At 69.2% G+C, this 57,352-nt stretch carries 51 protein-coding genes and 1 pseudogene; 36 read left to right on the forward strand and 16 right to left on the reverse strand.

Annotation, left to right across the window (positions count from 1 at the left end; genetic code table 11):
• The 11 genes and pseudogenes from ABD378_RS28395 to ABD378_RS28445 all read left to right on the forward strand — a co-directional run.
• Positions 1–422: pseudogene (locus tag ABD378_RS28395) on the forward strand (acyl-CoA dehydrogenase family protein); the annotation flags it as partial.
• Entirely contained in the window at positions 416–2,191 is a 1,776-nt protein-coding gene (locus tag ABD378_RS28400; RefSeq protein ID WP_344525207.1) for an acyl-CoA dehydrogenase family protein, read from the forward strand. The pseudogene ABD378_RS28395 and the gene ABD378_RS28400, both read left to right, overlap by 7 nt.
• A gap of 89 nt (positions 2,192–2,280) precedes the next feature.
• A complete protein-coding gene (locus ABD378_RS28405) occupies positions 2,281–2,565 on the forward strand; it encodes an acyl carrier protein (RefSeq protein ID WP_344525209.1) in 285 nt (94 codons plus the stop codon).
• Positions 2,565–5,618 carry a type I polyketide synthase gene (locus ABD378_RS28410; protein WP_344525211.1) on the forward strand — a complete coding sequence of 1,018 codons (3,054 nt, stop codon included), beginning with the start codon at positions 2,565–2,567 and terminating at the stop codon, positions 5,616–5,618. The genes ABD378_RS28405 and ABD378_RS28410 overlap by 1 nt, the downstream gene beginning before the upstream one ends.
• Positions 5,615–6,658, forward strand: coding sequence for a 3-oxoacyl-ACP synthase III family protein (locus ABD378_RS28415; RefSeq protein WP_344525213.1), 1,044 nt, complete (start codon positions 5,615–5,617; stop codon positions 6,656–6,658). The genes ABD378_RS28410 and ABD378_RS28415 overlap by 4 nt, the downstream gene beginning before the upstream one ends.
• Positions 6,655–6,900, forward strand: coding sequence for a phosphopantetheine-binding protein (locus ABD378_RS28420; RefSeq protein WP_344525215.1), 246 nt, complete (start codon positions 6,655–6,657; stop codon positions 6,898–6,900). The genes ABD378_RS28415 and ABD378_RS28420 overlap by 4 nt, the downstream gene beginning before the upstream one ends.
• A complete protein-coding gene (locus ABD378_RS28425) occupies positions 6,897–7,763 on the forward strand; it encodes a 2-oxo acid dehydrogenase subunit E2 (protein WP_344525217.1) in 867 nt (288 codons plus the stop codon). The genes ABD378_RS28420 and ABD378_RS28425 overlap by 4 nt, the downstream gene beginning before the upstream one ends.
• The gene (locus ABD378_RS28430; RefSeq protein ID WP_344525219.1) at positions 7,669–8,550 is read left to right on the forward strand and encodes a 4'-phosphopantetheinyl transferase superfamily protein; all 882 of its coding nucleotides are present in this window, start codon (positions 7,669–7,671) and stop codon (positions 8,548–8,550) included. Before ABD378_RS28425 ends, ABD378_RS28430 begins: the two co-directional genes overlap by 95 nt.
• A 117-nt stretch (positions 8,551–8,667) precedes the next feature.
• Positions 8,668–9,747, forward strand: a complete 1,080-nt coding sequence (locus ABD378_RS28435; RefSeq protein WP_344525221.1) for an alpha/beta fold hydrolase — start codon at positions 8,668–8,670, stop codon at positions 9,745–9,747.
• Positions 9,744–9,923 (forward strand): hypothetical protein, encoded by a 180-nt coding sequence (locus ABD378_RS28440; RefSeq protein ID WP_344525223.1) that lies wholly within the window; start codon positions 9,744–9,746, stop codon positions 9,921–9,923. Before ABD378_RS28435 ends, ABD378_RS28440 begins: the two co-directional genes overlap by 4 nt.
• A 5-nt stretch (positions 9,924–9,928) precedes the next feature.
• Positions 9,929–10,966: an alpha/beta fold hydrolase gene (locus ABD378_RS28445; RefSeq protein ID WP_344525225.1), complete on the forward strand. Its 1,038-nt coding sequence runs from the start codon at positions 9,929–9,931 to the stop codon at positions 10,964–10,966.
• A gap of 44 nt (positions 10,967–11,010) precedes the next feature.
• Here the strand turns inward: ABD378_RS28445 and ABD378_RS28450 are convergent, their stop codons facing one another.
• The 5 genes from ABD378_RS28450 to ABD378_RS28470 all read right to left on the reverse strand — a co-directional run bounded on the left by ABD378_RS28450 (position 11,011) and on the right by ABD378_RS28470 (position 18,103).
• Complete coding sequence (locus ABD378_RS28450; protein WP_344525227.1) at positions 11,011–13,749, reverse strand: AfsR/SARP family transcriptional regulator; 2,739 nt, start codon at positions 13,747–13,749, stop codon at positions 11,011–11,013.
• 7 nt (positions 13,750–13,756) lie between these two features.
• Positions 13,757–14,746 (reverse strand): AfsA-related hotdog domain-containing protein, encoded by a 990-nt coding sequence (locus ABD378_RS28455; protein ID WP_344525229.1) that lies wholly within the window; start codon positions 14,744–14,746, stop codon positions 13,757–13,759.
• 147 nt (positions 14,747–14,893) lie between these two features.
• The gene (gene fdxA / locus ABD378_RS28460; protein ID WP_344525231.1) at positions 14,894–15,217 is read right to left on the reverse strand and encodes a ferredoxin; all 324 of its coding nucleotides are present in this window, start codon (positions 15,215–15,217) and stop codon (positions 14,894–14,896) included.
• Positions 15,214–16,272, reverse strand: a complete 1,059-nt coding sequence (locus ABD378_RS28465) for a 2-oxoacid:ferredoxin oxidoreductase subunit beta (RefSeq protein WP_344525233.1) — start codon at positions 16,270–16,272, stop codon at positions 15,214–15,216. Before ABD378_RS28465 ends, fdxA begins: the two co-directional genes overlap by 4 nt.
• Positions 16,262–18,103, reverse strand: a complete 1,842-nt coding sequence (locus tag ABD378_RS28470; protein WP_344525308.1) for a 2-oxoacid:acceptor oxidoreductase subunit alpha — start codon at positions 18,101–18,103, stop codon at positions 16,262–16,264. The genes ABD378_RS28465 and ABD378_RS28470 overlap by 11 nt, the downstream gene beginning before the upstream one ends.
• Positions 18,104–18,417: 314 nt before the next feature.
• Here ABD378_RS28470 and ABD378_RS28475 point away from each other — a divergent pair, with 314 nt between their 5' ends.
• A complete protein-coding gene (locus ABD378_RS28475; protein ID WP_344525235.1) occupies positions 18,418–19,041 on the forward strand; it encodes an NADH oxidase in 624 nt (207 codons plus the stop codon).
• 25 nt (positions 19,042–19,066) lie between these two features.
• Here the strand turns inward: ABD378_RS28475 and ABD378_RS28480 are convergent, their stop codons facing one another.
• The 4 genes from ABD378_RS28480 to ABD378_RS28495 form a co-directional block, all read right to left on the reverse strand.
• Entirely contained in the window at positions 19,067–19,675 is a 609-nt protein-coding gene (locus tag ABD378_RS28480) for a response regulator transcription factor (RefSeq protein ID WP_344525237.1), read from the reverse strand.
• An 81-nt stretch (positions 19,676–19,756) separates the two neighbouring features.
• Complete coding sequence (locus ABD378_RS28485) at positions 19,757–20,935, reverse strand: sensor histidine kinase (protein WP_344525239.1); 1,179 nt, start codon at positions 20,933–20,935, stop codon at positions 19,757–19,759.
• A gap of 210 nt (positions 20,936–21,145) precedes the next feature.
• Positions 21,146–23,482 (reverse strand): TOMM precursor leader peptide-binding protein, encoded by a 2,337-nt coding sequence (locus ABD378_RS28490; protein WP_344525241.1) that lies wholly within the window; start codon positions 23,480–23,482, stop codon positions 21,146–21,148.
• Positions 23,479–23,685 carry a hypothetical protein gene (locus ABD378_RS28495; protein ID WP_344525243.1) on the reverse strand — a complete coding sequence of 69 codons (207 nt, stop codon included), beginning with the start codon at positions 23,683–23,685 and terminating at the stop codon, positions 23,479–23,481. Before ABD378_RS28495 ends, ABD378_RS28490 begins: the two co-directional genes overlap by 4 nt.
• Before the next feature lie 427 nt (positions 23,686–24,112).
• On the opposite strand from ABD378_RS28495, the gene ABD378_RS28500 reads away from it, so the two are divergent.
• From ABD378_RS28500 to ABD378_RS28520, 5 genes are all read left to right on the forward strand, one after another.
• Positions 24,113–25,582: a diaminobutyrate--2-oxoglutarate transaminase family protein gene (locus tag ABD378_RS28500; protein WP_344525245.1), complete on the forward strand. Its 1,470-nt coding sequence runs from the start codon at positions 24,113–24,115 to the stop codon at positions 25,580–25,582.
• Positions 25,583–25,707: 125 nt separating this feature from the next.
• On the forward strand, positions 25,708–27,663 hold the full coding sequence (locus tag ABD378_RS28505; RefSeq protein WP_386543654.1) for an IucA/IucC family protein: 1,956 nt from the start codon (positions 25,708–25,710) through the stop codon (positions 27,661–27,663).
• A 36-nt stretch (positions 27,664–27,699) separates the two neighbouring features.
• Positions 27,700–28,458, forward strand: coding sequence for a GNAT family N-acetyltransferase (locus ABD378_RS28510; RefSeq protein WP_344525247.1), 759 nt, complete (start codon positions 27,700–27,702; stop codon positions 28,456–28,458).
• A 58-nt stretch (positions 28,459–28,516) separates the two neighbouring features.
• Entirely contained in the window at positions 28,517–30,394 is a 1,878-nt protein-coding gene (locus ABD378_RS28515; protein ID WP_344525249.1) for an IucA/IucC family protein, read from the forward strand.
• Between the two features lie 40 nt (positions 30,395–30,434).
• The gene (locus ABD378_RS28520) at positions 30,435–32,474 is read left to right on the forward strand and encodes an ATP-dependent DNA helicase (RefSeq protein ID WP_344525251.1); all 2,040 of its coding nucleotides are present in this window, start codon (positions 30,435–30,437) and stop codon (positions 32,472–32,474) included.
• 77 nt (positions 32,475–32,551) lie between these two features.
• Here ABD378_RS28520 and lexA read toward each other — a convergent pair whose 3' ends face one another.
• Complete coding sequence (gene lexA, locus ABD378_RS28525; protein ID WP_249587324.1) at positions 32,552–33,334, reverse strand: transcriptional repressor LexA; 783 nt, start codon at positions 33,332–33,334, stop codon at positions 32,552–32,554.
• A gap of 494 nt (positions 33,335–33,828) precedes the next feature.
• Between lexA and nrdR the strand changes: the two genes are divergently transcribed.
• Both nrdR and ABD378_RS28535 read left to right on the forward strand, forming a co-directional pair.
• Positions 33,829–34,383, forward strand: coding sequence for a transcriptional regulator NrdR (nrdR, locus tag ABD378_RS28530; protein ID WP_344525254.1), 555 nt, complete (start codon positions 33,829–33,831; stop codon positions 34,381–34,383).
• A gap of 134 nt (positions 34,384–34,517) precedes the next feature.
• On the forward strand, positions 34,518–37,418 hold the full coding sequence (locus tag ABD378_RS28535; RefSeq protein ID WP_344525256.1) for a vitamin B12-dependent ribonucleotide reductase: 2,901 nt from the start codon (positions 34,518–34,520) through the stop codon (positions 37,416–37,418).
• A 130-nt stretch (positions 37,419–37,548) separates the two neighbouring features.
• Here the strand turns inward: ABD378_RS28535 and ABD378_RS28540 are convergent, their stop codons facing one another.
• Positions 37,549–38,076: a TerD family protein gene (locus ABD378_RS28540; protein WP_344525258.1), complete on the reverse strand. Its 528-nt coding sequence runs from the start codon at positions 38,074–38,076 to the stop codon at positions 37,549–37,551.
• 184 nt (positions 38,077–38,260) lie between these two features.
• Between ABD378_RS28540 and ABD378_RS28545 the strand changes: the two genes are divergently transcribed.
• From ABD378_RS28545 to ABD378_RS28565, 5 genes are all read left to right on the forward strand, one after another.
• The gene (locus ABD378_RS28545; RefSeq protein ID WP_344525260.1) at positions 38,261–39,094 is read left to right on the forward strand and encodes an arylamine N-acetyltransferase family protein; all 834 of its coding nucleotides are present in this window, start codon (positions 38,261–38,263) and stop codon (positions 39,092–39,094) included.
• Between the two features lie 33 nt (positions 39,095–39,127).
• Positions 39,128–39,733, forward strand: coding sequence for a YdbC family protein (locus ABD378_RS28550; RefSeq protein ID WP_344525262.1), 606 nt, complete (start codon positions 39,128–39,130; stop codon positions 39,731–39,733).
• 136 nt (positions 39,734–39,869) lie between these two features.
• Positions 39,870–40,529 carry a histidine phosphatase family protein gene (locus ABD378_RS28555; RefSeq protein WP_344525264.1) on the forward strand — a complete coding sequence of 220 codons (660 nt, stop codon included), beginning with the start codon at positions 39,870–39,872 and terminating at the stop codon, positions 40,527–40,529.
• A gap of 12 nt (positions 40,530–40,541) precedes the next feature.
• The gene (locus ABD378_RS28560) at positions 40,542–41,450 is read left to right on the forward strand and encodes an ADP-ribosylglycohydrolase family protein (protein WP_344525266.1); all 909 of its coding nucleotides are present in this window, start codon (positions 40,542–40,544) and stop codon (positions 41,448–41,450) included.
• A 124-nt stretch (positions 41,451–41,574) separates the two neighbouring features.
• Positions 41,575–43,377: a DUF4153 domain-containing protein gene (locus tag ABD378_RS28565; RefSeq protein WP_386546660.1), complete on the forward strand. Its 1,803-nt coding sequence runs from the start codon at positions 41,575–41,577 to the stop codon at positions 43,375–43,377.
• Between the two features lie 182 nt (positions 43,378–43,559).
• On the opposite strand, the gene ABD378_RS28570 is transcribed toward ABD378_RS28565, so the two are convergent.
• Genes ABD378_RS28570 through ABD378_RS28580 form a run of 3 tightly spaced genes read right to left on the reverse strand, consistent with a single transcriptional unit; the run spans position 43,560 to position 46,166 of the window.
• A complete protein-coding gene (locus ABD378_RS28570) occupies positions 43,560–45,164 on the reverse strand; it encodes an MFS transporter (RefSeq protein WP_344525270.1) in 1,605 nt (534 codons plus the stop codon).
• Positions 45,127–45,324, reverse strand: coding sequence for a DUF397 domain-containing protein (locus tag ABD378_RS28575; RefSeq protein ID WP_344525272.1), 198 nt, complete (start codon positions 45,322–45,324; stop codon positions 45,127–45,129). The genes ABD378_RS28570 and ABD378_RS28575 overlap by 38 nt, the downstream gene beginning before the upstream one ends.
• The gene (locus ABD378_RS28580; protein ID WP_344525274.1) at positions 45,321–46,166 is read right to left on the reverse strand and encodes a helix-turn-helix domain-containing protein; all 846 of its coding nucleotides are present in this window, start codon (positions 46,164–46,166) and stop codon (positions 45,321–45,323) included. Before ABD378_RS28580 ends, ABD378_RS28575 begins: the two co-directional genes overlap by 4 nt.
• A 119-nt stretch (positions 46,167–46,285) precedes the next feature.
• Between ABD378_RS28580 and ABD378_RS28585 the strand changes: the two genes are divergently transcribed.
• The 7 genes from ABD378_RS28585 (at position 46,286) to ABD378_RS28615 (ending at position 51,353) form a co-directional block, all read left to right on the forward strand.
• A complete protein-coding gene (locus ABD378_RS28585) occupies positions 46,286–46,510 on the forward strand; it encodes a hypothetical protein (RefSeq protein ID WP_344525276.1) in 225 nt (74 codons plus the stop codon).
• Positions 46,507–46,887, forward strand: a complete 381-nt coding sequence (locus tag ABD378_RS28590; protein WP_344525278.1) for a hypothetical protein — start codon at positions 46,507–46,509, stop codon at positions 46,885–46,887. The genes ABD378_RS28585 and ABD378_RS28590 overlap by 4 nt, the downstream gene beginning before the upstream one ends.
• A gap of 497 nt (positions 46,888–47,384) precedes the next feature.
• Entirely contained in the window at positions 47,385–48,338 is a 954-nt protein-coding gene (locus ABD378_RS28595; RefSeq protein WP_344525280.1) for a radical SAM/SPASM domain-containing protein, read from the forward strand.
• Between the two features lie 14 nt (positions 48,339–48,352).
• Entirely contained in the window at positions 48,353–49,492 is a 1,140-nt protein-coding gene (locus tag ABD378_RS28600) for a methyltransferase domain-containing protein (protein WP_344525282.1), read from the forward strand.
• Positions 49,493–49,830: 338 nt separating this feature from the next.
• Positions 49,831–50,106, forward strand: a complete 276-nt coding sequence (locus tag ABD378_RS28605) for an SH3 domain-containing protein (RefSeq protein WP_344525284.1) — start codon at positions 49,831–49,833, stop codon at positions 50,104–50,106.
• 393 nt (positions 50,107–50,499) lie between these two features.
• Positions 50,500–50,772, forward strand: coding sequence for a hypothetical protein (locus ABD378_RS28610; RefSeq protein ID WP_344525286.1), 273 nt, complete (start codon positions 50,500–50,502; stop codon positions 50,770–50,772).
• 257 nt (positions 50,773–51,029) lie between these two features.
• Complete coding sequence (locus ABD378_RS28615) at positions 51,030–51,353, forward strand: chaplin family protein (RefSeq protein ID WP_344525288.1); 324 nt, start codon at positions 51,030–51,032, stop codon at positions 51,351–51,353.
• Between the two features lie 103 nt (positions 51,354–51,456).
• Here ABD378_RS28615 and ABD378_RS28620 read toward each other — a convergent pair whose 3' ends face one another.
• Together ABD378_RS28620 and ABD378_RS28625 are read right to left on the reverse strand one after the other, a co-directional pair.
• Complete coding sequence (locus ABD378_RS28620) at positions 51,457–51,729, reverse strand: transposase (RefSeq protein WP_425583873.1); 273 nt, start codon at positions 51,727–51,729, stop codon at positions 51,457–51,459.
• A gap of 429 nt (positions 51,730–52,158) precedes the next feature.
• Complete coding sequence (locus ABD378_RS28625; protein ID WP_344525290.1) at positions 52,159–52,962, reverse strand: GntR family transcriptional regulator; 804 nt, start codon at positions 52,960–52,962, stop codon at positions 52,159–52,161.
• Positions 52,963–53,168: 206 nt separating this feature from the next.
• On the opposite strand from ABD378_RS28625, the gene ABD378_RS28630 reads away from it, so the two are divergent.
• From ABD378_RS28630 to ABD378_RS28650, 5 genes are all read left to right on the forward strand, one after another.
• Entirely contained in the window at positions 53,169–53,546 is a 378-nt protein-coding gene (locus ABD378_RS28630) for a hypothetical protein (RefSeq protein ID WP_344525292.1), read from the forward strand.
• Positions 53,546–53,944: a hypothetical protein gene (locus tag ABD378_RS28635; RefSeq protein ID WP_344525294.1), complete on the forward strand. Its 399-nt coding sequence runs from the start codon at positions 53,546–53,548 to the stop codon at positions 53,942–53,944. Before ABD378_RS28630 ends, ABD378_RS28635 begins: the two co-directional genes overlap by 1 nt.
• Before the next feature lie 43 nt (positions 53,945–53,987).
• On the forward strand, positions 53,988–55,319 hold the full coding sequence (locus tag ABD378_RS28640; RefSeq protein WP_344525296.1) for an FtsK/SpoIIIE domain-containing protein: 1,332 nt from the start codon (positions 53,988–53,990) through the stop codon (positions 55,317–55,319).
• Positions 55,316–55,507 carry a hypothetical protein gene (locus ABD378_RS28645; RefSeq protein WP_344525298.1) on the forward strand — a complete coding sequence of 64 codons (192 nt, stop codon included), beginning with the start codon at positions 55,316–55,318 and terminating at the stop codon, positions 55,505–55,507. The genes ABD378_RS28640 and ABD378_RS28645 overlap by 4 nt, the downstream gene beginning before the upstream one ends.
• 183 nt (positions 55,508–55,690) lie before the next feature.
• A complete protein-coding gene (locus ABD378_RS28650) occupies positions 55,691–57,145 on the forward strand; it encodes a replication initiator (protein ID WP_344525300.1) in 1,455 nt (484 codons plus the stop codon).
• The last annotated feature ends 207 nt before the right edge of the window (positions 57,146–57,352 follow it).

Genomic DNA, 57,352 nt, shown 5'->3' on the forward strand with positions numbered 1-57,352 from the left:
CCGCGGCCGAGCGGCTGCTCGCCGTCACCGCCGAGGTGCACGCCGAGATGGAGACCCACCAGGGCGTCCTGTCGGACGTACCGCCCGCGGCCTTCGAAACGGCACGCCGCTACACCCTCTGCTATGCGGGCGCGGCCTGCATCGGCCTATGGGTCCACAGCGCCGAACGGGCCGCCCACGGGGCCACCGGGCCCCTGTGGCGCGACGGGCTGTGGCTGCGTGCCGCCCTCGACCGCGTCCTGGTCCGCCTGGGCAAGCCAGGCGACGGCGACCCGCAGCTGTATGAGGAGCTGCTCGCGCACCTGCGGACAGCCCGCACGGACGGGCGGCTGTTCTCGCTGCTCCCACAGGGGGAGCCCGAGCCGCCCGCCCCCGAAACCGCCGGCGCTCTGGCCGGAGAGAACGAGAGGACGTCATGCTGATCGGTGCCGCGCCCCAAGGGGCGCACGCAGGGGACGTCGACCACCCGGACATCGGGCAGGAGGCGCGGGTCACCGCGCGCGTCGCCGAACTCGAGGCGCGCCTCGGGGACCCCACGGCCGACGGCAACGACCTCTCGTACGCCCGCCTCCTGGAGGCCGACGAGGCCGGCGAGATCTCCGAGGCCGGTGAACGTGTCCTGGACGACGTGGTCCTCAACGCCGACTTCGTGCCGCGCGAGCACGGCGGCAGGCTCGAACGGATCGACACCCTGGTGCGGGTGATGCGCCAGGTCTTCCGCCGTGACGTCACCCTCGGCCTCGGCTATGGCGTGACCTCCTTCATGGCGGGCGTCAACGTATGGACCGCGGGCTCCGCCGACCAGCGCGACCGTCTTGCCCGGCTGCTGCTCGGCGGCGGCAAGGTCTCCGTCGCGTACCACGAACTGGCACACGGCAACGACTTCGTGCGCAACGAGTTCGAGGCCAAGTCGGCGCCGGACGGCGGGTATCTGCTCAACGGCGCCAAGCAGGTCATCAACAATGCCGACCGGGCCGATGCCTGGGTGCTGTTCAGCCGCACAAGCCCGGCGCCCGGCAGCCGCAGCCACTCGGTGATCCTCGCCGAGAGGGCCGGCCTCGACGCGGACAGCTACCGCGTCCTTCCCCGGTACGACGCGGTCGGTGTCCGTGGCTGCCATCTGTCGGGACTCCACTTCGAGGACACCCCGGTGCCCGCCGACGCACTGGTCGGTGAGACCGGCAAGGGCGTGGAACTCGCCCTGCGCGCCTTCCAGATCACCCGCAGCGCGGTGCCCGGCATGGCGCTCGGCGCGGCCGACACCTCGCTGCGCACCGTGGTCGGCTTCGCGCTCGGCAGGGAGCTGTACCGCAAGTCCGTGATGGACATCCCGCACGCCAAGGCGACCCTGTCCGGGGCCTTCCTCGACCTGTTGATCTGCGACAGCCTCTCGCTCGCCGCCACCCGGGCCGTGCACGTCCTGCCCGACGAGACGAGCGTGTACGCCGCCGCCACGAAGTACCTCGTACCGAAGATGCTCACCGAGACGATGCACGACCTGTCGATCATCCTCGGCGCCCGTTTCTACGTCCGCGAGGGCGAGTTCGGGATCTTCCAGAAGCACATCCGCGACCTGCCGGTGCTCAGCCTCGGCCACGCGGGCTCCGTGGCCTGCCAGGCCACCATCATTCCGCAGCTGGCCCGGCTCGCCCGCCGCGCCTGGTTCAGCGACGACCCGGCGCCTGCCACGCTCTTCAGGCTCCACGAGGACCTGGGGCCGATCCCGTTCGACCGGCTCACCCTCGCCAGCGGCAAGGACGGGCTGAGCGCCTCGCTGGTCGCCGCCGTCGACGAACTGCCCAGCGGCACCCCCGAGGAGCGCGCCGTGCACGGCGTCGCGCTGAAGATGATGGACGAACTGCGCCAGCTCCAGGAGGCGAGCCTCTCGCTCGCCCCCCAGGACCGCACCGCCCTGGCAAGCCCCGCCACCTTCGCCCTCGCCGACCGCTACGCCGTGCTGCTCGCCGCGGCCTCCGCGATCGGCGTCTGGCAGCAGGCCCGCGGCGGGGCCGACCCGTTCCTCGCCGACCCTGCCTGGCTCGCCGCCGTACTGCATCGGCTCGCCCGGCGGCTCGGTCAACAGCCGCCCGATCTCCCGGAGTCCGTGGACGCCCGGGTGCACGAGGAGGTCCTGCGCAGGTACCGCGAGCGCAGGAGCTACGACCTGTACAACACGCCGCTGGCCGGCTGACCACCCGGAACAGCCGTGGCGAGCAAGCCGCAGAAGAGCAGCATCACCGCCGGCCCCAGCGCCGACCGACCCTCGCCGAGGAGCGCACCATGCCCGTACCGACCACCGAACACACCCGCGAGTCGCTGACCACGTGGTTGTCCGAGCGCATCGCCCTCTACCTGAAACGGCAGCCGTCCGAGATCCATCCGACGGTGCCGCTCGCCGAGTACGGACTCGACTCCGTCGCCGCCTTCAGCCTGTGCGGCGACATCGAGGAGGACTTCGACTTCATCCTCGAACCCACCGCGGCCTGGGACTACCCGACGGTGCAGGCGCTCACCGACCACCTGCTCGAGGGGTTCGCCGCCACCGCGGAAGGGGGCGCCGCCTGATGGAACCGATCGCCATCGTCGGCATCGACTGCAGGTTCCCGGGGGCGCAGGACACCCGCGCCTACTGGGACCTGCTGATGCGCTCGGGAGACGGTGTGGGGGAGGTGCCCCGGCTGCGATGGGACGCCAAGGAGTTCCATTCGGCGGCCGGTGCCGAAGGGCACACCAACACCACGGAAGGCGGGTTCGTCAGCGATCCCGACGCCTTCGACAACGAGTTCTTCACCATCTCGCCGCGCGAGGCCGCGGCCATGGACCCCCAGCAGCGGCTGCTCCTGCAGTGTGCCTGGCGTGCCGTCGAGGACTCCGGGCTCCCACCGCAGCGCCTCGCCGGATCCGCCACCGGCGTGTTCGTGGGGATCATGGGCAACGAATGGGCGCAGCTGCACCTCACCGACTACGACAACGTCACCGCCCAGATCGGCTCGGGCAACGGCTACTGCATGACGGCCAACCGCATCTCCTACCACCTGGACCTCAAGGGGCCCAGCCTCGCCATCGACACGGCCTGCTCCTCCTCCCTGGTCGCCGTGCACCTGGCGGCCAACGCCCTGCTGTCCGAGGAGTGCGACGTGGCGATCGCGGGCGGCGTCAACATCGCCCTCACGCCCGCCCTGTCGATCTTCTACACGCAGGCGGGCCTCTCGTCGCCCGACGGCCGCTGCAAGCCCTTCAGCTCCGAGGCCGACGGCATCGGCCGCGGCGAGGGCGTCGGTGTCGTGGTCCTGCGCAGGCTCAAGGACGCCGTCGCCGACGGACAGCGGGTGTACGCGGTGATCCGTGGCACCGCCGTCAACCAGGACGGGCGCAGCAACGGCATCACCGCGCCCAACCGCTGGGCCCAGCAGGACGTGCTCGCCGCCGCCTACCGCCGGGCGGGCGTCGAGGCGTCCGACGTCGCGTTCACCGAGGGGCACGGCACGGGCACGGCCCTCGGCGACATGATGGAGATCAAGGCGCTCGGCCACCACCACGCCGCGCGCGGCGGCAAGCCGATGGCGCTCGGCTCCGTCAAGGGCAACCTCGGTCACACCGAAGGCGCCGCGGGCATCGCGGGGCTCATCAAGGTGGCCCTCTCCCTGCACCACAAGGTCGTGCCCGCGAGCCGCTTCGCCGCCAAGGAGAACGCCAAGCTGAAGCTGCGCGACCACGGACTGCGCCTCCTCAAGGCGCCGTTGAAGCTGGGGGGCGACGCGGTGGTCGCCGGGCTCAGCAGTTTCGGCATGGGCGGCACGAACGCGCACGCGGTACTGGAGAGCGCCCCCGTACACGCCGCGCGCCCCGCACCCCGGCCGGCTCCGGAGGACGGTGGCATCGGCTCCGCCGTCTTCACGCTCACCGCGCCGAGCGTGGCGGCCCTGCGCCGCAATCTGCTGGCGCAGGCGGACACCGCGGCGACCCGCCGGGTGCCCGTGGGGCCGCTCAGCTGGAGCAGCAACCACGTCAAGGCCGGGCACCGCTACCGCTTCGCGGTCTCCGCGTCCGACACCGCCGAACTCGTCGCGAAGCTGCGTGCGGCCGCCGACGATCCGGACCTCCTGGCCCGGCTCACCGGCACGCCCACGGGCCGGCCGCGCACCGCGTTCCTGTTCACCGGGCAGGGCTCGCAGTACGCGGGGATGACAGCCGGACTGCACCGCGACTCGGCGCTCTACCGCGGCTTCCTCGACGAGGCCGACGACGCTCTGCTGCCGCACACGGGCAAGTCCGTACGCGATCTGCTCCTCGGCGGTGACGAGGACGTCCACCTCACGCGCTGGACCCAGCCCGCCCTGTTCGCCGTCGGGTACGCGCTCGGCCGGACCCTCGAAGCGCTCGGGGTACGCCCCGATCTGCTCCTGGGCCACAGCGTCGGCGAATTCGCGACGGCCTGTCTGTCGGGCGCGTTGCCGCTGCACAGCGCGGCCCGGCTCATCGCCGCCCGCGGCGAACTGATGCAGGAACTCCCCGAAGGCGGCGGCATGCTGGCCGTCCGGGCGGGGCGCGAGGACCTGGAGAGCCGGGTCGCCGAAGAGCCGCTGGTGGGCATCGCCGCCGTCAACGGCCCCTTGGCGAGCGTGCTCTCCGGCGATCTCACCGTCCTGGAGCGGATCGAGGACGGGCTCAGGCGGGACGGGGTCCGCACCCGTCGCCTGAAGGTGTCCCACGCCTTCCACTCACCCCTGATGGGGCCGATGCTTGAACGGTTCTCCGAGATCGCGGGGGAAGTGGGCGGCGGCGTTCCCGAGCTGCCCGTGTACTCCTCGGTGCGCGGCCGCGCCCTGGCGGACGGCGAGGCGATGGACGCCGCGTACTGGGTGGCGCACGTCAGCTCGCCGGTGCTCTTCGCCGACGCGGCCGGGGAAGTCCTCGCGGACGGTGCCACCCACCTGGTCGAGATCGGCCCGAGCCCCGTCCTGACCACGCTGATCCGCAGGTTCGGCGGCACACCGCCAGGGGCCGGGCCCGCCCAGATAGCTCCGGTGCGCGGCGCCGATTCCGGCGGTCAGGACCTGTCCGACGCGCTCGCCGCGCTCTACCGGGGCGGCGTCGACCCGCACTGGGACGCCGCGTACGGCACCCAGGAGCGCGTCCCGCAGCAGCTCGCCCCGTACGCCTTCAGCGACGACCACCGCTACTGGGCGGCGCACATACCCACACGTGGCGGTGCCGCCCCCCGGACGGCCCGGCCCGTCGCCGTACAGGAGCCCGAACAGCAGCACACCGCTGAGGAGTCGAGGTCCGAGCCCACGGGGGTGCTGACGCTCACCCGAGGCCAGGACGACGACCCGGTGGCGCTCGCCGTCCAGGCGGCCGTCGGGCAGGTCGGCGGCTACAGCGGCGAAGACCTCGTACCGCAGCTGCGGCTCTACGAAGACCTCGGCTTCGACTCCGTAATGATCATGGAACTGAAGAACCGCCTCGAGGAACGGCTCACCGGCATCGGTCAACTGACCGTCCAGGACCTGCTGCCCAGGCTCTCCTCCGTCGGAGACCTCGTCAGCTTCCTGTGCGAACAGGGCGCCGCTGTCCCCGGCCACGCGGTATCCGGCCATGAAGAGAGGACGGCATGAGCAAGGACCAGGAAGAACCGAGCACCCCGACCGCATACCTCGCCTCCATCGGCACCGCCCTGCCGGGCGACCCGGTGGACAACGCAACCCTGGCCAAGGTGCTCGGCGTCAACGAGGAGTGGATCGAGGTCTTCATCGGCACCAAGACCCGGCACTTCGCCCGCGACCTGGCCACCGGAGAGATCCGCTTCTCGCTCGCCGACCTGTGCGCACGGGCCGCGGAGAAGGCACTGGCCGCACCCGGCGTCGACCCCTCGGACATCGACTTCATCGTCCTCGGCACCGCGACGCCCGACACCCTGATGCCCGCCACCGTCAACGACGTCGCCGACCAGCTGGGCCTGGACCAAGTGCCCACCTTCCAGCTCCAGTCCGGCTGCGCGGGCGCCGTCCAGGCGCTCAGCCTCGCCCAGACCATGATCGCCTCCGGGCAGTACCGGACCGGCCTGGTCATCGGCGGTGACGTGTGCAGCAAGCACCTCGACGTACAGCGCGACCTGTCCGACGTGGCCGCCAGCGACCTCGTCAACTTCGTGCTCTTCGGGGACGGCGCCGGCGCGGCCGTGCTCACCCATCAGCCCGTCGGCGCGCGCGTCGCCGTGCGCCATGTCCTCAACCGCTTCACGGGCCTGGGGCGCAAGCCCGGCCAGGTCATCGAGTGGTTCGGCCTCGCCGACCGCCACGACGACCGGCAGGCGCTCACCGAGGACTACAAGGCGATCGAGGAAGGCGTGCCCGTGATGGCCGTCGAGATCCTCTGGGAGCTTCTCGGCGAACTCGACTGGGACGCCGACCAGTTGGACTACCTCCTGCCGCCCCAGCTGTCCGGCCGGATGACCCGGCTCATCACCGAGGAGCTCGGCCTGCCCACCGCCCGCGAGGTGTCCTGCGTGGCGGAGACCGGCAACAACGGCAACGCCCTGCCCTTCCTGCAGATCGAGAAGCTGCTCGAGCAGATGGCCGGCGGCGAGAAGGCCCTCGCCGTCGCCGTCGAGTCCAGCAAGTGGATCAAAGCCGGCTTCGCCCTGGAGAAGATATGAGCACAAGCACCGACGCGTTCACCCTCGACGACTTCACGCAGCTCGTCCGCGACGACCTCGGCCTGTCCCTGGAACCCGAACAGGTGGCCGCCGACTTCGATGAACTGCCCGACTGGGACTCCCTCCACCTCCTCAAGCTCGTGACCAGCCTGGAAACCGCCACCGGACACAGCGTGCCCGTCGGCAAGGTCCTGGAGGCCCGCAGCCTGAAGGAGATCTACGACCTGGCGGTCACGGCGTGAGCGGCGGCACCCGCACCGTCACCGAACGACGCCGCAGGCACACCCTGTACTTCCTGGAGTGGGCCGCGGGCCAACGCCCGGTGCACCTGGACACCGACGTCGACATGACGCGGATCCAGGAACACCGGGCCGAGGCCCGCACCCGGGGCCTGCGCTTCTCGGTGGTCAGCTATCTGCTGTACGCCGCGGGGCGCGCCCTGGACCGGCACCCGCGGGCCAACGCGGTCATGGCAGCCGGCAGGACCGGAATCCTGCGAGCGCCACGGATCGTCCGCTTCCCGAGCGTCACCGCCAAACTCGCCCTGGACCGGCCCGTCGGCGGAGAGCGCGCCGTGCTCTCCGCCCTCGTACCGGACCTGGAGCGCGCCGGACTGCGCGAGATACAGCAGCAGGTCGACCGCTACCGCGGCGAACAGGCCGCGGAACTGCCCGAGTTCAAGGGCGTCAAGATGCTCGGACGGCTGCCGGTCGCCCTCGGCCGCGCCGCCTTCGCGGCAGCCCTGCGCGATCCCCGCAAACGCCCCGGCGTCTTCGGCACCGTCTCGGTCAGCTCACTGGGCCACTCGGCGGTCGACGGCTTCCACTCGGCGGGCGGCACCGCCGTCACGCTGTGCGCGGGGCGCATCGCCGAGCGGGCCGTGGTCCGCGACGACCGGATCGTGGCCGCACCCGTCATGCGGCTCGGCCTCACCTTCGACCACCGGGTGATCGACGGCGGGACGGCTGCCGACCTGCTCACCGATCTCCACCACACCATGGAGGCCTTCGATGATGGCTCCAGGGCAGAAATTCCCGGCCCGCACCCTAGGGGGGCCGATCTCGATATCGGGGCCCGGCGGGGACTGGGGCAGGGTACGAGCTGACCTGGAACGGCACGCATCGGCGCTCCTCTACGCCCACCTGGACGACTGGCGTCCGGAACGGGCGGGAGGCCCACGCCTGCGTGCCCTGCTCGGCCGCGACTGGGCGAGATTCCTCGAGCTGACCCACCCGGACGTGCGCACGCGCTTCGCCTCGTCGCGGGTGCTGCTCAAGTTCGCCGCTGCGGCGGCTCTCCATGTGCCGCCCCAGTCCATCGAGTTGGGATACCTGCACACAGGCCGGCCCTACCTGCGCGGCTACGACGGTGTGCACATCAGCCTCAGCCACACCGACGAGCTGCTCCTGGTGGGGCTCGCCACCGGGGGAGTGATCGGTGTCGACGCCGAACGCTCCGACCGCAATCTGTACGGGCCCGGCCTCGGCCGGCATCTGTGCACCCCGCACGAGGTCGAGCAGATCGAGGCCATGCCGGAGCACGAACGCAATCCGGCGCTCGTGCGGCTCTGGACGCTGAAGGAGGCGTACAGCAAGGCGATCGGCCTCGGCATGCAGTTCCGCTTCACCGACTTCGGCTTCGAGTCCGACGGCACCGTCCCCACCGAGGTGCTGCGGCCCGACGGGACGCCGGGCTCCGCCGGCGAATGGATGTTCCGTACCTACTTCGTCGACGACACGTACACGATCAGCGTGGCCGTCGGCGACGCGGGCTTCGGCGGCACGGACGACACCGCGGCGAGCACCGCCCTGGACTCGGGCATCGTCGACGCGCTCGCCGAGGTGCTTGGGGAGGAGGAGGCGCTGGAGCCGGCGACGGACGACTGGTGGTGAGCCCGGCTTCCCGGCACCCGTACAAGCAGTCCTCAAGGACACGCCAGGACACTGACGGCACAGCGCGACCGCGGCGCCACGACGGCGCCGCCCACTGACCGCACTGGACGGTGAGACATGGACCATCTCGAAGAACTCAAGGAATTCGCCCGGCTGCACGCCCGGGGCCAGGGCATGTCGCCCCGGCACGCCACCGATGTCCTGGCCCGGATCGGCAACGACACGGCGGGCGACGCCCACTCCTGGGCCGCCGTATGGACGGCGGAAGGCAAGACGTCGGCGGCCCGCGGCGACCTCCTGGACGCCTGCAGGCACTACGCGCTCGCCCGCTTCCCCTACCACGGAGACGAGGACCGGGTCCTCGCGCAGAAACTGTGCGTCGAGACCTTCGACCAGTGGCGTCGCACCCAACAGGGCATCGAGCGCCTCGAGTTCGAGCACCCCGAGGGAACCGTCGCCTGCTGGGCATCGGGGCTCGACAAGCCGCGGCCGCTGCTGATCGTCATGGGCGGCATCGTCAGCGTCAAGGAACAGTGGGCGCCGCTCCTTCCCGTCCTGCGCAAGCTCGGCTTCTCCGCTGTCGTCGCCGAGCTGCCCGGTGTCGGCGAGAACACCTTCACGTACGGTCCTGACTCCTGGCGGATGCTGACCTTCCTGATGGACAGCCTCGCGGACCGCGCACAGGTCACCGACACCTCGCTCCTCGCCCTGAGCTTCAGTGGCCACCTCGCGCTGCGGGCCGCGGCCGAGGACCCGCGCGTCAGCCGTGTCCTCACCGTGGGCGCTCCGGTCTCCGACTTCTTCACCGACGACGCCTGGTGGCCACGTGTCCCCGGCATCACCGTCGAAACGCTGCGCAGGCTGACCGGCGCCGACGGCGCCGTCCAACTCCGGTCGTTGCTGCGGGAGTTTGCCCTGACGGACGACGCCCTGCGTGACGTACGCATCCCCGTCCGGTACGTCGCGAGCAGCCGGGACGAGATCATCCCGGCCCGGGAGCAGTCGCTGCTGCGGCGCACCCTGGACGACGTGCGCTTCAAGGTCTTCGACGACGTGCACGGCTCGCCGCACCATCTGGGCGCGATGCGGCGCTGGCTGTTCTCCTCGCTGCTCTGGCTGCGCTGCACGCGCCGGCGCAGGCCCCTGCCCGCGCCCCCGCCCACATCCCGATCCCGAATCGACGAGAGGCAGTCATGAGTGCGTCGTCAGAATCCGCGGCCGCGGCCGCCAACGTCCGGCCCTGGCAGAGCCTGGCCTCGCTCGGCGTGACCGAGAGCGACCTGACCACCGTTCACCATCGCCCCCGTGTGTCGTTCCGGTTCCTTGGCGAGCGTTCCGACGAACGCCGCCGACACCCGCGCAAGGGGGCCTGACCACCGTGACATCGCACAACGGCGGCAGCGCTGAGAAGCGCGGCGGCGGCAACGGCATCCGCCTGCGCCACCGCACCGTGCACGGACACCGGCGGGCGTTCCGGATGGCGGGCAAGGGCCGGGCGATCCTGCTGATCCACGGCATCGGGGACTCCTCCGAGACCTGGCGCGACGTCATGCCGGGCCTCGCGAGGAACTACCGGGTCATCGCCCCCGACCTGCTCGGCCACGGCGCTTCCGACAAGCCCCGCGCCGACTACTCGCTGCCCGCGTACGCCAACGGCATGCGGGACCTGCTCGGCGTGCTCGGCGTCGAACGGGTCACCCTCGTCGGGCACTCGCTCGGCGGCGCGGTGGCCATGCAGTTCGCCTACCAGTTCCCCGACCGCTGCGACCGCCTCGTCCTGGTCGGAACCGGAGGCATCAGCCGCCAGGTGACCCCGCTGCTGCGCGCCGCGACCCTGCCCGGCGCGGAACTGCTCCTCATGGCCCTCCGGCTGCCCACCATGCGCCGCCAACTGGGCCTGGCGGTCAAGGCGTTGCAGCTCCTCGACACCGGATTCGGTGTGGACGCCCCGGACCTGCTGCGGGTGGTGGACGCCCTGCCCGACGCGACCGCGCGCAGCGCCTTCATCAGGACCCTGCGGGCCGTCGTCGACTGGCGGGGCCAGGTGGGCACGATGCTCGACCGCTGCTATCTGGCCCAGGGGATGCCCACGATGCTGGTGTGGGGCGGCAGGGACCAGGTCCTCCCGGCCATGCACGCCGGGCTCGGCCATGTGGCCATGCCCGGCAGCCGTCTGGAGATCTTCGAGGACGCAGGCCACTTCCCCTTCCGTACGGATCCCCAGCGCTTCGAAGCGGTTCTGCGCGACTTCATCGCCACCACGGAACCGGCTCGCTACAGCGCGGAACAGTGGCGCCGCATGCTCCGCAGCCGCCAGCCGGCCGCCCGCACGGGAGCCGCCGCCGCACAGACACGCCCCGCAGCCACCCCGAAGGCACCCAAGCCCTCGGATCTCGGCTACCCGAGGCCCGCCTGACGCCGCGCGGCAGTGGGGCGCCGGCGCACCCGTCCGGCGCACCATCACGCCGCCCGGTGACCGGTGTGCCCAGGGCTGAACAGCCAGACACCCGGGCGGACTTCGAGCGGCATCCCGGCCGGAACGGGGTCGCGCCCGGCAGCCGTCGACGCGCGCACCGCCGCTGCCGTGCGTCGCGCGTACGCACGCCAGCGCTCGTCTCCCACGAAGCGCGCCGCGCTCTCGCAGGCCTCGAGCCGGGCCAGGGCCTCCTCCGTGCGGCCCTCGCGCAGGCACACCAGGGCGAGGCCGCGCAACGCGTCCGCGGAGCCGCGGGCGTCCGCGTGGGCGTGGCTGACCGACAGTGCTCGCGCGTAGCCGCGTTCGGCTCGCGCCACCCGGCCCAGGCCAAGGAGTACGTCGGACTCGCCCGACTGGCAACGGCCCGCGGCGACGCGTCGCCCATGCCGGGTGAACAGATGCCAGGCGAACCGGTACCGGTCGACGGCAAGCGAAGTCTCGTGCCGCTGCCATGCCAGGTCACCGAGCGACCGCGTGATCACGGCCTCGGCAGGACCGTCGCCCGCCTGTCGCGCCGCGTCCAGGGCCAGCTCATGGCTGGACTGCCAGTCGTCCCACAGGGCGTTCGCCTCGTAATAGCCAGCGGCCGCCGAGGCGAGCGCGCAGCACGGCTGCCACAGCCCCGCACCGTGGGCCTGGCGCACCGCCTCCAGAAGGCCGGTGGCCTCCTCCTGGAACCACTGCAGCGGGGCCGTGCCCACCAGCTCCCCCGGAGAGATCCCGGCCGGCGTCCCTGCCTCGAACTCCAGCTGGTCACGGCCCGGCGCAAGCAGCCCGTCCGCGTACCGGGCCACGGCCAGGAAGGCACGGCAGAGCCGCTCCGTCGCCCGGGGCACCTGCTGCGGCACCTCCTCGGCAAGTACCTCCAACGCCAGCGCCCGGAGCAGCGAATGGAAGCCGTAGCGCACCGGAGTGAGCCGGCCGGGACGCTGCCTCGCCTCCAGCAGATGGGCACGGACCAGCTCGTCGACATGCCGCTCCGCGCCCGGCAGGTCCGTGGAGAGCAGCGCCGCCGCACTCCACAGCGGGAAGTCGGGCAGCGGGGCAAGACCGAGCATCCGGAAGGCGTGCCGCTCCTCGTCGCCCACGTCCCGGTAGACCGCGAGCAGACTGCTGCGTACGTCGAGATCGCCGAGCGCGAGCGCCGCGAGCCGCGTCCGCTCGTCGCCCAGGCGCCTGGCCAGACCCCCGGCCGTCCAGTGCGGCCGCGCGGCCAGACCGGCGGCCGCGATCCGCAGGGCCAGCGGCAGATTTCCGCAGAGCCGGGCGATCTCGGCCACGGCATCCGGGTCCTCCCGCATCCGCGGACCACCGCAGGAGACCAGCAACCGCTCGGCCTCCTCCGCACTCAGCACATCGACCACCAGATGCCGTGCGCCCTCCAGCGCCCCGAGCGTGCGGCGGCTCGTCAGCAGGACGGTGCTGTCCACGGCGCCCGAGAGCACCGGCCGCACCTGCGCCTCCGAGACGGCATCGTCCAGGACGAGCAGCATCCTGCGCCCCTCGGTCCTTCGGTGCAGCAGGTCCGTGAGCTCGCTCTCCGTCGTCGGCAGCCGGTCGCCCGCCCCTTCGGCGGCTTCGGTGGCAGGTGTCCGCAGCCTCCGCAGCAGGGTCACGAGGGCCTTGCCCGGCTCGACGGCCCGCCCGCCGGCGTCCCGCAGGTTCACCAGGACCCGCCCGTCGGGGAACAGCTCGGCACTGTCGTGCGCGAGCTGCACGGCAAGGGCCGTCTTACCGGCCCCGGCCCGCCCCGACAGGGAGAGCACCCGCGACACCGAGGGAATCTCCCCTGCCAACGCCCTTGCCCCGACCGAGAGATGACGCTCACGCCCGGTGAAGTCCGCCACGGTGGGCGGCAGCCAGACCGGCGGCCCCGCGTGCGCGACGGCACCCGAGGAGCCAGGAACGACGGAGGAACCGGCGGAATCGGATGCTCCGGCGCCGCCTTCGCCGTCCGTCTCCGACTCGCGCCAGGACAGTGAGGGATCGGACGCCAGAATCCGCTCCAGCAGCTGCTTCAGCACGGGCCCCGGCTCGACGCCCAGCTCGTCGACGAGCGCACGCCGAGCCCGGTGGAACGCCTGCAGTGCGTCCGACTGCCGGCCTGACCGGTACAGCGCCACCATGAGATGGCCGTGCAGCGTCTCCCGCAGCGGATGGTCGTTCACCAACGCCAGGAGTTCGCCCGCCAGTTCATGGTGCCTGCCGAGCCGGAGATCCGCCGCGATCCGCTGTTCGAGCACCTCGGTGCGCAGCTCGTTGAGCCGTATGGCCGAGGTCTCCAGGGTCGGCCCGTGCGGAATGCCGGCCAGGGCGGGCCCGGTCCACAGGCCGAGCGCGCTGCCGAGCAGCCGCGACGCCTCACCGAACTCCCGCCGTGCGTACGCCGCCCGCCCCTCGCCCCGCAGCGACTCGAAGACCGCGAGATCGAGATCGTCGGCAGGCACCTGCAGCAGATACCCGGGTGGCCTGGTCAGCAGAGGCTGCCCGGCGGCACCGTCCCGCAGGCCTTCGAGAAGCGCCTTGCGCAGCTGCGAGACGTACACCTGGAGCGTGGTGCTCGCCGTCCGCGGCGGCTCCATGCTCCACAGCTCGTCGATCAACGTATGCGTCGACACCACGGTGTTGGTGTGCATGAGCAGGGTGGCGAGCACGGCCCGCGGCTTGGTCGCGGACGGCGTCCCGTGCGTCATACGCACCGGACCGAGCACTCGGAATCGCATGGCCGGCCTAGCAGTCCTGGAGCACGGTCGCGGACACCTGCGCCACGACCCGCTCACCCTGGAAGAAGGAGAGCCGCAGCCCGGCCACCGGCCGCCCCGCCGCGTCCCGTCCCGGGGCGGCGCCCGGCATCGCGTCCCCGCGCACCGTGCAGTACAGCGGAAGACCCGGCTCGGCGAAGCCACGGAACGACGCCTGCCATGACGTCAGCAGCGCGTGCGACGGTACGAAGCCGTGCAACTCGGCGGCCGCGAGCAGGGCGGCCTGGCGCGAGGCCTCCAGGAACAGCAGGGCGGGCACCTCGTCCGCGTCACGGGCGAGCACCGCGCCGGCCGCGTCCGTGTCGATCGGGAAGGCGAGCCCCTCGCCCGTCTCCTCGACGGGAAGCCCGACCAGTACGTTGCGGGCCTCCCGGTGCCCCACCCGCTCGGGGGCGGGCATGCCGACGGGCCGCAGTTCCCCGTGCCCGGCCGCGAGGGACTCCTCGCTCTGCTGCCGCCCGAGATCCCGGTGCCCGTGGTACACACCGGGCGTGAGGAAGATCAGCCGTGCCTGCGCCGTCCCGCAGCGCTCGCCCTCGATCGAGGCGGTGGCCTCGCACTCCAGACCGCGCGGCACACCGTTGACCACGTCCGTCGGCGTGAGGCCGAGTTCCAGGGTGATGCGGGCGCGCCGCGCGGTCCGCCGCCAGGGCTCCACGGAGGTGATCTCCGTGCCGCCCAGGGCGAACACCGGACGCCGGCTGTGCGGGACGCGGAAGTACTGGCGAGCGGCGAACATCGCGGTCTGCCGCAGCCCTTCCACCGGGAACAGCAGATCGTGGAAGGGCGCCGTCGAGACGTCGGACCGCGGCCCGGCGTCCGGGAGTTCTGTGGAGAAGGCGAAGTGCTGTCGCACCGGCGCGGTCGAGTCCAGGAGGAAGCCTTCAGGGCTGTCGGGCCTGTGCACCACGTGGTGCGGTCCGAGGAAGAAGGTGGACGGCTCGTGAACGGTGTCCATGGGGTTCCCCTGAGGTGTCCGGTCGGCTCTTCTGGCGAGTACGCATATGGGAGTTGGCGGACGCGTGTGCGACCACTGTGCCCCACCTCACTGAAGGACCGGGGGAGCGCCTCTGAAGCCCTGAAACCCGGGAACTGGCCCTCCTTCTCAGCTGGTCTCCTTCACCGGCTCCTCCTGGATCACGGGGTGATCGGCGCCCAGCGGACCGGCACCGCTGGCACCGCCCGAAGCCGAGAGCGAGACGAAGACTTCCCGGTCGGCGGTGGCGTACGCGGACCACTCGGCCGGTACGGCGTCTTCGTAGAAGATGGCTTCGACGGGGCAGACCGGTTCGCAGGCACCGCAGTCGACGCATTCGTCGGGCTGGATGTACATCTTGCGGGGGCCTTCGTAGATGCAGTCGACGGGGCATTCGTCGACGCAGGCCTGGTCCTTGAGGTCGACGCAGGGCTGGGCGATGACGTAGGTCATGAGGATCGCTCCACGGTCCAGGTGTCGTTGCCGGTGAGGAGGTTGGTGAGGTCGCCCTTGCCGTTCTGCTCGATGGCGGTGTCGAGCTGGTCGGACATCAGGGTGTCGTAGACCGGGCGTTCGACGTTGCGGAAGACGCCGATGGGGGTGTGGTGCAGCGTGTCCGGGTCGGCGAGGCGCGAGAGGGCGAAGGCGAGCGTCGGTGAGGTCGAGTGTGCGTCGTGGACCAGGATCTGGGACTCGGTCTCCGGCGTGACCGGGACAACCTTGAGATCGCCGGTGTGCGGGTCGCGCACGACGCCCTTGGCGCCGTCGGCTCCGAAGCGGATGGGCTGTCCGTGTTCCAGGCGGATGACGGCTTCTTCGGCCTGCTGTTTGTCCTTGAGGACTTCGAAGGCGCCGTCGTTGAAGATGTTGCAGTTCTGGTAGATCTCCACCAGGGCGGTGCCGGGGTGTTCGGCGGCTTCGCGCAGTACGGAGGTGAGGTGCTTGCGGTCGGAGTCCACCGTGCGGGCCACGAAGCTCGCCTCGGCGCCGATCGCCAGGGATACCGGGTTGAAGGGTGCGTCCAGGGATCCCATCGGTGTCGATTTGGTGATCTTGCCGACTTCCGAAGTCGGGCTGTACTGGCCCTTGGTGAGGCCGTAGATCCGGTTGTTGAACAGCAGGATCTTCAGGTTGACGTTGCGGCGCAGGGCGTGGATGAGGTGGTTGCCGCCGATGGACAGGGCGTCGCCGTCGCCGGTGACGACCCAGACGCTCAAGTCGCGTCGGGAGGAGGCGAGTCCGGTGGCGATGGCGGGGGCGCGGCCGTGGATGGAGTGCATCCCGTAGGTGTTCATGTAGTACGGGAAGCGGGAGCTGCAGCCGATGCCGGAGACGAAGACGATGTTCTCCTTGGCCAGGCCGAGCTCGGGCATGAAGCCCTGCACGGCCGCCAGGACGGCGTAGTCACCGCAGCCGGGGCACCAGCGCACCTCCTGGTCGGACTTGAAGTCCTTTGCTGTGAGCGGGACGTCACTCCTGGGGACGAGGGTGAGTGCCTCAGTGGGCATGGAGGGCCTCCTTGAGAGCCGTGGCGAGCTGCTCGGCCTTGAACGGCATCCCGTTGACCTGTGTGTGCGACTGGGCGTCGACCAGGTATTTCGCGCGGATCAGCAGGGCCAACTGCCCGAGGTTCATCTCGGGGATCACCACACGGTCGTACGAACGCAGGACCTCGCCCAGATTCCGGGGGAAGGGGTTGAGGTGGCGCAGATGGGCCTGGGCGATGTGCTGACCCTCGCGGCGCAGACGGCGTACCGCCGCGGTGATGGGGCCATAGGTCGAACCCCAGCCAAGGACGAGCAACTTGGCGTGGCCGCCTGGGTCGTCGACGTCCAGGTCGGGGACCTGGATGCCGTCGATCTTGGCCTGGCGGGTGCGGACCATGAAGTCGTGGTTGGCGGGGTCGTAGGAGATGTTGCCGGTGCCGTCCTGCTTCTCGATGCCGCCGATGCGGTGTTCGAGGCCGGGCGTGCCGGGGATCGCCCACGGACGGGCCAGCGTCTGCGGGTCGCGCTTGTAGGGCCAGAACACCTCGGTGCCGTCGTCCAGGACGTGGTTGGGGCCTTGGGGGAACTGCACGAGCATCTCGGGCAGCTCGTCCACCTGCGGGATCCGCCAGGGCTCCGAGCCGTTGGCCAGATAACCGTCGGAGAGCAGGAAGACGGGAGTGCGGTAGGTGACCGCGATCCGCGCCGCCTCAAGCGCCGCGTCGAAGCAGTCGGCGGGCGTCTTCGGTGCCACGATCGGCACCGGCGCCTCGCCGTTGCGCCCGTACATCGCCTGCAGCAGATCCGCCTGCTCGGTCTTGGTCGGAAGACCGGTGGACGGCCCACCGCGCTGGATGTCCACGATCAGCAGCGGCAGTTCCAGCGAGACCGCAAGACCGATGGTCTCCGACTTCAGTGCCACACCGGGCCCTGAGTTGGAGGTGACGGCCAGCGAACCGCCGAACGCGGCCCCCAGCGCGGCGCCGATCGCGGCGATCTCGTCCTCGGCCTGGAAGGTCCGCACACCGAAGTTCTTGTGCCGGGAGAGCTCGTGAAGGATGTCGGAGGCCGGAGTGATCGGATACGCGCCCAAGAACAAGGGCAGCCCGGTCTGCCGGCCCGCGGCGATCAGCCCGTAGGACAGGGCCAGGTTCCCCGAGATGTTGCGATACGTGCCCGCCGGGAAAGCCTTGGTCGCCGGAGCCACTTCGTAAGAGACCGCGAAGTCCTCGGTCGTCTCGCCGAAGTTCCACCCCGTCCTGAAGGCCACGATGTTGGCCTCGGCGATCTCCGGCTTCTTCGCGAACTTCGCCCGCAGGAACTTCTCCGTCCCCTCGGTCGGCCGGTGATACATCCACGACAGCAGACCAAGCGCGAACATGTTCTTGCACCGGCCCGCGTCTTTGCGCGACAGGCCGTGCGACTTCAACGCCTCGACCGTCAGCGTCGTCAACTGCACCGGATGCACGCGATAGGCGTCCAACGACCCGTCATTCAGCGGGGATTCGGCGTATCCCACCTTCTGCAGCGCTCGTGGCGTGAACTCGTCCGTGTTGACGATGATCTCGGCCCCGCGCGGCACATCGGCGATATTCGCTTTCAGTGCTGCCGGGTTCATCGCGACGAGGACGTTCGGCGCGTCCCCCGGGGTGAGGATGTCGTGGTCGGCGAAGTGCAGCTGAAAGGAGGAGACGCCCGGCAGCGTCCCGGCAGGAGCACGGATCTCGGCGGGAAAGTTCGGCAGTGTCGACAGGTCGTTCCCGAACGACGCCGTCTCCGAAGTGAACCGGTCACCGGTGAGCTGCATGCCATCGCCGGAGTCACCCGCGAAACGGATGATGACCCGGTCCAGACGGCGAACCTCCTTGCCGTTCCCGTCGCCGTTCCGCTTGCCGTTCTGTGAGTGGCTCCCCTCCTCGCCGTGAGTATCTTTGCCTTCCGCAATGTGAACGGCCACCGGCCGCCCCCTTCCCGTCGACGCAGCTGGCTGGCTGTCGCAGCACGCTATGAGGCACGGCTTGCGACCGGCCAAAGTCGTGCGGCAGGTCGGCCGACGCGCCGGCGGCACGTATGAATTCCTCATGTCGGAGGCGTGATCCAGTGGCTGTCGGTCGTCTCCGCGGCTGCCGGATACTCGACCGTCACGACACGGGAAGGTTGCTCGCCATGCCGCACGTCATCGGTAGGCAGACGCTCCACCTGTGGTCGCTCTGCGAGGACGTCATCGTCGAGACCCAGGACGGCGAGGAACTGGTCCTGACGGGCCGTTTCGGTACCGAGCGGCTCCCGGATCCCGATCCGGTCGTCCGCGAGGCGCTGCGCCGCATGGAGCTCGGACCGGTGCTGCCCGGCAACGTCGAGGCGGCGACCGGGGACGACAGCGAGGGCAGTGTCTGTCTCATACTGTGGCCGACACTGAGCAGGCTCTCCCACCTGGTGGTGCGCACGCTGGGTCTGGACGATCTCCGGGGGCCGCTGCTCTCGGTGTCCCCGGTCTCCCGCGGGGCGAAGTTCGCGCCCCGCGAGCTCTCCGCGCGGCGGCACTTGAGGCTTTCCACGGACGTCACGCTGACGCTGGAGGCATCGGGAGTCGCCCTGGAGTCGCCCGCCTCGCTGCACCGAGTCGTGCTGCACCGGCCGGAAGCGGTCTGGGTGGTGGGCATGCTGGCCTGGCCGGTCACCCCGTACGCCGCATCGCAGGCCCTTCCGCTTCATCCGGAAGTGACAGACGGAATCCTCCGCTATCTGGCGGCCGCGGGCATGGCGGCACCGGTGAAAAACGGACGGTAGCCCGGGCTCGGAACAGGCTGTGCGATTACAGCAACCAGCCCGAATCCCGTGCGATACGGATCGCGTCGACGCGGTTGCGCGCGTTGAGTTTGGTGACGACAGTCGTCAGATAGTTGCGGACCGTACCAGTTGTGAGGTGCAGCAGCGAGGCGATCTCGGGGGCCTCCGAGCCTTCCGCGGCCAGGGCGAGCACCTCCGTCTCCCGCTCCGTCAGCGGGCTCTCGGAGCCGCCCCAGGCGGCCAGTGCCAGCTGTGGGTCCACGGCGCGGTGGCCCGCGGCCACACGGCGTACCGCCTCGGCAAGTTCCTTGGGCGGGGCGTCCTTGAGGAGATAGCCCGAGACCTGCGCCGCCAGTGCCCTGCGCAAGGTGCCAGGGCGGCCGAGGCTGGTGAGAATGAGTGTCCGGCAGGACGGCAGGCGCTCGCGCAGCTGTACCGCCGCGCTCAGACCGTCGAGCCCGGGTAGATCGATATCGATGATCGCGACATCCGGCCGGTGCTTGAGTGCCATGTCGACGATCTCGTCTCCACGCTCTGTCTCGAAGACGACTTCAAGGTCGGCTTCGAGATTGAGCAACGCGACCAATGCGCCTCGGACCATGTTCATATCCTCGGCCAGCAGAATCCTTATCACTGAGCCCCCGTCAGCAGCGTTATCTGTGGCGGGATCTTATCAATCACAGGGCTGTTTTCGGCTATACGGAGGGAATGATGATTAAGCCGCGGGATCGCGGATCTCGGCGATCTCCTCGGCCAACGAGGCTGCCGCGGCGGAGGGGTGGGACGGCACCTCGGCGCGCAAGCGGAACGTCCGGTCCGCGCCTCCGGCGGCCTCCACTTCTCCGCCGATGGCCCGGACCCGGGCTTCCAGGTTGCCCAGGCCGCTCCCGCTGTGCGGGGACGGATCGCGGTAGCCGGGCTCGATGCCGTCGTTGATCACCAAGAGGCTTACCCGGCCCGCTCGTTGGACGGCGTGGATCGTGCAGTGTCCTGCCCGGCTGTGACGCAGCAAATTGGTCACCGCCTCGCGGAGCACCGTCGCGAGCACCGTGTCCGACTGGGGGCTGATTCCGGTCAGGGAGACCATGACGTCCACACCGATATCGGCCGAGTTGAGGACCGACTGAGCCGAACTGATCTCCTGCTCCAGGGACATGTTCTGAAATCCGCTCGCAACGCGTCGTACATCGGCAAGGGATTCCCGGGAGACGGCGAGCACTTCCTGGATCTCGTTCATCGCGCGCTGCGGATGAGCGGGAATCAGACGGTGTATCAGTTCGCTCTTCAACGTGATTGCGGAGAGGCTGAATCCCAGGAGGTCGTGCAAGTCCCTGGCGAAACGAAGACGTTCCTTGGTGACGGCCATACGGGCGAGCTCACCGCGTGCCGCGTGCACCTCGCTGACGAGCTCGTTCAGCCGTGAAAGCCCGTAGGTGACAAGGCCGGTGAGAAGGGTCGACTGGCACACGTAGATGACGTCGAGCACCGGGAGGCGGTCGAGGAGTGGCGGCACGAGCATGCTGAGGCCGACAAGGCCGTACAGCGTCCAGCCCGTGCGCGGGCGGAGCAACAGCAGCACCGAGCCGGCGAGGAAGCCCGCCATGGAGCCCCACCCGGTGTGGAACACCGTGAACGGCACATAAGTCAGCAGCGCCTGCACGCTCAGGGTGAGGCTCTTGACCCGCAACGGCATCCGATTGGCGCCCGCCGCCGAGTGCTTGAGCTGCAGGCCGAGTATCGCCCCCAGAGACCCGAGAGCCACCACCGTCTGCGTCGTCGAGATGGTGGTGCTCAGGATGTTGAGCATGGTGATGAGGGTGTAACTGAGCAGTGCCGCAAGGAGGATGGTGCGTGCGAGACGTGGAGCGAGGAGATCGCGGCTGCGCCGTGGCATGGGCTCCGTGCCGCGACCTCCCCTTGCGTCGTCTGCGATGTCGGAACGTTCTCGACTGTCCATCGTCGGTACGGCCTTTTCTCGCAACGGTGTGCTCTTTGTCTGGGGATGATAAGTGAAGGCCGTGACGACCGTACGTAGGAACGGTCTGTTGAAAAGCGACGTGCGAACACCGCACCCATGCGCTGGACCACTTGGCCCCAGCGGGGGTTACACGAAGAGTGGGACGGGATTGAGCCCTTCGTACGAGGTCGGAGCGGCGAGTCGCCCCGACGCGACGGGCACGTCGAACAGCCGTCCTGGCGCGAAGCGCGCCCAGAAGTGCCGCATGCCCGGCACGACGACCTTCACTACCGGAACATCGAGATCCGGCCGACTCTGGTCGAGTACGAGGAGTTCCATGCCGTGCTGCTTGACGAGCCCGGTGATCGCCGTGACGTCGTCGAGGAGATCCGCGCGGGGTACGTAGGCCCAGTGCCCCGGCGCACGGGACGGCAGCTCCGGATCGGGCAGCAGATAGGGCTGGTTGGTGACCGTGGCGTGCTGCCACCAGCCAAGCGGCTCCGGATCGGTGAGCCCGTACCCGGTCCCGTCGGCGCGCGCTTCGCACACCGCGGGCAGCAGCTGTCCCATCTCGGTCAGGGCCCTGCGCAGCGCCACCCGCGGGTCGAAGTGCGCCCCGAACCCGAAGATCACGTCCTCGGCGGGTTTGTCGGTGCGCCGGGACAGCGCGACCATCACGGGAATGCCCAGGTCCGATGTGAGATCGAGGACCCACAGCTCGCGGTTGAGCCGCGAGCACACCGAGCGCATGGCCTCGGCGCAGGGCTCGTCGAACGCCTCGATGTCGACCGCGGGCTGGCGGATGCGGTTGTACCACCACAAGGCCACCGCGTCCCGCTCCACGATCTCCAAGAAGCCCTGGACCAGGGCGTCTTCGGGGCTGCTGCCCGCCGCGTTGCCGTTGGAGTCGGCGTGCAGTCCGTCCGCCGCCGGCTCGCCCCGGGAGAAGTAGAGCATCGAGGTGGGCAGCAGCCGGCGCGTGCCCGAGGTCAGTGACCACACCGGCGTCCAGTGAGTGGGCCGGTTCTCGTCGAAAGGCTCGGGCACGTGCTGGAACCCCGAGAGGCGGGCGTTCCAGCGGTCCCGGTCGCGGAACTGCCGCTCGGCGTAGAGCTGACAGGCATGGGGGTGCACGGCCTCGGCGCCGAGGGCACGGAAGGTGTCCCACACCACCGGCTCGTCGCCGTGCCGGGTGCCGCTGTACCGTTCGACGGCTTCGCACAGGGCGCTGACCCGGCCTTCCGTCTGGGTAAGACCCTTGCCGCCGCTGAGCGCGCGGAGCCCCGCCCGCAGTCCGGCGAGCGTGTGCGGGCCCATGGCCAGATTGTGGCCGGAGAGATAGGAGTTGACGCCCTCCGGGGAGTGCGGCGCGCGGCGGATGTCCTTGATGATCCCGGTGACGGGGTCGACGAGATGACTGTGCCGGGCGAGCATCTGCTCGGGAGTGAGAGCGCGGTGGCCGCCCGCGGTCCGCGCGGCCTTGGGACGTGACACCGGGGTGAAGGGCCGACGGATCCGCTCGGCCACGAGACCGGGATCTCCGCACACCTCGCACTGCGGGATCCGGGCCACCCGGTGTGGGCGCGCCCGCAGATGAAGAGTGTCCAGGGTGTGCAGGTCGCCCTGGGAGTCGTAGCGGATGCCGGCGATCCACTTGGCGACTTCCAGTACGGCGATGTTGACGGCGATGGCGCGGCCCGCGCCCAGCGACGCGGTGGGCCGCGTCAGCGGTCCTTCGATCCCCAGCGCGCGCCGCACCGGCCACTCCGAGTGTCGGTGCCCCGCGAGCCGGGAGGCCAGGCAGGACCAGCACGGACCGTCGTCCGGCCGGAAGACCGGACCGACCCACGGCTCGACCCCGCAGACCTTGGCGATCAGCCAGGGTCTGCCCTGCGCCCGGTGAACGGCGTCGACCTCGCGCAACTGCGGCGACAGATAGTCGTCGCAGAGCACCAGCGAGAGGTCGGCGTCGCCGCCCTCGGGCATGACGGTGACGCCGGAGTCATGACAGGCGGCCCTCACCGCCTCGAGATCGACTTCGGTTCCGGCGAGCGCTTCGATGCGTACGGTGGTGCGTCGGAGCTTGGAGACGGTGAGCCCGCCGTCCAGACCCGCGAGATCCCAATAGGCCTCGGCGGCACGGTCGACAGGGAGGAGCGGTCCGCCCGAGAGGGCGGGCGGACCGGCTTCCGGGTGGAAGCGCAGCAGGCCGGCCGTGCTGAGTTCACGCAGCGAACTCAATACGTCGCCGGGGTCGAGCTCCGGAGCGGCTTCCCGCAGTACACCGCCCAGATCGCGGGTGCCGTCGAGCAGAGGCACCAGCCGTTCGGCGAATTCGCCGCGCAACGCGGTCACACCGCGCCGCGACACCAGGTACGTGGCCTCCCCGGGCACGACCACGGGGTACAGATGGAGTTTGAACCCCACCCGCGCTGTCTCGTCCCCCGCCGCCGGCCAGACCTGCTGTCCCCCCATCGAGGTCATGCCGTGAGCTGCCCTGCGGGTATGGCGGGTACGGCGGGACCGTCGGCGCGCGGAGGCACGACGACGCAGAACGTGTACAGCGCGACGTCCTGGTCGGACTGACCGTCCAGGTTCTCGATCACGAAACGCTCCCGCGAGATACGGACGGGCTGTACGGGGGGCGTGCTGGTGGAGCCGAAACGGTTCAGCATGACAAGGGCCATGATGTTAATTCCCCTTCTGTGCCATTTCTGATGGTCGCTCTGCCGCTCGTCATACTTGTGTGCGACGGAGGTCCTCAGACAGTGGGCCAGTCACAGGTGCGGGGTGAAGTTCTCATGTGGAGCCTGTGATGTGGTCGTGGTGAACTCCCTCACCAGGCAGAAGAGTTGACCCTTGGCCTGGTGCTGATACTGGCGCTGGTGACGCGACACGGGCCCCACGAGCCGGGCGCGCAGCCGCTGTTCACCGCGCCGTTGGGCTCGGTTCCGCCACGGCAAGGATCTTCCGACGACCCGTGTTCCTCCGCAGCCCTCGTCGTTGGTACGTACGGGGGGCTGTCGGTCTGCGTTCACCTCCCCTGCCAACTCGTCGGCGCGCTGGCCCAGATCGAGTGGGAAGCGCCCATTCCCAGCGGGAGGACCAACAGTCGTGGCCGTGACCGAGCCGGCGCCCGCGGCGGTTTCCGCCGGGCACTCCGCAGCACACGAGGGGATCCTGCGACGCCAGTCGGCGCGCGAGTCGGCGGCGCGCACCTATGCGCGCGCCCTGCCGATCGTGCCCGTACGGGCCCGCGGCCTGACGATCGAGGGCGCCGACGGACAGCGCTATCTCGACTGCCTCTCGGGTGCGGGGACCCTGGCCCTTGGGCACAACCATCCGGTCGTGCTCGATGCGATCAGAAAGGTCCTCGACTCGGGGGCCCCGCTGCACGTCCTCGACCTGGCCACGCCGGTCAAGGACGCCTTCACCACCGAGCTGTTCGGCACGCTGCCCCGCGGACTCGCCGACCGCGCACGGATCCAGTTCTGCGGCCCCGCCGGCACGGACGCCGTGGAAGCCGCGCTCAAACTCGTGCGCACGGCGACCGGGCGCGACGGCATGCTCGCCTTCACCGGCGCCTACCACGGGATGACGTCAGGGGCGCTCGAAGCGTCCGGAGGCGCGTCGGACGTACGCGTCGCGCGCCTGCCCTACCCGCAGGACTACCACTGCCCGTTCGGCATCGGCGGTGCGGACGGCGCCGAACTCGCGGCCCGCTGGACGGAGAGCCTTCTCGACGACCCCAAGTCGGGCGTGCCGCATCCGGCCGGGATGATCCTCGAACCGGTGCAGGGCGAGGGCGGTGTGATCCCCGCCCCCGACGACTGGCTGCGCCGGATGCGCGAGATCACCGCCGCACGCTCGATCCCGCTCATCGCGGACGAGGTCCAGACCGGCGTCGGGCGCACCGGCACCTTCTGGGCCGTCGAGCACAGTGGCGTCGTCCCGGACGTGATGGTGCTCTCCAAGGCCATCGGCGGCAGCCTGCCGCTTGCCGTCGTGGTCTACCGCGACGACCTGGACGTCTGGCCGCCCGGCGCCCACGCGGGCACCTTCCGCGGCAACCAGCTCGCCATGGCTGCGGGCGCGGCCACGCTCGCGTACGTCCGTGAGAACGGCCTCGCGGAACGCGCGGGAGTCCTTGGCACCCGCATGCTGGCCCAACTGCGGTCCCTGGCCGCCGAGCATCCCTGTATCGGCGACGTCCGGGGCAGAGGCCTGATGATCGGCGTCGAACTCGTGGACCCGGCCGCCGCGGACCGACCCGGGCAGGGCGCCCGGCTGGTGAGCCATGTGCCGGTTCCGTCGGCCGGTGGCCCGGGCACGCCGGGCGGTTCCACCGGACCCCTGGCCCTGGCCCTGGACCGCTCCCCGCGGCCGCTGCCCCCGGCGCCCGAACTCGCCGCCGCGGTGCAACGGGAATGCCTGCGCCGCGGACTCATCGTCGAGTTGGGCGGACGGCACTCCAGCGTCGTACGCCTCCTTCCTCCTCTCACCATCACGGACGAGCAGGCGGCCGCGATCCTGGACCGCCTCGCCGACGCGCTCTCCGCGGCGGTGCGCCGGCACCCCGGATAGCCACGCCGGACCCGGCCGTCCCGCGGACGGCCAAGCGCCAAGCGCCAAGCGCAAAGAGCCAAGAGACAACAGCACAGCTCCAGCCCGTCGCCCCGGAGCCCGAACGACCCCACAAGGAAACCCTCTTGAACGCCACCCCCGCATTCGACGGCCCACCCCACCCCCACGTCCCAGGGGCGTGCGGCAAGCAATCCGCACTGGTGGCGGAGCCCGGTACGGTCCCCAGGCAGAAGGGAGGCAGGCAGACCGAGCAGCTCCGAGGCGCGACCGCCGACCTCTTGGAGCACCCCGATCCACACACCGCCGCGCAGGTGGCGGCCATCGAGAACCTCCTGCGCTGCTGGGTACGCGAGAACGACTTTCCCGCCCCCGAGCACGGCGCCCTGCGCATCCCGCTCGACGCCAGCGGCACCGCTCTCCTCGTCCCCGTGCACTACTGGTCGGCCACCGGCTGGCATCGGTTCGGTCTCCCGTACCTGGAAGACGGCCCCCAGAGCGCACCCCCGGCCGACGCCGTCACCGTCGCCGCCCTCCTGGGCCGCGAGACCGGCCGCTACGGCTCCGGCACTGCATACGGCACCGGCGCCCCCACAGACACCGGCACCGGCAGCGACGGCGAGCGGGTCGAGGGAGGGGACCTCGTCGGCCGCGTCGCCGACTCGGTGCGGCGCACCGCCACCTTCATCGCCGACCGGCGGAACAACCCCGGCGACGAGCCCGACCTCTTCCTCGCCGCCGAACAGTCCCTGCTCCTCGGCCACCCCCTGCACCCCACGCCGAAGAGCCGCGAGGGCCTCTCCGACACCGAATCCCGGCTCTACTCACCGGAGTTGCGCGGTGCCTTCGCACTGCACTGGCTCGCCGTCGACCCCTCCGTGCTCGCCGCGGACTCCGCCTGGACCGAGCGTGGCCGCACTCTCCCGGCAGAGCAGCTCACCGCCCGGCTCGCAGGCCCGGACCTGCCGCTGCCGGAAGGCCGCGCCGCCCTGCCCCTGCACCCGTGGCAGATCCGCGAGCTCAGGCACCGCCCCGCGACCGCCGCGCTCCTGGAAGCCGGACTTCTCCAGGACCTCGGCCCCCACGGAGCACCGTGGTACCCCACCTCCTCCGTGCGCACCCTCTACCGCTCGGGCGCCGCAGCCATGCTGAAGCTCTCCCTCGGCCTGCGCATCACCAACTCCCGTCGTGAGAATCTCCGCAAGGAACTCCACCGCGGCGTCGAGGTCCACCGCCTTCTGCGCAGCGGCCTCGCCGAGCAGTGGCAGGCGGCCCACCCCGGCTTCGACGTGATCCGCGACCCGGCCTGGCTCGCCGTGACCGGCCACGACGGCGCGCCCGTCCCAGGCCTCGACGTCATGATCCGGCACAACCCCTTCGGCCCCGGCGACGATGTCACCTGCATCGCGGGACTCGTCTCGCCCAGGCCGTCACCCCAGTCCACAGGGCACGACCGCGCTCCGATGCGCTCCCGGCTCGGCGAGATCGTCACCCGCCTCGCAGGACGGACGGGCCGTCCCCGGGGAGCCGTCGCCACGGAGTGGTTCCTGCGCTACCTGGAGAACGTCGTACGCCCCGTGCTCTGGCTGGACAGCGAGGCAGGAGTCGCCCTGGAGGCCCATCAGCAGAACACGCTCCTGCTGCTCGACTCCGACGGCTGGCCGGTGGGCGGCCGCTACCGCGACAACCAGGGCTACTACTTCCGCGAGTCCCGCCGCGCCGAACTCGACCGAAGGCTCCCGGGCATCGGCGCGCACAGCGACACGTTCGTGTCCGACGAGGTGGCGGACGAGCGCTTCGCCTACTACCTCGGCATCAACAACGTCCTCGGCCTCATCGGAGCGCTCGGCGCCCAACGCCTGGCCGACGAGAAGCTGTTGCTCGCCGGGTTCCGCCGCTTCCTCGGCGACGTCGTCTCCGGTCCTGCCCGGCTGCGTACGCCACTGCCCGCCCTGCTTCTCGACTCACCCGTGCTGCGGTGCAAGGCCAACCTGCTGACCCGGCTCCGCGGGCTCGACGAGCTCGTGGGCCCGGTCGACACCCAGTCCGTCTACGTCTCCATCGCCAACCCCCTTCATTCCTGAGGAACATGACCCAGCCTTTCTGAGAGGAGCGACGCCGTGCCTCCGCCTCCCCCCGATGCGCGCACCGACGCCGGAACCGAGACCACCCCCGAGTCCGCCACCGAGTCCTCCACGGCCGACAGGGCAGATGCCCAAGACACCCTGGACCTGCGCCTCCCGGACGAACTCATCGCCCTGTTCGGCGCAGGCCGTGCCCCGGTACTGACGGCCGCCTCGTCAGCCGACGACCTTCTCGACAACGTCACCGACTGGGGCCCCGCGACCACCTCCGCCGGTGTCTTCCAACTCGTGCCCGTACGTATCGAACGCGATCTCCCCCTCATCAGCCGGTGGATGAACGACCCCGCCGTGGCGGCGTTCTGGGACCTGGCCGGCCCCGATGACGTCACGGAGGCGCATCTGTGCGACCAGATCGACGGCGACGGACGCAGCGTCCCCTGCCTCGGTGTTCTGGACGGCACGCCGATGAGCTACTGGGAGGTCTACCGCGCGGACCTCGACGCGCTGGCCCGCCACTATCCGGCCCGCCCGAACGACACCGGTCTTCACCTCCTCATCGGCGGTGTCGCCGACCGCGGCCGAGGGCTCGGCACTTCGCTGCTGCGAGCCGTCGCCGACCTTGTGCTCGACCGTCGCGCGGCATGCGCACGCGTCATCGCAGAACCCGACCTACGCAACACCCCCTCCGTCTCCGCGTTTCTGAGCGCCGGCTTCCGCTTCGCCGCCGAGGTGGATCTCCCCTGCAAGCGAGCGGCGCTCATGGTCCGTGACCGGGCCCTGCGCGCAGTGCTCTGACCCGATCACTTTTAGTACACCGCTCGACCTGATCCGGTTCCCTCACTGAGGAGTCCCCGTGCCGAATCCGCCCGTCCCTCCGACGCCCCGAGAGCCGTCCGCTCTCTATGACCCGCCCGAGCTGACCCCGGACCGGTGGGCGAGGGGCGGGCGCCGCCTCCTCGCCAAAATGGTCGGTGAGTTCGCCTATGAGGAGATCATCAAGCCCGCCCCCGCCGGGCCGGACGACCCTGACCACTACAGCCTCCGCCTCGACGGCGACGGCGGCGACGGTGACGGCAGCGACGGCGACCGTGACAGTAACTGCGCCCCCCGTCTCCTCTTCAAGGCCCGCCGCGGCTCGTACGGCAGTTGGCACGTCGACCCGGCCAGCCTGGCCCTGGCCGAGGGCGAAGGACCGCCGCTCCCTCTCAGCGATCCCCTCCGCTTCCTGGCCCTAGCCCGCCGCACCCTGGGAATCGACGGCGCCACGCTCGGCCACCTCATCCGCGAGCTGACCGTCACGCTCAGCGCCGACGCCCGGCTCGACCAGACCGCCCTCACCGCGTCACAGCTCGCCGACCTCGGCTACGCGGAACTCGAAGGGCATCAGACCGGCCACCCCTGGCTCGTCCTCAACAAGGGCCGCGGCGGCTTCTCCGCGAGTGACACCGCCCGCTGGGCGCCCGAGGCCCGCCTCACCGCGCGGCTTCCCTGGATCGCGGTCCACACCGACCTCGCCGCCTACCGAGGCGTCACCGGACTCGACACCGCGGAGAGGCTCTACACCCGCGAACTCGCCCCCGCCACAAGAGAGTCCTTCGCAGGCATACTCAGGGCACGCGGCCTCGACCCGCACGCCTACCTCTATTTGCCGGTGCATCCGTGGCAGTGGGACGACATCGTCCTGCCTCTCTTCGCCCCCTCCGTCGCCGCGGGAACGATCGTGCCCCTCACCACCGACGGCGATCTGCGGCTGCCCCAGCAGTCCATTCGTACGTTCCTGAATCTGTCCCGCCCCGACCGGCACACCGTCAAGCTGCCGCTGTCGGTCCTCAACACCCTGGTGTGGCGGGGGCTCCCGACGGAGCGCACCCTGGCCGCCCCCGCCGTCACCGCGTGGATGCACGCCCTGCGCGACGCCGACCCCTTCCTGCGGGACGAATGCCGGGTGATCCTGCTCGGCGAGGTCGCGTCGGTGACCGTCGAGCACCCGCTGTACGACGGCCTTCCCGAGGTTCCCTACCAGTACAAGGAACTGCTCGGTGCGATCTGGCGCGAACCGATCACCCGGTATCTCGCTCCCGATGAGCGCGCCCGCACGCTTGCCTCCTTGCTGCACACCGACCCGGACGGCAGGGCCTTCGTCGCCGAGCTGGTCGAGAGATCGGGCCTAGCCCCCGAGGCCTGGCTGCGGCGCCTCTTCGGCGCCCTGCTGCCACCGCTCCTGCAGTTCCTGTACCGGTACGGCACCGTGTTCTCCCCTCACGGGGAGAACGCCATCGTCGTCTTCGACGACAAGGACGTACCCGTCCGGCTCGCGGTGAAGGACTTCGTCGACGACATCAACGTCAGCGCCGAGGCCCTTCCCGAACACGCGTCGATGCCGGACGACGTCCGCGACGTACTGCTCACCGAACGCCCCGACTTCCTCACACAGTTCATCCATTCCGGGCTCTTCGTGGGTGTCTTCCGCTACCTCGCCCCGCTCTGCCACGAGCAGCTGGGCATCCCGGAGACCACCTTCTGGTCCCTCGTCCGCGCCGAGATCCTCCGCCATCAGACGCGCGCCCCGCAGCTCAAGGAGCGGTACGAGATGTTCGACCTGCTCACCCCACGCATCGAGCGGCTGTGCCTCAACCGGAACCGGCTTCACCTCGACGGATACCGCGACCGCCCCGAGCGCCCGCACGCCGCCGTGCACGGGAGCGTGCCGAACCCTCTCCATCAGCCTTGATCGAAGGATTGTCAGTGGAGACCCGTAGGGTGGTCGCGCTATGACAAAGCCCTCCCTTCCCGAGCTCCTGCACGCCGCCGTCACCGCCGTCGGCGGCACAGAGCGCCCTGGCCAGGTGACGATGGCCGAGACCGTCGCCGAGGCGATCGACGGCGGTTCCCACCTCCTGATCCAGGCCGGTACAGGCACGGGCAAGTCCCTCGGCTATCTGGTGCCCGCCCTCGCGCACGGCGAGCGCGTGGTGGTCGCGACAGCCACGCTGGCGCTGCAGCGCCAGCTCGTGGAGCGTGACCTGCCGCGGACGGTGGACGCCCTGCATCCGCTGCTGCGCCGCCGCCCCCAGTTCGCCATGCTCAAGGGCCGCTCGAACTACCTGTGCCTGCACCGCCTCCATGAGGGAGTGCCGCAGGAAGAGGAGGAGGGACCGGCCCTCTTCGACCAGTTCGAGGCCGCCGCCCCCACCAGCAAGCTCGGCCAGGACCTGCTGCGGATGCGCGACTGGGCGGACGAGACCGAGACCGGCGACCGGGACGACCTCACTCCCGGAGTCTCCGACCGTGCCTGGTCCCAGGTGTCCGTCTCCTCCAGGGAGTGCCTGGGAGCGTCGAAGTGTGCGTACGGAGCGGATTGCTTCGCCGAGGCCGCGAGGGAGCGGGCCAAGCTCTCCGAGGTCGTGGTCACCAATCACGCGCTCCTGGCGATCGACGCCATCGAGGGCGCTCCCGTCCTCCCTCAGCACGAAGTGCTGATCGTGGACGAGGCCCATGAGCTGGTCTCCCGGGTCACCGGCGTCGCCACCGGCGAACTCACTCCGGGCCAGGTCAACCGCGCCGTGCGCCGAGCCGCCAAGCTCGTCAACGAGAAGGCGGCCGATCAGCTCCAGACCGCGTCCGAAGGCTTCGAGCGGGTGATGGAGCTGGCCCTCCCCGGCCGCCTCGAGGAGGTCCCGGAGGACCTCGGGTACGCCCTGATGGCGCTGCGTGACGCCGCCCGCACGGTCATCTCGGCGCTCGGCTCCACCCGCGACAAGTCGGTCCAGGACGAGGACGCCGTACGCAAACAGGCCCTCGCCTCCGTCGAGACGATCCACGACGTGGCGGAGCGGATCACGAACGGCTCCGAGTGGGACGTCGTCTGGTACGAGCGTCATGACCGCTTCGGTGCCTCACTGCGGGTGGCGCCCATGTCGGTGTCGGGCCTGCTCCGCGAGAAGCTCTTCAGCGAGCGCTCCGTGGTCCTCACGTCCGCCACCCTCAAGCTCGGCGGCGACTTCAACGGGGTGGGCGCGTCCCTGGGGCTCGCCCCCGAGGGCATCGAGTCCGACGACGCCCCGGTCTGGAAGGGCCTCGATGTCGGCTCGCCCTTCGACTACCGCAAGCAGGGGATTCTGTACGTCGCCCAGCACCTGGCCCGGCCGGGCCGTGAGGGCACGCGCAGCGACATGATCGACGAGCTGGCCGAGCTGATCGAGGCGGCAGGCGGGCGCACGCTCGGCCTGTTCTCGTCCATGCGTGCCGCTCAGAACGCCGCCGAAGAGCTCCGCGGGCGGCTCGACGTGCCTATCCTGTTGCAGGGCGAGGAGACGCTGGGCGAGCTGATCAAGAACTTCGCGGCGGACTCGCGGACCTGTCTGTTCGGGACGCTTTCGCTGTGGCAGGGCGTCGATGTGCCGGGCGCCAGCTGCCAGCTGGTGGTCATGGACAAGATCCCCTTCCCGCGTCCCGACGACCCACTGATGAGTGCCCGCCAGAAGGCGGTGGACGACGGCGGTGGCAACGGCTTCATGGCCATTGCCGCGACCCATGCGGCGCTCCTGATGGCGCAGGGTGCGGGGCGGCTCGTGCGGGCCTCCGAAGACAGGGGAGTCGTCGCCATCCTGGACCCGCGGCTCGCGACCGCGCGCTACGGCAGCTATCTGCGGGCTTCGCTTCCCGACTTCTGGTACACGACGGACCGTAATCAGGCCCGCCGCTCTCTGGCCGCGATCGACGCGGCGGCGAAGGCGACAGCCACGGTCAAGGCCGCCGACGAGACCGACGAGACCGGCGAGACCGACGAGACAGAGGTCGGCGAGGAGTGACGGGGGCGTCCGCCCCGGACGCAGCAGGGCCCCGGAACCGGCGCAGTTGGTTCCGGGGCCCGGTCAGGGGCGGAGGCTCACACCCGCCGCAGCACCGCCACCACCTTGCCGAGGATCGTCGCCTCGTCACCGGGGATGGGCTGATACGCGGAGTTGTGAGGCAGCAGCCACACGTGTCCGTCCTCGCGCTTGAACCGCTTGACCGTCGCTTCGCCGTCGAGCATGGCGGCGACGATGTCGCCGTTCTCGGCAACCGGCTGGCGGCGCACCGTCACCCAGTCGCCGTCACAGATCGCGGCCTCGATCATCGAGTCGCCGACGACCTTGAGGACGAACAGCTCACCGTCGCCGACGAGCTGCCGGGGGAGCGGGAAGACGTCCTCCACCGACTCCTCGGCGAGGATCGGGCCACCGGCCGCGATGCGGCCGACCAGCGGCACGTACGAAGCGGCGGGCTTGCCTGCCGTGTCCGTGGGCTGGCTGCTGGGCTGGTCCGAGCCGCGCACCTCGTACGCCCGCGGGCGGTGCGGGTCGCGGCGCAGGAAGCCCTTGCGCTCCAGGGCCATCAGCTGATGGGCCACCGATGAGGTGCTGGAGAGGCCCACCGCCTGCCCGATCTCCCGCATCGACGGCGGGTAGCCCCGCCGCTGCACCGAGTCCCTGATGACCTCGATGACCCGGCGCTGCCGGTCGGTGAGCCCCGAGCTGTCGGCGCGGATACCAGGAGGTCGGCCCGGTAGGGAGCGTGTGGGCTTGGGGCCCTCCTGGTTCGTGCTTGCGTCATTCATGGCATGCACCGGCTCGAGTCGGCTCTGGCGGTCCTGGGCAGTGATGGTGGCGCTGTCTGCGGTGGTGGTCACGTCTGTCGGCCCCTCTCGAGATGTTCTCCCTAGTTAGCCAACGGTAGTTGCTTTCGAAAGGTTGCGCCAAACACACGTTCGAGTGAAAAATCGCAGAAGGCCTGCCGTGATCATGCGTCTGGGTGTATGGCTAACGTTCGAGCCGGATCGTATTTCGGTTCATTACGGTACGCTTCACCGCCGGGGTCGCGGCCCCGTCAGTGGGTCTCCCATACTGCCACTCGTTGCCCGTTCAACCCGGCACCGCCCCCTTCTCGTGCGGCGCGCGAGGCGGGCTCGTAACCTTCACGGCGGGCCCCGGGTACGCGACACGCGATGGGGCCGGATTTACGGCCAAACCCCAGATCTAGTGGTTGGATTGCAACCACGGCCCAGAAGTTGTGGTCCCCGGTCTTTTCAGGCCTCGGGCATCGCCTATGCTTGGGGCTGCTTCGAGGGCCTCATGGGCCTGTTGAGGCCTAAAAGTCGTGTCATGAAGGAGGGATGGGAGTTCCATGCACTGCCCCTTCTGCAGGCACCCCGACAGTCGCGTAGTCGACAGTCGCACCACCGACGACGGCACGTCGATCCGCAGGCGCCGTCAGTGTCCCGACTGCTCCCGTCGTTTCACGACCGTGGAGACGTGTTCGCTGATGGTGGTCAAGCGCAGCGGCGTGACCGAGCCTTTCAGTCGTACGAAGGTGATCAACGGCGTACGCAAGGCGTGCCAGGGGCGGCCGGTGACCGAGGACGCCCTCGCTCAGCTCGGCCAGCGGGTCGAAGAGGCGGTGCGGGCCACCGGAAGCGCCGAACTGACCACGCACGACGTGGGTCTGGCCATACTCGGTCCGCTGCAGGAGCTGGACCTCGTGGCCTACCTGCGCTTCGCGTCCGTCTATCGGGCGTTCGACTCGCTCGACGACTTCGAGGCTGCCGTCGGGGAGCTGAGGGACCAGCGGGAAAAGCGGCTCGACGAAGAGCCGCAGGGCGCCGGCGGGGAGTCCGGCGCGAACGAATGCGGGCCCGGAGGGACTGTCGAAGTCCCGGTGCCCGCCACTGCCGCCGACTGACCGGCTGAACGGCCGACGGCGGCACACACAGACCTGTTGCGGAAGCCTTCGCGGCTTTCGCGGCACCGGACAACACCGTGTCACGGGAACATCGTGGCACTTCAGGGCGTTTTAGCCTGATACAGGGAGGCGGCATGACCGAGACGACGAGCGGCCCGGCACGAGGTTCCCGAGCCAAGGGATCCAAGGCCAACAAGGGTCTGCGTATCGAGCGCATCCATACGACGCCCGGCGTGCATCCGTACGACGAGGTGGTCTGGGAGCGCCGAGACGTCGTCATGACCAACTGGCGCGACGGCTCGGTCAACTTCGAGCAGCGTGGCGTCGAGTTCCCCGACTTCTGGTCGGTGAACGCGGTCAACATCGTCACCAGCAAGTACTTCCGCGGGGCCGTTGGCACCCCGCAGCGCGAGACCGGCCTCAAGCAGCTGATCGACCGCATCGTGAAGACCTACCGGAAGGCCGGCGAGGACTACAACTACTTCGCCTCGCCCGCTGATGCCGAGATCTTCGAGCACGAGCTGGCGTACGCCCTCCTGCACCAGGTCTTCAGCTTCAACTCGCCGGTCTGGTTCAACGTCGGCACGCCCCAGCCGCAGCAGGTCTCCGCCTGCTTCATCCTGGCCGTGGACGACTCCATGGACTCGATCCTGGACTGGTACAAGGAAGAGGGGATGATCTTCAAGGGCGGCTCAGGCGCCGGCCTGAACCTCTCCCGCATCCGTTCCTCCAAGGAACTGCTCTCCTCCGGAGGCAACGCCTCGGGACCGGTCTCCTTCATGCGCGGTGCCGACGCCTCTGCAGGAACGATCAAGTCGGGTGGCGCCACGCGCCGCGCGGCCAAGATGGTCATCCTCGACGTCGACCACCCCGACATCGAGGGCTTCATCGAGACCAAGGTGAAGGAAGAGGAGAAGATCCGCGCCCTGCGCGACGCGGGCTTCGACATGGACCTGGGCGGCGACGACATCACGTCCGTCCAGTACCAGAACGCCAACAACTCGGTCCGCGTGAACGACACGTTCATGAAGGCGGTCGAGGAGGGCGGCAAGTTCGGCCTGACGTCCCGTATGACGGGCGACGTCATCGAGGAGGTCGACGCCAAGTCGCTCTTCCGCAAGATGGCCGAGGCCGCCTGGGCCTGCGCCGACCCCGGCATCCAGTACGACGACACCATCAACGCCTGGCACACCTGCCCGGAGTCCGGCCGGATCAACGGCTCGAACCCGTGCAGCGAGTACATGCACCTGGACAACACGTCCTGCAACCTCGCCTCGCTGAACCTGATGAAGTTCCTCAAGGACGACGGCCTGGGGACGCAGTCCTTCGACGCCGAGCGCTTCTCGAAGGTCGTCGAGCTGGTCATCACCGCGATGGACATCTCGATCTGCTTCGCGGACTTCCCGACGCAGAAGATCGGCGAGAACACCCGCGCCTACCGCCAGCTGGGCATCGGCTACGCCAACCTCGGCGCCCTGCTTATGGCCACGGGTCACGCGTACGACTCCGACGGCGGCCGCTCCCTGGCCGGCGCCATCACCTCGCTGATGACGGGTACGTCGTACAAGCGCTCGGCCGAGCTCGCCGCGGTCGTCGGTCCCTACGACGGCTACGCCCGCAACGCCACGCCGCACAAGCGCGTCATGAAGCAGCACGCCGACGCCAACGGCACGGCGCCCCGTGTCGACGACCTGGACACGCCGATCTGGGCCGCCGCCACGGAGGCCTGGCAGGACGTGCTCCGCCTCGGCGAGAAGAACGGTTTCCGTAACTCTCAGGCGTCGGTCATCGCCCCGACCGGCACCATCGGTCTCGCGATGTCCTGCGACACCACCGGCCTTGAGCCCGACCTCGCCCTGGTCAAGTTCAAGAAGCTCGTCGGCGGCGGCTCGATGCAGATCGTCAACGGCACCGTGCCGCAGGCCCTGCGTCGCCTGGGCTACCAGGAGGAGCAGATCGAGGCGATCGTCGCCCACATCGCCGACCACGGCAATGTGATCGACGCCCCCGGTCTGAAGCCCGCGCACTACGAGGTCTTCGACTGCGCCATGGGTGAGCGTTCCATCTCCGCGATGGGCCACGTCCGGATGATGGCGGCCATCCAGCCGTGGATCTCCGGCGCGCTCTCCAAGACGGTCAACCTCCCGGAGACGGCCACCGTCGAGGACGTCGAAGAGGTCTACTACGAGGCGTGGAAGATGGGCGTCAAGGCGCTCGCCATCTACCGCGACAACTGCAAGGTCGGCCAGCCCCTCTCCGCCAAGAAGAAGGAGCAGGAGAAGGCCGAGGTCACCGAGAAGACCGAGGACACGATCCGTGCCGCGGTCGAGAAGGTGGTCGAGTACCGCCCCGTCCGCAAGCGCCTCCCCAAGGGTCGCCCGGGGATCACCACCTCCTTCACCGTGGGTGGCGCCGAGGGCTACATGACCGCCAACTCCTACCCGGACGACGGTCTCGGCGAGGTCTTCCTGAAGATGTCCAAGCAGGGTTCGACCCTCGCGGGCATGATGGACGCCTTCTCGATCGCCGTCTCCGTGGGCCTGCAGTACGGCGTTCCGCTGGAGACGTACGTCTCGAAGTTCACGAACATGCGCTTCGAGCCGGCCGGCATGACGGACGACCCGGACGTGCGGATGGCGCAGTCGATCGTCGACTACATCTTCCGCCGCCTGGCGCTGGACTTCCTGCCCTTCGAGACCCGCTCCGCGCTCGGCATCCACTCGGCCGAGGAGCGTCAGCGTCACCTGGAGACCGGTTCGTACGAGCCGTCCATGGACGACTCCGCGGACGTCGACGTCGAGGGTCTGGCCCAGTCCGCCCCTCGGCAGCCCGAGGTCCTGAAGTCGGTCGCCGTGCCGAAGGTCGAGGTCGAGAAGCCCGCTCCGCAGCAGGCGCACACCAGCGCCGAGCTCGTGGAGATGCAGCTGGGCATCCAGGCCGACGCGCCGCTGTGCTTCTCCTGCGGGACGAAGATGCAGCGTGCCGGCTCCTGCTACATCTGCGAGGGCTGCGGCTCGACCAGCGGTTGCAGCTGACTCCCGCACCTTCTGGAGGCTCCGGGCACTAGCCGGGAGTGAAGCCTGAACGCCAAGGGCGGTGGCGCCGAGAGATCGGCACCACCGCCCTCGGCGTTTCCCGTGACGGGGTCTCCTGCGGGCGCTGACCTCAGATCTCGGTCCCCATCACGGCCGCGAAGGACGTGGGGTCGGCGTCGAACCCGCGGACCATCTCGCGGAAGGACCACGCGCCCGACTCGTCCCGGGTGAACTCGGCGATCGTCGCGGCCGTGTGCCCGGAGACCGCGGAGAGGTCGCTCTGCGCGAGGTCGGTGTATCCCTCGCGGATGCGCACCGAGGTGTTCGGGATGTCGCCGAACATCTTCTGTTCCTCGTGGGGCTGTATGGCCACACCGACCACCACGCGCGCGTACGTGGCCGCGAGCCGGTCGAGCTCCAGGGTCATGACCTCGTCGAAGCCGAAGCCCTGACCTGTCTTGCTGTCCCTGTTGAGGGTGATCGTCCCGTCGGGGGCGCGGCTGTCGAAGTGCACCAGGTACACAGGGCTGTCGTACGGAGCGTCCGCGGAGTAGGTCGCGGCGATGATGTCGAGATCATGCGACGGCGCGCCGACAGGGCTGGGATCCCACTTGAGCCCCACCTCGACCTTCTTGATCCCCTTGCTGACACTGCTCACGGAGTTCCCCCTCCTCGTGGTCCCGGCTGTCGCTCTCGCACAAGGCATGTCCAGACGGCATGTCCTACAGACACGCTACGACGAATGACTGACATCGCCGAAGTTTCCTGGTCGGCACGGCTGTTGGGCACGCCCCGGGCATTTCTGGTGGCGTGCGTACGCGGGCATGTAGATCATTGTCCCCATGACATGGAACGGGGAAGAACTGGACATCGAGGCCTACTTGGCCAGGGTCGGCCACGAGGGAGAGGCGAAGCCCGACTTCGAGACGCTCCGCGCGCTCCATCGGGCGCATGTGGCGGCGATCCCTTTCGAGAACCTGGAGATGATGGTCGGCAGGCCCGTACCGCTGGATCTGGCGGCGCTGCAGGACAAGCTGGTGCGGCAGCGCAGAGGCGGCTACTGCTACGAGCAGAACCTTCTGTTCGCGGCGGCCCTGGACCGCATCGGCTTCGCCGTAACGGGGCTCGGCGGCCGGGTCAGGGCGGGCGCCTCGTCGCGTCGCGCGGTGACGCACATGCTCCTGAAGGTCGAGGCCGACGGGCGGCAGTGGCACTGTGACGTCGGTTTCGGCGCCGAGGGGCTGCTCGAACCGATCCCCATGGGGGACGGGGGCGACGTACGACAAGACGTACGACAAGGAGAGTGGCGGTTCGGGATCGTCCAGGAAGCAAACGGTGCACGGGTGTTGCGGACCGGGCACGCGGACGGCTGGTTCGATCTCTACGAATACACGCTGGAAGAACGCCTTCCCGTCGACTACGTAGTGATGAACCACTACACATCGACCCACCCCAGGTCGCCGTTCATCCGCCGCCCGGTGCTCCAGAGGGCCGCTCCTGAGGTGCGCCGCACCTTGGTCGGCGAGCACTTGACGGTGACGCGACCGGACGGCACATCGGACGAACGCGACGTATCCGCCGAGGAGTTGGGGGAGGTTCTCGCCCGGGAGTTCGATATTGAACTGAACGGCGACGATTGCGCCGAGCTGATCCGGGCGCACTACGCCGGAGCGTGACCCGGGCCACGCTCGGCGCCGTACGATGGCGCGGTGCTGGTCAAGTGGATTCGCTGCACCGTGGTGGACCGACGGGGGTTCGAGCGGGGACAGCGGAAGTGGGCGGGGCTTCTGGGGGAGCCGGGGTTCCGGGGACAGGGTGGAGGGTGGAGTCGGGAACGACCGGGCGTGGCGCACGTCTTCGCCTTCTGGGAGAGCCGGGCCTTCTACGACTCCTTCATGGCACGCTCCCACGACCGGCTCGCCGCCACGCAGGCAGGCACCTTCAAGGACATCCAGAGCAAGCTCTTCGACCACCGTTTCGACGTGAAGACGGGCTTCGAGCCGCGCTTCACGGACGCCGACGTGGTGCGGGTGGCGCACTGCCGGGTCCGTGAGGCGCGGGTGGAGCACTTCGCGCTGATGCAGGAGAAGGTCTGGAACCCGGCGATGGCGGGCTCTCCGGGGATGGTGCGCGGGCTCTTCGGTGAGGCGCCCGGGCACGAGTTCCTCGTGCTCTCGATGTGGCTCGCGGCCGCAGAGCACGGAAAGTACCGCAGGGAACGGGTGGAACGCCTCTCGCTGCGTGCCCAGACGGAGGCCGATGTCGCGGCCCTTGCCGGTGACATCGTGCAACTGGAGCCGTCGTGGACGGTGTGACGGCCGCGGGGTGATCTGCCTCCTCGTCGGTGGGGGCGGCGGCCGCATACGCCGTTGCGCAGCTCGGATACGCCGGATGGAGCTCGGACGGCCGACCGGTTGAGCCGCTCGGGAAGGGCCGATCTAGGGTTTCCGTATGGCACGTCCGCGGCGCATCTTCCTTGTCCGGCACGGCGAGTCGGCCGGAAACGCCGACGACACCGTGTACGAGCGCGAACCCGACCACGCGCTCGCGCTTACCGAGAAGGGGTGGCGGCAGGCGGAGGAGACGGGCGGGCAGCTTCGGGAAGCCGTCGGTCTGGAGCGGGTGAGTGTGTACGTCTCGCCCTATCGCCGCACCCATGAGACCTTCCGGGCCCTGCGGCTCGACCCCGATCTCGTGCGGGTGCGCGAGGAGCCGCGGCTGCGGGAGCAGGACTGGGGAAACTGGCAGGACAGGGACGACGTCAAGCTGCAGAAGGCCTACCGCGACGCGTACGGACACTTCTTCTACCGTTTCGCCCAGGGCGAGTCAGGGGCCGACGTGTACGACAGGGTCGGCGCGTTCCTGGAGAGTCTGTACCGGAGCTTCGAGGCCCCGGACCATCCGCCGAACGTCCTCCTCGTCACCCATGGCCTGACCATGCGGCTGTTCTGCATGCGCTGGTTCCACTGGTCCGTGGCGGATTTCGAGTCGCTGTCCAATCCCGGGAACGCCGAGATGCGGACGCTTGTGCTCGGTGACGACGGCAAGTACACACTGGACCGGCCCTTCGAACGCTGGCGCGAACCCGAACCGTACGGCGTCACCGGATAGAGTGGCAGGGCGATGACCGCTGACTCCTCTCCCGAACGGCGCCTGGCCCGCGCTCTGGCCAGCCTGCGTGGACTGGCGGTGGGGGACGCGCTGGGCTCTCAGTTCTTCGTGCCCGCGAACTACCCGCTGCTGAAGCGGCGGGAAGCACCCCCAGGCCCCTGGCAGTGGACCGACGACACCGAGATGGCCTGCTCCGTGCTCGCGGTCCTGGACCGGCACGACCGGATCGACCAGGACGCGCTCGCCCTGTCCTTCGCCGAGCACCATGACTTCGACCGTGGCTACGGCCCCGCCGTGAACCGGCTGCTCAGGCAGGTCCGGGAGGGCGGTGACTGGCGGGAGCTGGCCTCGGCGCTGTTCAAGGGGCAGGGCTCCTGGGGCAACGGCGCGGCCATGCGCATCGCGCCGCTCGGGGCCTGGTACGCCGATGATCCGGAGCAGGCGACGCACCAGGCGGAGATCTCCGCGTACCCCACGCATCAGCACCGTGAGGCGGTCGTGGGGGCAGTAGCGGTGGCCGCCGCCGCGGTGCTGGTGGGGGACCCCGCGGGGCCGCCCGCGCCGAAGGCGCTGCTCGACGGCGTCATCGACCTCGTGCCCCGCAGCGCCGTGGGGGCGGGGCTCCGCCGGGCGCGGGACATGCTCGACTACGGAGACGCGGCGACGGTAGCCGCCGTGCTCGGCTGCGGCCGTCGTACGACCGCCCATGACACGGTGCCGTTCGCGCTGTGGTCGGCCGCCCGTGGCCTCGGGGCCTACGAGCGGGCCATCTGGTCCACCGCCCAGGTGGGCGGCGACATGGACACGACCTGCGCCATCGTGGGCGGAGTGGTCGCTTCCGGTGAGGGCGGGGCGCCCTCTGACGAGTGGCTGGAGCGGACCGAGGCGTTGCCCGGCTGGGTGCCGGTCGCGGCGGGCTGACTTCGGGTCTGGGTGACTGTCACGGTCATGCCACAGCGTGGCCGATGCGAGGGCCGCCGTCGGCGTCGCGGCTACTCTTTCCGGCAGGCCGCGAGTTGATCATGACTTGCGTGCCCTCAACGAGATGCCGGTCGCCCGGCGGCCCCGCCACGCGTGCGTGCCGTCTGCTGCACGTGCGGACCGGCCGGGAGGGGGTCCCGTGTCCGATACACCGTCCACGCCTGAGCCATCAGATGTGGCAGATTCACCAAAAGATTCACCAAAAGATTCGCGAAGCGATTCACCAAGAGACCCACTAGGGGATCCGTTCGGAGCTTCACGAGCGGACAGCGACGGCGAGGCACCCGAGGCACCCGAGGAGCCCGAGGACGCCGTGCCCGGCCCGCGTGCAGTGGCGCGGGGCCCACGGCCTCGTACCGACTGGGAGTACCCGGCGGGCGGGCACAAGCCTGAGCCGCTGCTGGCCGACCTGCGGGCCGACCCGCCCGCTCCGGTCCGGACGGGCACGCTCGGCGCGGTGCTCGCAACCGGCCTGCTGAGCATGCTGCTGCTCGGTGACGGGCTCGCGCTCAACCTGCTGATCGTCGCCGTGCCGGCCGCGCTCGCCGCGTACTTCGCCGCCGAACAGGCCGGCCGCAGGCCGCGCCCCTGGACGCTGGCCTGGGCGACCGGTGGCCTCGCTCTCCTGTCCGTGCCCGCGCTGCGGGACGCGGGGTGGCCCTCGTTCCTCGCCATCGTCTCCGCCGTCGCGCTCGGCTCGCTCGCCCTGCACGGCTGCCGCACCTGGCCCGGCGTCCTGCTCGGCCCGCTCGGTCTCTTCGACGCGGTGCTCTCCGGCCTTGGCTGGGGCTGGCGTGGGGTACGGGGCCGCGCGAGCGGGTCACGGAGCGGGCCCGTGCTGCGCGCGGTCGCGGTCACCGCCGTGCTGCTGTTGGTCTTCGGTGCGCTGTTCGCCGGGGCCGACGCCGCCTTCGCGGGGCTGCTGGGCGATCTGATGCCCGACGCCTCCATTTCCGACGGGCCGTGGCGTCTGCTGCTCTTCGCGGCCGGTGTCGTAGGAGCGCTCGCCGCGGCGCACACCGCTGCCGCGCCCGTTCGCTGGGACCGGCTTGTCGTCGGTCCTGGCCGGGAGCGGGGCCGCGTCGAGTGGGCGCTGCCGCTGATCGTCTTGAACCTGCTGTTCGCGGTGTTCAACGTGGTGCAGCTGGCCGTCCTCTTCGGTGGATACGACGCGGTCCTGGAGAAGACCGACCTCTCGTACGCCGCGTATGCGCGCCAGGGCTTCTGGCAGCTGCTGCTCGCCACGCTGCTCACCCTGGTCGTCATCGTCCTCGCGCTGCGCTGGGCGCCGCGTGCCGGGTCGCGCGACCGCGGTCTGGTACGGGCCGTGCTCGGCACGCTCTGCGCCCTCACGCTCGTCGTCGTGGCGTCGGCGGTGCGGCGCATGGACATGTACGTCGACGCGTACGGCCTGACCCGGCTCAGGGTGTCGGTCGTGGCTGTGGAGCTCTGGCTCGGCCTGGTCATCGTGCTGATCATGGCGGCCGGAGTGTGGGGCGCCCGCTGGCTGCCGCGCGCCGTCGCCGCGAGTGCAGCGGCCGGTGTGCTGGCCTTCGGGCTCCTGTCGCCCGACGGACTCATCGCCGAGCGCAATGCCCAGCGCTACGAGGACACCGGGAAGTTCGACCTGGAGTACGCGCGCGGGCTGTCCGCCGATGCCGCGCCGGCCGTCGACGGGCTGCCGGAGCCGCTGCGTTCCTGCGCCCTTGAGGGCATCGCGAACGGCCTTGGCTCCGAGCGCGGCCCTTGGTACGCCACCAGCCTGGGGGAGGCGCGGGCCAGGGAGATCATCGAGGAACGCCCGCCCGAGGCAACCGTGGCGGACTGCGAGGGTGCCAGCCCAGAGGTCGAGGTCTCGTACCGCTGAGGCGCGCTCCGGCAGGCTGGTGGCCTGTGGCGGCGGTTTCACGAGGGCGGCGGCCTCGTGAAACCGCCCGCCCTCGAAGCCGGCGAGGGAGTGGCCGCGGCCGACCACCGCCCGCGGGCGCGTGCCGGGTCCCCCCTCGCCGCCGTGAGGCGGCCCCACCGGTCGAGCTGGTCGCGCTGATTTCAGCCGCCCGCAGGACCCGCCGCACTCGCCGTGCCGGACAGCGCGTCCAGGTCGCTCTTGCGCACCCGGACGAGCACCACGGCGGTGACCAGGGCGAGCAGGGCCATGGCGACGGCCGGTATGAAGGCCGTCGAAATCCCCTGGGCCAGCACTTCGTGTCCCCAGGGCGCCGGCAGCTCACCGGACTTGGCGAAGGCGGCCTTCTGTTCCGGCGAAGCGTTCGCCATGAAGTCCGCCATCTGCTCCTTGCCCTCGTCCCGGCTCGCGGTGCCGAACACCGTGGTCAGGATGGAGAGGCCGAGTGAACCGCCCACCTGCTGCGTCGCGTTGAGCAGCCCGGATGCGGCGCCCGCCTCGTGCTGGGCCACTCCGGAGACGGCCGTCAATGTAAGGGTCACGAAGTTCAGACCCATGCCGAAGCCGAACAGCATCATCGGGCCGAGCACTCCGCCCGCGTACGAACTGTCCGGGCTGATGAGGGTCTGCCAGCCGAGTCCGAGGGCGACGATGGCCGAGCCGGTCACCATGAAGGGCTTGGGGCCGAGGACAGGAAGCAGCCGTTGGGAGATGCCCGCGCCCGCCACGATCGCGACCGTGACCGGCAGGAAGGCGAGGCCCGCTTCGATCGGTGTGTAGTTCAGTACGTTCTGGACGAAGAGAACGATGAAGAAGAACATGCCGAACATCGCCGCCGCCAGGCTCAGCATGATCACGTACGAGCCCGAGCGGTTGCGATCGGCGAACATTTTCAGCGGAGTGATCGGTTCCTTCGCCCGGCTCTCGATCAGGGCGAAGGCCAGGAGCAGCACGATCGCCGCGCCGAACGACCCCAGGGTGACGTTGTCGCGCCAGCCTTCCTCGGACGCCCGGATGAATCCGTAGACCAGGGAGGCCATGCCGAGGGTCGAGGTGAGGGCGCCCGCGATGTCGAAACGGCCCGGATGGCGCTTGGACTCGCTGATGTAGAGCGGGGTGAGGAAGGCGATCAGAATGCCGATGGGTACGTTCACGAACAGCACCCAGCGCCAGTCGAGCCACTCCGTGAGCATGCCGCCGGCCAGCAGACCGATGGCGCCGCCACCCGCGGAGACGGCCGCGAAGACACCGAACGCTCGGTTGCGCTCGGGGCCTTCGGGAAACGTCGTGGTGATGAGTGCCAGGGAGGTGGGCGACGCGATCGCGCCACCTACGCCCTGCAGGGCGCGCGCGGCCAGCAACTGCCAGGGTTCCTGGGCGAATCCACCCAGGAGCGAGGCGAGAGTGAAGACCAGGATTCCGGTCATGAAGACCCGGCGGCGGCCGAGGATGTCACCGGCGCGGCCACCGAGAAGGAGCAGGCCGCCGAAGGTGAGGGTGTACGCGCTGACGACCCAAGTGAGGTCAGTGGTGGAGAATTCGAGCGCGTCCTGAATGTGCGGGAGCGCGATGTTCACAATCGTCGCGTCAGGAAGCGTTCCGCCGTGTGTTCTGAGGTTCCGTATTGAGCTGGCGGCCTGACCTACGGAAACTCCATGAGCCCAACATGGGGAAGCCCCCCGCCAAGGCGAGGGGCTTCCTTGCGTTGGGTCAGTCCTTGATCCAGTCGACGAAGGCCCCCCAGCCATGGTCAGGCACGACCAAGGCGGGCCCCTCGGGGGTCTTGCTGTCGCGTACCGGGACGACCCCGAGGAAGCCGTCAGCGACCTCCACACAGTTGGCGTCGCCACCGTTGCTGTAGCTGCTCTTACGCCATGCGGCGGTGGAGAGGCCGGGGGTGCCGTTCATGATGTGCTGTCCTCCATGACTTGCTCGATGAACCTCACCGAATGAGGTGGGCTGAGAGCTAGGTCTCTGAGCCGATCGTAGGACAGGCGGAAACCTGCGACCTCCCCCGCGTCCTCCACGAGTTCGCCTGACTTGTTGCCTTCTAGGTAGGCGACAGAATTTCCATCCGGTGACCAGAGGAGGGAGAGGGACCCGCCCATAAGGTCGTGCACCCCGGAGGCGAAGGGGAGAACCTGAATCACGATGTGAGGTGACTCCTGCGACTCAATCATGTGCGTGAGTTGGCCGCGCCAGATCTTTCGGTCTTCAGTCGGTCTACGAAGTGCAGACTCGTCGAGAATGACCCGCAGATGAGGCGGAGGATCCCGGCGTAGAAGGTCTTGTCGTCCGATCCGAGCAGAGACGTTCTCCTCAAGCTCCTCATCATCGTTGAGGGTTGGACCCGATAAGACGATCCGTGCGTAGTCCTCTGTTTGCAGCAGACCAGGTACGGCGCACATGTACTTGTGCATGATCGAGGCCTTGGCTTCGTATTGCATGAACAGCTTGTACCGGTCCTTGAACGCTTCCTGCCGCGCAAGCCTCCATAGCCGCACCAGCAATCCACCGGTCTCGTAGACCTCGTCAAGCTTCTGCATGACGGGCAGTTGGCTGAGCCGCTCGCCTGTCTCAAGTCGATGCAGATATGAGCGGTTGTATGTCGTGTCCTCAGCCAGTTGGGCCAATGACTTCCCCGACTTCTCACGCAGGTAGCGGAGTTGGCGTGCCAGGACGGACCGAGCCGACTCGTCGTCGTGAGGGGGTTCCTCGATGTCCTGCTGGTAACCCTCGGACACATACATCACCCTCTCTTGTCGCCTGCTGCCAGGGCGACAGTCAACCCCTATGAAGGCTACTCGCGTTGGGTCCACCGTGGAGTACACACAGTGACGTAGAACGTACAGATCCGAAGGGCTCTCCGATGGACTCCCCACAGCAGGCCGAAGACCTCCGTGAAGAAGAGGCAGAGGGCAACATCGTCCAGGACACCTTTGAGGCTCTGACCATGGCATTCAAGGGTCATGGGATGACGCTCCCTCAGATGAGGGTGGACTGGGGCCCCGTGGAACCCCAGATCCACCTCGGTGCAGTGACCCTTGCCGAGGGTCACCAGCTCTGCCGCGCCTTGGGGAGTGAAGTCCGGTGACCAAGTACGCAGCGGGCGACGAGATTTGGGAGCGGCGGCGTAGGTCCTTCGCCACAGTCCTCAACGTCGTCGGAGCAGCACTCAACGTGGAGACCGAAGCGGGCGCGCAGTGGGTTGCCCGGGTCGAGCACTGCATGCCAGCAGTAGACGCAGTGGACCGGGAGGCGCCTTCCGGCACCACCCCCGTCAAGGCCCTTCCGAGTGGTGTTCAGGTGCACGACTACGTGTGGGTGGCAGGCGCCTACCGCCAGATCCTCGACATGAGATGCAAGTCTGAAAGTGGCGGCAAGATCCTTGAGCTTGAGGGGCACGGCCCGTGGGTGATGGTTCGCCCAGGGACTGTCTACCGACGTACTCAGATCGGGGCGCCTCGGTGACTGGTCCCGATCTTGCTGAGCCGCCCGCAGAACTGATCTACGTGCGGTCTCGGCGAAGCAATCAGTGGATCACGGGGCTGTGCATGCTCTACTGCCGCCGCGCGCAGGTATGGGTGCTCTGGATCGGCACCGTATCGGCGCCTGCGGGGACCGCAGACATATACGGCTGCGCAACGTGTATCAGCGAGTTGAACCACATCGTTGGGCTTCAGCTCCATCAACGGGACCTGAGCGCCTTGAGCGCTCGCTAAGACGCCACCCCCGGCCGGACCTTGAGGACGCCGCCTCGGTCCTGCCGGGGGTGGTCACAACCCAGGCTCCGCCCCTGCTGTACGCGGGCGGTTCCGCAGCGGCGGCGGATAGGGCCCGCTCTGGTTGCTCCTCCCACGCGGCCGAGGACAACGACCAGAGCGGGCCAGACCCCCCTCCTCGACTGTCGGCGGTTGAGAAGGGCCCGCAAGGACCGAAGGACACAACGACACCAAGGGAGTGCCACCGTGACAGTGATCATGGACAGTGCAGCCAACACGGCTAGGAGTCAGATCAGTTCGCTTGCACTAGAGATCACAGGCCAGTGTCAGAACACCTGCGCGTCTCACTGCTACGCCCAGTCGGGACCGAGCGGCAATCACGGCAGTATGTCGCGTGAGGATTGGTTCGAGCTGCTCGACCAGGCGGCGGGGCTCGGGGTCGGGATGGTGCAGTACATCGGTGGCGAACCGACGCTCCACCCGTACCTGCCGCAGCTCATCGAACGCGCGTTGAGCCTGGGCATGGGGGTTGAGGTCTTCACCAATCTCGTCCACATCCGCCCGTCGATGTGGGACGTTTTCGAGCGTCCGGGTGTCCGCCTGGCGACGAGCTACTACAGCGACAGCGCGCAGGAACACGAGAAGATCACCGGGGGACGTGGATCGTACGGCCGCACCAAGGCGAACATCATTGAGGCAACCCGGCGAGGAATCCCGCTGCGCGCCTCCCTCGTGCATGTCCTCGACGGACAGCGGGTCGACTCCGCGCGGGCTGAGCTGCGGCGCATCGGAGTAACAGGCGAGATCCGAGCAGACCGAGTCCGGGCCATCGGAAACGGTGAGTCCGGCACTCTTCAGGTCCACAATCCGGCTGAACTGTGCGGCCGGTGCGGGACGGACCGCGCAGCCATCAACCCTCACGGCGTGGTGACCCCGTGTGTGATGTCGCGGTGGCTCACCTCTGGCGACCTCCGACACCAGACTCTTGCCGAGATCCTGAACGGAGCTGAGTGGCGAGAGCGCATGGCCGTGATCCCGAAGAGGGACGGCAGCTGCATTCCGCAGACCTGCACCCCCGCTGAGGACTCGTGCACGCCGTCACCCGGCGTGAGAGAGGGGAAGGCGACGGGGTGCAATCCTGACCAGGATGGCGACGACTGCTCTCCAGCGGAGACGCCAGCCTGCAATCCGTCTTACTGAGAGGGCGGCACGCCATGAACGATTGGGAGCCCTACGCGGAGCGACTCGCTGACGGGGTGGCACACCCCGTATCGCGCTGGCACGCGCCCTTGGCGGCTACTCCCCGGCATCTGTTCGTGCCGAACTGGTGGGCCAACAACGCGGGTCAATGGACGCTGCGGAACGGGTCTGCCGACCGTGAAGCGTGGCTGTCCACCGTGTACGCAAACAGGACCCTGGTTACTCGCGTCGGTGCCGTGCACGCCGACCTCGCAACGGAGCCGACCGCGAGCGGGCTACCTACGTCGTCATCGACGCTGCCGAGTCTGGTCTTGGACTTGTACCGGTACGCGATGATCGCTGATGACTCGCACATCTTGGTGACGACGGGTTCCGGCTACGGCACGGCTCTTGCGTGCCGACGGCTCCAGGACCGTCAGGTGACGAGCCTGGATGTGGATGCGCACCTGGTGAAGACGGCGGCTGGGCGGCTGGACTCCATCGGCCTGCATCCGAACATGGCTGTCTGCGACATCACGGGGCCGCTCTCCGGTAGCTATGACCGGATCATCGCGACCGTGTCCCTCAATCCCGTGCCTGCCTCGTGCTTGTCCGCGCTTCGACTGGGCGGGCGGCTCGTCACCACCTTGGCGGGTACCGGGCTGATCATCACTGCCGACAAGGTGGCCGATGGGGGAGCGGTGGGCAGGGTGGAGCAAGAGCGTGCAGGGTTCATGCGCACCCGCCACGGCGAGGACTACGCGCCCGGACTGAGCGAACGGTTCACTGAGATCCGCGACCAGGAGGGCGAGGAGATCACCACGGGCCGGTATCCGGTGCTGAACGTGCGGGAGGCGTGGGACGTGTGGTCCATGCTTGAGCTGACCTCGCCGGGGATCGAACACCGATTCTGGGAGGGGGCAGACCATCTCCGCACGGCGTGGATGGTGCACGCTGACGGCTCCTGGGCGCGCGCCCAAGGCGTCTGGTCTGACTCGCCGACCGTCCACCAGGGCGGCCCCCGTCGCCTGTGGGATGCCCTCGAACGCGTCCGCAACCGTCTGAACACTGAGGGCGGACTCCCGCTCTCCGGGGCTCGCGTGCGCATCGACCCTGACGGAATCTGCCACATCAGTCGTGGCGCCTGGTCCGTCACCCTTGGGGAGCGTGCCTGACGCCCCCATGTAGCTGGACCACGAACGCCCCGCGCAACTCCCCGGACCCCGGAGCTGCGCGGGGCTTCGTCTGCGAGGTACTCATTCGGATAAGTGGTTGACCTGACGCCGAGGGCTGCTCCATTCTGGTGACTCATTCGGATGAGTGGTCAACCGGGGAACATGCGGTGACTGCTCGTCGTGGTTGCGAACTGAGAGGCAGTCAGATGATGGGAAGCCGTAAGGGTCTGCGTGCGCTGGTCGTTGCTGGCACGGCGGTGCTGGGGCTGGGAACTGTGGGAGTGGTGGCAGCGTCCGCGATGCCCCTTCCGGGGCCGAATGGTTCCAGCGGTGCCGCCGTGGCTCCGCCCAGGGTCGACAACGGCCTTGCGGATGGGCGGCTGACGCGGGGTGAGCATGTGCGGGCCACGGTCGATGGGCTGCGGGTGCGCACGGGTCCGGGTACCGGCAACGGGGTTCTCGGTCAGCTCTACACCGGTGACCGGATGAAGCTGATCGGGCTGAAGCAGGACAGCGGAGGGCAGTCCTGGTACCGGGTGGTTCTGAGCGGCGGTTCGGCGGGTGGTCTGCCGGGTGGTTATGTCGGCTGGGTCGTGGGCTCGTACCTGTACTGACGGCCTGGCTGGCGGGTGAGCCCGTAAGGATGCGGCCCCCTCTCTGTATCGACAGGGAGGGGGCCGCGCTGGCGCCTGGCTCAATGTGGGCTCCCCGTGGAGTGGCTCTGGCCAGGATCATTGGTTGTTCAACTCGCCGTGACCTGAAGGGGGTTGCCGCTATCAGGCCTGGTGGGGCGGATGGTGAGCCTGTGGCGTGCGGCCCGAGTGATCAATTAGTCGCATGCGGCGTTGGAATATTTGTGTGATTGGCATTCAGAAACATCACGGGCTGTAGCAGACTTGGCATCGCCGGGGGAATACGGGCCTGAGTGCTGCGAACTCAGGCCATCTGCAACGTAGTTGGTTGCAGATGCGATGGCGGCATATGCCGCCTTGAGGAGTGAGTACGCAATGGCGAGCCAACGGGGATCGGGCTACGGCGGGGAGCCGGATGACGCGGTGTGGGTGGCAGACGTTGACTACGTCGCTGCCTGGTGCGCTGCGGATGAGGCGGCGACCGAAGTCAACGAAGCTGCCGAGGCTCTGGGTATCGACAGTCACCTGGTGCGGGCCGTCCCGCACACGGGCATCCGGGGCGAGTCGGTGGTCTGGATGCGGCCCGAGGGAGTCAGGGAGATCGCTCAGTTACTGGGCGAGTTAGCGGAGGACCGGCGATCGGGCTGAGGGCCTGGGGCCGGTCAACGGACAGAAGGGGATGACGAGATGGCTCGTGAGTGGCGTAATCGGAAGGACAAGCGGGTGACCGTGCAGGGGAACTTCATCCGCTGCGAGGGATGCCGTCGGCCGATCCGGATCACGGGTGCGGGGCCTGCGATGTTCGCTGCGCGGGATCATGCGCGGGACTGCAACAAGGGCTGAGAAGCTGTTTGGAAGCTCCACCAGACCCGTGACCGCAGTGATCAGTGATCGTTCTTCCGGGCATGACCATGCGTAAGACAGCCACCACGTTCGCGCTCACCGCCACAGCGGCAGGCGCGACACTGGCCACGGCCTCGCCGGTGGCTGCGGGAGGGGTCGGGGACTTCCTGTCACCAGCCTTCGGCACCAGCTGTACCAACCATCACGGCACCCGCGCAGATGGAGCAACGACCCACGGAACCGGAGCCGTCGACGGCAACCTCGCCGGGCTGCCGGTCGGCAGTCCCTTCAACCAGTGCGGCGGCGCCGACATGAAGCCGGACCTAGTAGTTGTCGGCCTTCTCATCGAGGCGCGGCCCTTCGTGGAGGTCTTGAATAGGGTTTGATCCCGGGTCAGGTTCCGCGCCAGTTGGGGGTGGCTTCGCCGGTGAGGCGGCGGGCCATGAGGTCGATCATCGCGAGGTGGACCATGGCTTCGGACCGGGCTGGTCAGCGGGTGATGCGGCGAGTCATGAGAGTGATGGCGGCCCAGGTGATGAGGGTTTCAGAGTGCTGGACGAGCCGTTCGTAGTCGCGGGCATGGCGGCGGGCGTTCATCATCCAGGCGAGGCTCCGTTCGATGACCCAGCGCCGGGGGACGACAACAAAACCGGTGGTGTCCTTGGGCCTGCACCACCGAAAGTCAGCCCCCTGCGGCCTGCGGTCGACCTCTGACCGAACCTGGCTCGCTGCACCACTTCCCGGTCTCAGCCACGCTGCCAATGCCTTTGAAGGAAACGTGCGCCTGCGGTCGCCGACGGTGGATCACCCCCCGGCTTAGTGGGGTTGAGGGGAGGGGGCCTGCCAAAAGGGCCCCCAGGGCCCGTGGCCGGCCACCGCTCCCAGTGACTTGGATCATGAAGAGTCCCGGAGCGATTGGCGCGGCGGGAACGGCCGTTCATGCGGCGGGAGCTGGCCTGTGCTCGTGCGGTGGCGAAGGCCTGGCGGTGGCCGGTGACTTACCGGTGAGGGCCAGGGCAGACGAAAGGGCCCCCGTGGTGAATCCGCGGGGGCTTTGCTGCTGCTCGGGTGCGGGGTGGTGCCGGGCGGTCCGTCCGTGCGGACGGGACCGGCCGAAGGCCGCACGCCCGGCCGGTGCGGGCGGTGCTGCCCGGCGCGCCGAAGGCGCGCCCTTGAGCAAGTAAAGCGAAGTTACTCCGATGCGGGTCGGCTCCGTGGGGTCCGCTTGGCGGCTGCCTTCGTCGGCGTCACGGGGAAGCTGAGGCGGCATGTCGCGGCGGGGGCCCGCAGCTCCTCGCACAAGAGCGGACGGCCGTTGTCGGCGTCGCTGGTGATGCGGTAAGTGATCAGCAGCGGGCTCGCGTCCGGGACGAGCTGCAGGGTGCTCCGCTCGTCCGGGAAGGGGGTGCGGGCGGTGACTTCCTCGGTGAAGGCGAGGGCGTGCCCGGCGTCGGAGAGCTGGCGATAGAGATCACTGACCGGGGCGGTGGGCACCTCGGCGAGAGAGGGCGTGTCGGCGGCGGTGGCCATCGGGATGAGCATCCGGTGCGCCATCCTGGCTCCGCTCTCGGGGTCATGGATGAGGCGATCCACGCTGATGGCGTCCTGGTCGGCCTGGTCAAGGAGCGCTGCGGGCATGCCGTCCAGGGTGATCCGCGAGACGGCGGGCGGTTCCACCTCGGTCATGTCCGGCATCTGCCAGACCTTGCCCGCGCGCTGGATTGACCGGTCTACCCGCAGGCTCCGGGCGGCGCTGTCCCGCTCGCGGACGATCACGCCCTTCCCCTGGCGGGAGTAGACCAGGCCCATGCCGCGCAGCTCCGCTACGGCCTGGCGGACGGTCGCCTTGCCGACTCCGAACATCTCCACCAACTCATTTTCGGACGGCAGGAGTTGCCCCGGCTCGTAGCGGCCTTCCTTGATCTCGTTGGCTAGCTCGCGCGCGACGACCATGTACATCGGCTCCGGTCGCTGTACGTGCTTTCGGGCTGTCATGAGAGCTCGCTCCCTGCGGGTCAGGTGGACGGCCGGACGGTTCGGGCTGGGCTCGCTGTCAGTGCCGTGTGCTAGTGGGCCACTTCTCCACTCATGAGCATAAGTGGTTGACGCATGACTGGACAGCCACCCACCATGGTTCATCCACTCATCCGAATGAGTGGATGACCGAATGAGACGAGTGGAGAGGGCAGATCATGCAGACCATGCCGATAGACACGGCACGGCTGGGGCCTATGCGGTGCTCGATCGCACCTGAGCCGCGCCTGAACCCGGAGGGCGAGCAGCGCCGGGACCGGGAGGGCAACCTTCAGTGGGTCACCAGTGTCACGGTGGTGCCCGCGCAGGGGCGCCGGGTGGAGGCCATCGATGTGGTGGTCTCCGGTATCCAGCCGACGGGCATCATGGCCGGTGCGGAAGTCAAGATCACGAACCTTGTCGCGAACGCGTGGTCGGTGGACGGCCGTAGTGGCACGTCGTACCGGGCGGATGCGATCACAGCGGTGACCGGTCCGGCTGCTCCTGGTGGCGGTCCTGGGCCGTCGTCGGGGGCGCGGGGGAAGTCGTCGGGGGGCGAGTCCTGATGATGGATTTCTGGCATCTGTCGGCGGCGCAATCGGATGGTGCGGCCTGCGTGGTGTGCGGCGCGGACTTCCTGCGTGCGCACGTGGATCACGTAGCAGTCGGCAGGGCGCCGGACGTGGATGAGGCGAAGGTCTTCGCGTGCACGCGTCCGTGTGCCGGGGTGATCGCTGAAGAGGCGGAGCGGATGGCGCGCGAGATGCGCGAGCTGGCCGGACCCTGCGGCGAGGGCGACGCATCCGTACCCAAGGGACCGGACAGTGATCAGGCGGTGCTCAAGTACCTGATGCGTGATCTCAAGGTGCTTGCCGGTGCTGAATCGCTGCTCGGCGTCGCCGATGACACGGCGGTGACCAAGTACCTGCTGAGCATGACGCCGTGCACGCTGAGGCGGCCATGATGCGGGCTCGCTGGCTGTTGGCCTGGTTGGAAGGCAGGCGCTGATGCCGGGCTCACTGATCGTGTGGATCCTTACCGCCCTGCTGATCACCGGAGTTCTCACCCAACGGTGGTGGGAGCCCCGGCTGTTGGCCCATGGGGTCGACGTGAATGCGTGGCCGCTGCGCTGGTGGCTGACCGGGTACCCCCGTGTCGTGCTGCGCATGTGGTGGACGTGGCGGCGGCTGTGCCTGCTGAACAACATGTCGGTCAGCAACCGTTCGAATCAGCGGCTCATCGGGCGCGACACGGTGGTGCAGGGCCAAGCGCTGCGGCCCAAGCCTCCGCGTCTGGGCTGGCCTTCACCGACCCGTAACGGGCTGCTCGTCCGCGTGGCGATGCACCCGGGGCAGACCCCTGCGCCCTACCTGGCGGCGGGGCGGGCCATGGAACACGCCTGGCGGGTGCACGGGGTGCGGGTCACCTCACCCCGCCGGGGTCAGGTCCTGGTGCGCGTGACCGCCCTGGATCCGCTGACCGGGGACCGCCCTGCCGGGCAGGGGGCCGCTGCGGCGCTGCTGTCGGCGGACGTGGGCCGCGTGGAAGACGGCGAAGCCTGGCTGATCAACCTGCGGAGGGTGCCGCACTGGCTGGTCACCGGAGCAACTCAGAGCGGGAAATCCTCGCTCCTGGCGGCGCTGATCAAAGGGCTGTCGCCGCAACGGGTCACCCTGGTCGGCATTGACTGCAAGGGCGGCATGGAACTGGGCCCGTTCGGCGGGCGCTTCGAGGCGCTGGCCATCGACCGGGGCCAGGCAATCGTCCTGCTGGAACGGATGGTCGTGGAGATCCAGGCCCGAATGCGGCTGTGCCGGGCGGAGGGCGTGCGCTCCATCTGGCCTCTGCCCGAAGCCATCCGGCCGGTGCCGGTCGTCGTGATCGTCGATGAGCTGGCAGAGCTGTACCTGAACGACGGATCCCGAGAAGGGCGCGAGGAATCCGAGCACTGCGGCACGTTGCTGTTACGCCTGGCCCAACTCGGGGCCGCACTCGGCGTGCACCTGGTGCTGGCCGGGCAACGCGTCGGCTCCGATCTCGGGCCCCGGGTCACCTCCCTGCGCGCACAGCTCGGCGGCCGGATCGCACACCGCGCCCACGATGAGGCCTCGGCAGAGATGACGCTGGGCGACCTCAACGCCGATGCCGTGATCGTCGCGCAGACGATCTCCGAAGAAGAACAAGGCGTTGCCGTGGTCGCCACTGGGGGCCGTTGGACGCGCGCACGGTCGCGGCAGGTCGCCCCGGAAGAGGTCGACGAAGTCGCCCGCACAAGGGGCCCGGCCCATCCGTTCCTGTCGCGGCCTGACGCACTCCAGAAAGGAGGGGGAGCGGCATGACGCAGTCCACCATTTACGTCATCGATGCATTCCTGTTCCTGTTTGCGGTCATGGTCGCCCGGTCCCGAGAGGTCCGCTGGTATCAGGTCTTCCTGATCAGCATGGCGGGATTCCTGCTTGCCATGACCCCCATGGGATATCCCGTCTGGTGGACGTTCCTGTTCATCGGAAACGGCCTCTTCGGCTGACTGCAACAATCCGGCAGATATCCGCGAAGGACAGGCGCGATCGAGAATCCTCACTCACACATCACGCATACTTTCCGAGCCGAGAATAGACCCAGTTGAGACCAGTAAAGACGAGAAAAGCCGAGTCGAATCCAGGAGTCGCCATGACCGCCACGCCCTTCCCACGCGAAAGGGGACCTCCCTGTGTACCCGGTAACCGCTAAGGCGCGCCGCTCGGTCCTGAATGAGGCTGAGCGGCTGCGCCTTCTTTCGTCCACTGAACGCGATTTCATCCGGCTCGTACAAGAGCCGGGATTTGCCCGCTGGCTCGACCAGATCGAATCCATCGGCGGCTGCGCACACCCCATCTACCTGTCCGGCCGAACGACCGTGGTGGATGACGCAACCGGCACCCTGCTGCGCCACTACGACACAGCCGGTGAGCCGGGTGGCCGGATCCCGGTGCGCTGCCGCAACCGCCGTGAGACCCGCTGCCAGCCGTGCTCCTACCTGCATGCGGGCGACACCTTCCATCTCGTCCGCTCCGGCCTGCTCGGCGGCAAGGGCACCCCCGAGCGGGTCCAGCTCCACCCCCGGCTGTTCGTCACCCTCACCGCGCCCTCGTTCGGCGCCGTGCACCGCGCTACCGAATCGGGCACGTACTGCCGTGCTCGGCGCGATGGCGGCACATGCAAGCACGGGCGGCCGGTCGGCTGCGGAATGCAGCATGCAGAAACCGATTCGACGGTGGGCCAGCCGCTATGCCAGGACTGCTATGACTACGTCGGGCATGCACTCTGGCACGCCTCCGCCGGCCGCCTATGGAACCGGTTTTGCCACATGGTCAGGCGGCATTTAGCTAGTGCGGCAGGCGTTACGCAGACAGCCTTTAAAGAACACCTGACGCTGTCGTTTGCGAAGGTCGCCGAATACCAGAAACGCGGAGCCGTCCACTTCCATGCAGTCATCCGCCTCGACGGACCAGACGGGCCCGAATCACCGCCCCCCGCCTGGGCGACGGCTCAACTCCTGGAACAAGCGGTGCAGTCGGCGGCGGACATGGTGGAAGTCCATACGCCGTACTCGCCAGCCACGGGGGAGCGTGACATCCACTGGGGGCGGCAACTCGACGTGCATCCGATCCGAAGCGACGCGTTCACGGAATCCGCGGTGACCGATAGCGCGGTAGCGGCCTACGTTGCCAAGTACGTCTCCAAGTCGGTCGGCGACTCGGGCGGCATCGACTACCGCATAACGGATGCCGAGAGCATCCGACTCGCCCCGGTCAACGCGCACTTACGCGCCCTCATGGCCGTCTGCTGGCGCCTGGGCGGCCTGCCCGAACTCGAGAGCCTCAACCTGCGCTCCTGGACACACGCGCTCGGCTACAGGGGACACGTCCTCACCAAATCACGCCGCTACTCCACCACCTACGGAGCACTGCGCACCGTGCGGGCAGAACACCAAAGCGGGGGCGCAGGCATACCGGACGGTGCAGTCACGGACTCGGCTTGGCGCTACGTCGGCTCCGGTCACACCCTCGCTGAGGCTGAGATAGCGGCAGGTATCGCAGAGGGCCTTAGGGATGCCCGCGATCTTTGCAGCGAAGCACGAGACGACGGGCGTTGGGAGTCGACGGCGGATGCGGGGAACCCGTGAGCGACGAAGGGGGCAAGAAGCCAACCATCCGGGTCGTATGGCGGGCGGCGGATTGGGGACCGGCTGAGCGGCGGCGCTTGGCGCGCCTCCTGTTCGGCAAGCCTCGCGCTGATGAGCCCAACTCGCCTACAGATAAGCGAAGTTGACCTGTTGCAGCACTCGGTGATGCGGGCCGAAAGGGCTAGCCTGGAGACCAATGAGCGGCCC

The sequence above is a fragment of the Streptomyces rectiviolaceus genome (assembly GCF_039533825.1).
Taxonomy (GTDB): Bacteria; Actinomycetota; Actinomycetes; order Streptomycetales; family Streptomycetaceae; genus Streptomyces; species Streptomyces rectiviolaceus.

What these genes read in the sequence shown, in the direction of transcription:
- ABD378_RS28400 (WP_344525207.1), top strand. Translation starts at nt 416, where the DNA reads ATGCTGATCGGTGCCGCGCCCCAAGGGGCGCACGCAGGGGACGTCGAC.
- ABD378_RS28405 (WP_344525209.1), top strand. Translation starts at nt 2,281, where the DNA reads ATGCCCGTACCGACCACCGAACACACCCGCGAGTCGCTGACCACGTGG.
- ABD378_RS28410 (WP_344525211.1), top strand. Translation starts at nt 2,565, where the DNA reads ATGGAACCGATCGCCATCGTCGGCATCGACTGCAGGTTCCCGGGGGCG.
- ABD378_RS28415 (WP_344525213.1), top strand. Translation starts at nt 5,615, where the DNA reads ATGAGCAAGGACCAGGAAGAACCGAGCACCCCGACCGCATACCTCGCC.
- ABD378_RS28420 (WP_344525215.1), top strand. Translation starts at nt 6,655, where the DNA reads ATGAGCACAAGCACCGACGCGTTCACCCTCGACGACTTCACGCAGCTC.
- ABD378_RS28430 (WP_344525219.1), top strand. Translation starts at nt 7,669, where the DNA reads ATGATGGCTCCAGGGCAGAAATTCCCGGCCCGCACCCTAGGGGGGCCG.
- ABD378_RS28435 (WP_344525221.1), top strand. Translation starts at nt 8,668, where the DNA reads ATGGACCATCTCGAAGAACTCAAGGAATTCGCCCGGCTGCACGCCCGG.
- ABD378_RS28440 (WP_344525223.1), top strand. Translation starts at nt 9,744, where the DNA reads ATGAGTGCGTCGTCAGAATCCGCGGCCGCGGCCGCCAACGTCCGGCCC.
- ABD378_RS28450 (WP_344525227.1), bottom strand. Translation starts at nt 13,749, where the DNA reads ATGCGATTCCGAGTGCTCGGTCCGGTGCGTATGACGCACGGGACGCCG.
- ABD378_RS28455 (WP_344525229.1), bottom strand. Translation starts at nt 14,746, where the DNA reads ATGGACACCGTTCACGAGCCGTCCACCTTCTTCCTCGGACCGCACCAC.
- fdxA (WP_344525231.1), bottom strand. Translation starts at nt 15,217, where the DNA reads ATGACCTACGTCATCGCCCAGCCCTGCGTCGACCTCAAGGACCAGGCC.
- ABD378_RS28465 (WP_344525233.1), bottom strand. Translation starts at nt 16,272, where the DNA reads ATGCCCACTGAGGCACTCACCCTCGTCCCCAGGAGTGACGTCCCGCTC.
- ABD378_RS28475 (WP_344525235.1), top strand. Translation starts at nt 18,418, where the DNA reads ATGCCGCACGTCATCGGTAGGCAGACGCTCCACCTGTGGTCGCTCTGC.
- ABD378_RS28485 (WP_344525239.1), bottom strand. Translation starts at nt 20,935, where the DNA reads ATGCCACGGCGCAGCCGCGATCTCCTCGCTCCACGTCTCGCACGCACC.
- ABD378_RS28490 (WP_344525241.1), bottom strand. Translation starts at nt 23,482, where the DNA reads ATGACCTCGATGGGGGGACAGCAGGTCTGGCCGGCGGCGGGGGACGAG.
- ABD378_RS28495 (WP_344525243.1), bottom strand. Translation starts at nt 23,685, where the DNA reads ATGGCCCTTGTCATGCTGAACCGTTTCGGCTCCACCAGCACGCCCCCC.
- ABD378_RS28520 (WP_344525251.1), top strand. Translation starts at nt 30,435, where the DNA reads ATGACAAAGCCCTCCCTTCCCGAGCTCCTGCACGCCGCCGTCACCGCC.
- nrdR (WP_344525254.1), top strand. Translation starts at nt 33,829, where the DNA reads ATGCACTGCCCCTTCTGCAGGCACCCCGACAGTCGCGTAGTCGACAGT.
- ABD378_RS28535 (WP_344525256.1), top strand. Translation starts at nt 34,518, where the DNA reads ATGACCGAGACGACGAGCGGCCCGGCACGAGGTTCCCGAGCCAAGGGA.
- ABD378_RS28545 (WP_344525260.1), top strand. Translation starts at nt 38,261, where the DNA reads ATGACATGGAACGGGGAAGAACTGGACATCGAGGCCTACTTGGCCAGG.
- ABD378_RS28555 (WP_344525264.1), top strand. Translation starts at nt 39,870, where the DNA reads ATGGCACGTCCGCGGCGCATCTTCCTTGTCCGGCACGGCGAGTCGGCC.
- ABD378_RS28560 (WP_344525266.1), top strand. Translation starts at nt 40,542, where the DNA reads ATGACCGCTGACTCCTCTCCCGAACGGCGCCTGGCCCGCGCTCTGGCC.
- ABD378_RS28565 (WP_386546660.1), top strand. Translation starts at nt 41,575, where the DNA reads ATGCCGGTCGCCCGGCGGCCCCGCCACGCGTGCGTGCCGTCTGCTGCA.
- ABD378_RS28570 (WP_344525270.1), bottom strand. Translation starts at nt 45,164, where the DNA reads ATGGCTGGGGGGCCTTCGTCGACTGGATCAAGGACTGACCCAACGCAA.
- ABD378_RS28575 (WP_344525272.1), bottom strand. Translation starts at nt 45,324, where the DNA reads ATGAACGGCACCCCCGGCCTCTCCACCGCCGCATGGCGTAAGAGCAGC.
- ABD378_RS28580 (WP_344525274.1), bottom strand. Translation starts at nt 46,166, where the DNA reads ATGTATGTGTCCGAGGGTTACCAGCAGGACATCGAGGAACCCCCTCAC.
- ABD378_RS28585 (WP_344525276.1), top strand. Translation starts at nt 46,286, where the DNA reads ATGGACTCCCCACAGCAGGCCGAAGACCTCCGTGAAGAAGAGGCAGAG.
- ABD378_RS28600 (WP_344525282.1), top strand. Translation starts at nt 48,353, where the DNA reads ATGAACGATTGGGAGCCCTACGCGGAGCGACTCGCTGACGGGGTGGCA.
- ABD378_RS28610 (WP_344525286.1), top strand. Translation starts at nt 50,500, where the DNA reads ATGGCGAGCCAACGGGGATCGGGCTACGGCGGGGAGCCGGATGACGCG.
- ABD378_RS28615 (WP_344525288.1), top strand. Translation starts at nt 51,030, where the DNA reads ATGACCATGCGTAAGACAGCCACCACGTTCGCGCTCACCGCCACAGCG.
- ABD378_RS28625 (WP_344525290.1), bottom strand. Translation starts at nt 52,962, where the DNA reads ATGACAGCCCGAAAGCACGTACAGCGACCGGAGCCGATGTACATGGTC.
- ABD378_RS28630 (WP_344525292.1), top strand. Translation starts at nt 53,169, where the DNA reads ATGCCGATAGACACGGCACGGCTGGGGCCTATGCGGTGCTCGATCGCA.
- ABD378_RS28635 (WP_344525294.1), top strand. Translation starts at nt 53,546, where the DNA reads ATGATGGATTTCTGGCATCTGTCGGCGGCGCAATCGGATGGTGCGGCC.
- ABD378_RS28640 (WP_344525296.1), top strand. Translation starts at nt 53,988, where the DNA reads ATGCCGGGCTCACTGATCGTGTGGATCCTTACCGCCCTGCTGATCACC.
- ABD378_RS28645 (WP_344525298.1), top strand. Translation starts at nt 55,316, where the DNA reads ATGACGCAGTCCACCATTTACGTCATCGATGCATTCCTGTTCCTGTTT.